Below are 41546 nucleotides of genomic sequence, written 5' to 3' on the forward strand. Positions count from 1 at the left end.
CGCGAAGGCAGGAGCCGAGGGGGCCGCAGCCGGCGCGGCGCCCTCAGGCGTCGCCTGAGGCGCGGCTGGAGGCGCGGCATCGGCGGGGGCGGTCTGCGCCGCCACCTGCTGGCCGCTGTCCCGCGGCGGCACGGTCGGCGGCAGCGCGTCGAGCACCCACCACGCCAGCCCGCCCACGAGCAGGGCCGCACCCGCCCCGCCGAAACCCACCGCGAACGGCACCCAGGCGCGCGACTTCAGGTTGCGCCCGCAGAAGGGACAATGGGCCTCCTCGGGATAGACCTGAGCCCCGCAGCCGGGGCAGAAGTCCGATCTCGAGTCCATAAGCACGCCTCCGGACGCTGGAACCACCGTGCCGAACCGGAGCGCCCGGCACGCAAGAGGGCGCCCTTTAGCAGACCATTGTGGCGGTTCCTATTGCGGATTGCCGAAATTGAGCGCCGGCGGCGGCGGCATGTCGAGGCCCGGCGACAGGTTGTCGAACTGCTGCTGGATCTGCTTCTGGTCGAGCTGCACGCCGCCGGACTTGTAGTGCGTCACCATGCCGGGGAACAGGATGATGAGCGCCACCATGACGAGCTGGATGCACACGAACGGCACGGCGCCCCAATAGATCTGCCCGGTCGTCACCGGCTCCATCCTCTTGCCGGTCACGCGGTCGATATAGGGCACCTTGGCCGCCACCGAGCGCAGGAAGAACAGGGCGAAGCCGAATGGCGGGTGCATGAAGGAGGTCTGCATGTTGACCGCGAGCATCACGCCGAACCAGATCAGGTCAATGCCGAGCTTGTCCGCCGCGGGGCCGAGCAGCGGGATGATGATGAAGGCCAGCTCGAAATAATCGAGGAAGAAGGCCAGCACGAACACCAGCGCATTGACCGCAATCAGGAAGCCCACCTGCCCGCCGGGCAGCGAGACCAGCAGTTCCTCCACCCACAGGTGCCCGTCCACCCCGTAGAAGGTGAGCGAGAACACGCGCGCGCCGAGCAGGATGAAGAGCACGAAGGCCGAGAGCTTGGCGGTGGAATAGGTTGCCTGCCGCATCAGGTCGAACTTGAGCCGCCCGCGCGCCAGGGCCAGCGCCAGCGCGCCGACCGAGCCCATGGCGCCGCCTTCGGTGGGGGTGGCGACGCCGATGAAGATGGTGCCCAGCACGAGGAAGATAAGCGCCAGCGGCGGCACCATCACGAACACCACCTGCTCGGCGAGCTTGGACAGCAGGCGGAGGCGGAACACGCGGTTCAGCACCGCGATGACGAAGGCGAGGCCCACCGTGGCCGACATGGTCAGCACCACAAAGTCGGCGCCGAACTTCACGCCGCTCTCCCACATCAGGAAGATGCCGATGGCGATGGCGAGCGCGAGGGTGATGAACAAGGAGGGCGTCAGGAGCTTCGCTGCGCCGGACAGCACGTAGTACAGCAGCAGGAAGGCGACGACGCCCCAGGCGAGCGTGTTGGCGATGCCCGGCAGCAGGCCCGCCGTCAGACCCGGCAGCGAGCCGGTGGCAATCAAATAGGCGAAGCCCGCCGCGGCGATCGCCCCGAGCACGCGCGATGGCCCGCTCTTCTGGTCGGGATCGCGCAGGGTCTGCGCCTCCAGCGGCAGACCGGGCGCGGCGCCGGGAAAGATCGTGGAGACGAGGAAGATGTACACCGCGTAGAGGCTGGCGAGGATCAGGCCCGGCAGGAACGCGCCCTCATACATGTCGCCCACCGAGCGGTTCAGCTGGTCGGCCATGACGATGAGCACGAGCGAGGGCGGGATGATCTGGGCGAGCGTGCCGGACGCCGCGATCACGCCCGAGGCGACGCGCCGGTCATAGCCGTAGCGCAGCATGATGGGCAGCGAGATCAGGCCCATGGAGATCACCGAGGCGGCGACCACGCCGGTGGTGGCGGCGAGCAGCGCGCCGACGAAGATCACCGCATAGGCAAGCCCGCCGCGCACCGAGCCGAACACCTGGCCGATGGTGTCGAGCAGGTCCTCGGCCATGCCCGATCGTTCCAGGATCAGGCCCATGAAGGTGAAGAACGGCACCGCGAGGAGCACCTCGTTGTTCATGGTACCGTAGACGCGCTCGGGCAGCGCCTGGAGGAAGGACGGCTCGAACAGGCCGAGCCAGATGCCGACCAGGCCGAAGATCAGGCCGTTGGCGGCCAGAGAGAAGGCCACCGGGTAGCCCAGCAGCAGGAACACCACGAGCGCCGCGAACATGATCGGCGCCATGTTGTGGATGAACCAGCCCCTGAAGCCGGGCTCGGCCGCGAACGCCATGTCGGGCGCGAGGGCGATGAGGAGGCCGAGGGCGAGCGCCAGCGCGGCGAGCGGGAAGCGGGTCTTCATCTGTGCCTCACTCGCCGCTTGCGCTGGGGACGGACTTGGAACTGGCGGGCACTTTGGCCTCGGCCAGCAGGCGCTCGGCTTCCGCCGCCAGCGCCGCGTGGCTGCCGCCCGATCCTTCGTGGGGGTCCTCCATCCTGCCGGTGAAGATGGCGACGCGCTTGATGAGCTCGGAGAAGCCCTGCAGCGTCAGGAAGAAGAAGCCGAGCGGCACCAGGAACTTGGCCGGCCACTGCGGAAGGCCGCCAGCGTTCAGCGACTGCTCGTTGATCTCGAACGAGGTCAGGAAGAACGGCCAGGAGGTCCACAAAAGCAGGATCGAGAAGGGCAGCAGGAAGAACACATGCCCGAAGATGTCGATACCGTCGCGCACGCGCTTGCGCAGATGGGAATTCACGATGTCGATGCGGATATGCTCGTTGTCCATCAGCGTCCAGGAGGCGCAGAGAAGGAACACCGCCGAGAACAGCACCCATTGCAGTTCCAGCCAGGAATTGGAGCTGTAGTCGAACGCCTTGCGCACCACCGCATTGATGGCGGAGACGAAGATGGCGACGACGATGAGCCAGGCCGCGGCCTTGCCGATGCGCGCGTTCACGGCATCGACGGCTCGGGCGAATGCGAGCAGCATGGTCATGATGAAACGATCCCTCGGAGCGCCAGCGGCTCGGGCCGCTCTTGCGGGACCACCTTCGGCCGTCCCGATTTGAGCCGGCACCATATGCGAGAACGCGCAGGGTTCAAGGGGTGGACCCGGCAGGCGCAGGCCCGGCGAGGCCTTCCAGGCACTTGCCGCAGCGCATCTGCGACCAAAGTCGAAGGTGCGAAACCGAACTGACACAACGTTACCGCCACGGAAGACCCGCGGACTCGGGGGCGGGCGGGCGCGGCGGCGCGCTCTAACCCTCCGGCGCCTCCAGGATGGGATCGTACTGGCTGGCATCGAAGCCGAGCACAGCGAACGACTGCGCCATGTGCGGCGGCAGCGGCGCCGAGACGTCGATCACGCCCTGGCCGCGAGGATGGGGGATGATGAGGCGTCGGGCGAGCAGGTGCAGGCGGTTCTGCAGGCCGCCGGGCAGTTCCCAGTTCTCGATGTCGAAATATTTCGGATCGCCGACAATGGGATGGCCGATATGGGCCATGTGGGCGCGCAATTGGTGGGTGCGGCCCGTCACCGGCTTCAGCGACAGCCAGGTGAGCTTCTGCGCCGCCTGGTCCACCACCGCATAATAGGTCACGGCGTGGCTCGCCTCGTCCTCGCCGTGGCGGGCGACGCGCATCTTCTCCTCCTCCTCGTCGCGGGCGAGATAGGTGGAAATCCTGCCCTGGCGCGGCTTTGGCACGCCCGGCACCAGCGCCCAGTAGACCTTGCGGGCTTCGCGGGAGCGGAAGCTCTTGGCCAGCACCGAGGCGGCGAGCCGCGACTTCGCCACCAGGAGGCAGCCGGAGGTGTCCTTGTCGATGCGGTGGACCAGACGGGGCTTCTGTCCGTCCTTGTCGCGCATGGATTCCAGCAGCCCGTCGACGTGGCGGTAGGTGCCGGAACCGCCCTGGACCGCGAGGCCGAACGGCTTGTTGAGCACCATCACGTCCTTGTCCTCGTACAGGATCAGGGACTTCAGGAACGCCAAATCCTCGTTGGTCTTGCCCTTGGTCCGGTCCCGCCCGGCAGCGCCCTCGCCCGCCCCCGGGGCCCTTGCGTCGCCAGGCGTTGCGCCCGCTCCGCCGGCGCCGGCCGGTTCCGCACCGCCCACCGAGTCCTGCGACGGGTCTGTCCCCATCGGGGGCACGCGCACGCTCTGGCCGGGATCGAGCCGCGTCGAGGTCTTCGCGCGGCCGCCGTCGACGCGCACCTGGCCGGTGCGCACCAGCTTCTGCAGGTGCCCGAAAGAGAGGTCTGGATAGTGGGTCTTGAACCAGCGGTCGAGGCGCATGCCCGCCTCGTCCTGCGTCACCGTCTTAAGCTCGACCGCCATCAGCGGAAAATTCCCGTTCGGGCCCGTCCGCCCATGAGCGCCGACCAATAGAGCATCGCGCGCGCGCCGTCACGCGGCGGCGCCTCAGCGGCATTATCTCAGCTCATGGTGCGCATCAGCGCCATGCCGGCATAGACGCCGAGGAAGGCGATCGCCACCGAGCCGATCACATAGGCGGCGGCGAGCGTGTGCTCGCCGCGCTCCATCAGGAAGAAGAAGTCGAGCGAGAATGTGGAGAAGGTGGTGTAGCCGCCGAGCACGCCGGTGGTGAGGAACAGCCGCATGGACTGGGTCCAGTGCTCGCCGTCCTTGAACGCGAGATAGCCGATCACGAGCCCCATGATGAAGCTGCCCGAAACGTTGACCACGAAGGTCGCGAACGGAAACCCCGTGCCGAACAGGCGCGGCACCCACTGGTTCACGAGGTGGCGCAGCACCCCGCCCAGCCCGGCGCCCAGGAACACGATCACGGCAGGATGCATGGCGGGACCCCTCGCTGACGCGCTGAAGCGCACTCGACCGACGCGGACATGACACCACAAGCGCTGCCGCGCCAGCCCTTCGTTGGGCATGGGGCGCGTCTGGTGCAGCGCCCGTCTCGCGATTGTGACCTGGGCCGGGGGACGAAGGGGGGCGGTCGCGCGTTTCGTTTCAGGCATGCCCCTGCGGGAGGTCCCCGACCCGAGTTTCAAGGAGTGAAACGCCGATGCGCAGATTTGTTCTCTCCGTCACGATCCCCGCCCTGGCCTTCGTCGCAGCCGCCGGCGCGGCGCGCGCGCAGGACCGCCCCGTGACCGACGACGAGCGGGCGCGCATCACGGCGGCGCTGTCCGCCCACACCTGCCAGCCGGGAACCATTGAAATGGACGACGGCCTGTTCGAGGTGGACAACGCGGTCTGCGCCGACGGCAAAAAATACGACTTCAAGTTCAAGCCGGACATGACGCTGGTGGAGAAGAAGCTCGACACCTGACGGATCGAGGCTGAGCGACGCCGCGCTTCGCCCCTGTTCGTGGACGGCTGGCGGCGACACCGTGGATGCCCCGGACAAGCCGGGGGATGACGTCGGGATAAGCCCGCTCCAGCCGGCCGCACGCGAGGCGGCGCCACCCTGCCCCTACGCTTCCCCGCGCTCGGCGCGCAGGCGCGCCCAATAGTCCATGCGCTTCCGGATCTCGCGCTCGAACCCGCGCTCCACCGGGTGGTAGAAGCTCTGCCGGCCGATGGCGTCGGGGAAATAGTTCTGGCCCGAGAAGGCGTCCGGCTCGTCATGGTCGTAGCGGTAGCCGGCGCCGTAGCCCTCGCCCTTCATCAGCTTGGTCGGGGCGTTGAGGATGGTCTTGGGCGGCATCAGCGATCCGCCCTCCTTGGCCGCACGCTTGGCGGCGGAGAAGGCCTTGTAGACGGCATTCGATTTCGGCGCGGTGGCGAGATAGACCACCGCCTGCGCCAAAGCCAGCTCGCCCTCCGGCGAGCCGAGGAAGTCGTAGGCCTCCTTGGCGGCGTTCGTCACCACCAGGGCCTGCGGGTCGGCATTGCCGACGTCCTCCACCGCCATGCGCACGATGCGGCGGGCAAGGAACAGCGGGCTCTCGCCGGCGTCGAGCATGCGGGCGAGATAATAGAGCGCCGCGTCAGGGTCCGATCCGCGCACCGACTTGTGCAGCGCGGAGATGAGATTGTAGTGCCCGTCCTCGCTCTTGTCGTAGATCGGCGCCCGGCGCTGCACCACCTCGGCGAGGCCGGCGACGTCGAACACCTCGCCCGGCCGCGCGGCGCGCCAGACCTCTTCCGTCAGGGTCAGCGCGGCGCGCCCGTCGCCGTCCGCCATGTTGACGAGGGCGAAGCGCGCCTCCTCGGTGAGCGGCAGCGCCTTGCCCTCGATCTCCTCCGCGCGGGCGAGCAGGCGCGCGATCGCCTCGGCATCGAGCGCCTTGAACACCAGCACCCGGGCGCGCGAGAGCAAGGCGGCGTTGAGTTCGAACGAGGGGTTCTCGGTGGTGGCGCCCACCAGCGTCACCGTGCCGTCCTCCATCACCGGAAGGAAGCTGTCCTGCTGGGCGCGGTTGAAGCGGTGGATCTCGTCCACGAACAGCAGCGTCGCCTTGCCGGTGAGCCGGCGGGCGCGGGCCTGCTCGAACACCTTCTTGAGGTCGGCGACGCCCGAGAAGATGGCCGAGATCTGCTCGAAATGCAGATCGGTGGCGCTGGCCAGAAGGCGCGCCACCGTGGTCTTGCCGGTGCCCGGCGGCCCCCAGAGGATGAGCGAGCCGAGCGAGCGGGTCTCCAGCATGCGCGAGAGCACGCCGTCCGGACCCACCAGATGGTCCTGCCCCACCACCTCGGCGAGCACCTTGGGCCGGAGGCGGTCGGCGAGCGGGCGGGCGACCTCGGCCCCGAGCCCCGCTGCCTGGAACAGGTCCGACATCGCCCTGTCCTTCAGCCCGGCAGGACGGCGGAGATGGCGCGCCCGCCGCGCACCACCACCACCCGCCAGGCGCGCTGCGGGGTGCGGATGGCGATGTCGAGGTCGCGCGTGCGCAGCACCTTCTGTCCGTTCACCTCCAGGATCACGTCGCCGGCCTTGAAGCCGGCGGCGGCGGCGGCGCTGGCGTCGTCCACGTCATAGATGACCACGCCCGTGGCGCCGAAATCGACCCTGAGCTCCTCCGCCACGGCGGGCGAGAGGTTCACCACCGTGGCGCCGGCGAAGGGCGAGCGCGCCTTGAGCACAATCTCCTCGCGCGGCACGGTCTCCGGTGCGCCTTCAAGCACCACCACCAGCGCCATGTCCTTGCCCGATCGGGCGATGGCGAACGCCGCCTTGCCGCCAATGGGGCGTGTGGCGAGGCGGTAGTTGAGCGACTGCGGGTCATCCACCGCCTGCCCTTCCACGGCGACGATGAGGTCGCCGCTGCGGAGCCCCGCTTTGGCGGCCGGGCCGCCCTCCACCACCGAGGTGACCAGCACGCCGGTGGGCCGCTGCAGGCCGAGGCCCTCGGCGATGTCGGCCGTCACCCGCTGGAGCGCAGCGCCGAGCCAGGGCCGGCGCACCGCCTTGCCGCCGCTCTTGGCCTGCTCGATCACCACCCGCGCCATGTTGACGGGAATGGCGAAGCCGATGCCGTGGGAGCCGCCGGAGCGGGAATAGATCGCGGTGTTGATGCCGATCAGCCGGCCCGCCATGTCCACCAGCGCGCCGCCGGAATTGCCGGGATTGATGGCGGCGTCGGTCTGGATGAAGAACTGGTAGTCGGAGATGCCGGCCTGGGTGCGGGCGAGCGCGGAGATGATGCCCTGCGTCACCGTCTGGCCGACGCCGAAGGGATCGCCGATGGCGAGCGCGATATCGCCCACCGCCACCTCGTCCGAATTGCCCAGTTCGATGATGGGGAAGGTCTCCTTCCCCTCGCGCTTGATGCGCAGCACCGCGAGGTCCGTGCGCTGGTCGCGCAGCAGCACCTCCGCCTCCAGCTCCCGCTTGTCGTTGAGGGCGATGCGGATCTCGTCCGCCTGCTCGATCACGTGGTAGTTGGTGACCACGAGGCCGGAAGGGTCGACGATGACGCCCGAGCCCAGCGAGCGCTGCATGCGCTCCGGCGCGCCGAGGCCGGGCGCCCCGCGATTGCCGAAGAAGCGGCGGAAGAAGGGATCGTCGAACAGCGGATTGCTGCGGGCGCGCTGCTCCTTCAGGGCATAGACGTTCACCACCGCCGGCGCGCTCTTGGCCACCACCGGGGCGAAGGAGAGCTGCACCTCGGCGCGCGACGCCGGCACGCGCGGCTGCGGCTGCTGCGCACCGGCGGTGCCGGCAGCCAGAGCGAGGGCGCAGCCGAAGGCGCCCGCGACCAGCATGGTTCCTCTCATCCCAAAACCTCTCGCATAGGGCCGCCCCGCCCGGCACCGGTTCCGCGCCCTCTTTTGCGCCAGAGCCGGCGCGGCGTCTACCTGGGGGCTCGGAGGCGGCATGCGGACACGCCTGCGCGGCCGGCGGCGCGCGGCCGCTCAGGCGATCTTGCGCAGCAGCGCATTGAGCACCCAGTCGCGGAACACCTCGACCTTGGCGAGGTTCTCGCGCGCCTGCGGCACCACGAGATAATAGGCCGAGGGCGAGTGCAGGCGGATGCTGAACGGCTCCACCAGCAGGCCGCGCGAGATGTCGTGGCGCACCACCGCCGAGCGGCCCATGACGATGCCGAGCCCCTCGATCGCCGCCTGGAAGGCGGGATAGAGCAGGTCGCAGGTGATCTCGCGGGCAAAGGCGAGGCCCGGGACGCCCGCCCGGTCGAGCCAGAACGGCCAGTCGTCGCGCACCAGCAGCGGCGAGCCAGTGCGGATGATGGTGTGGCGCGCGAGGTCCGCCGGCGCCGTGAGGTCGGGGTCCTTCTCCAGAAGGCGCGGGCTGCACACCGGGAACACCTCCTCCTCGCCCAGCTTGTAGGCGGTCATCCCCGGCCAGTCGCCGACGCCGTACTGGATCGACACGTCATAGTCGGGCCGCGCCGGCGGCGCGTTGGGAATGATGGTCTTGAAGCGCAGCGAGAGGTCGGGGTGCTTTTCCTGGAATTCCGAGATGTGCGGCAGAAGGCTCTTGATCTCGAACGTGCCGAGGCAGCCGATGGTGAGCGTGTCGTCGCGCTGCTCGTGGCTGGCGCGGTCGGTGGCGAGCGAGATCTCGGAGATCACGAGGCGCGCCGCCGCCACATATTGCTCGCCCGCCGCGGTCAGCCGCAGCCGCCCGCCGTCGCGCGAGAACAGCTGGATGTCGAGCGTCTCCTCCAGGTTGCGGATCTGGTGGCTGATCGCCGTCTGGGTGAGATTCAGCTCCACCGCGGCCCGCGTGAAATTGAGGTGCCGCGCGGCCGCCTCGAACGCCTGGAGCGCCCTCATGGAGGGCAGATGCCTGCGCACCGGTCTTGCGCCTCTTTTTGTGATCCGCCCGATGGGGCGGCCTCCCCTGGAGAGCCTTCATTACATCAGCGCGCGGCAAAGCGCATCCGCGCCCGGCCGGTCCGGTGCCGGCGGCCCCAACGCAAACCGGCCGGCCCCGAGGGACCGGCCGGCCATGCGCCAACCAGAGGAACGCGTCAGCCGAGCGTGAACGGATCCCGCGGCGCGCCGGTCAGCTCCACATAGACCGACTTGGTCTCAGTGTATTCGCGGATCGAATCGGTGCCGTTCTCGCGCCCGAGCCCGCTCTCCTTGAAGCCGCCGAACGGGGTGGCGAAGGACACCACGCGGTAGGCGTTGATCCACACCGTGCCGGCGCGCAGCTGGTGCGCCACGCGGTGGGCGCGGTGCACGTTCTGGGTCCACACGGCGGCGGCGAGGCCGAAGCGCGTGTCGTTGGCGATGCGGATCGCCTCCGCCTCGTCCTTGAACTTGATGACCGCGAGCACCGGCCCGAACACTTCTTCCTGGGCGATGCGCATCGTGTTATTCACGCCCGCGAGCACGGTCGGCTGCACGAAATAGCCGCCGAGCGTCGGGTCGCCCTGGCCGCCATAGCAGACCTGCGCGCCCTCGTCCTTGGCGATGTCGATATATTCCATCACCTTCTTGAACTGGGGCTCGTTGGCGACCGGCCCCATCTCGGTGGCCTCGTCGAGCGGGTTGCCGAGGCGAATCTGGCGGGTGCGGGCGACGATGCGCTCCAGCAGCGCATCGTGGACGCTCTCCTGCACCAGCAGGCGCGAGCCGGCCATGCAGGTCTGCCCGGAGGCGCCGAAGATGCCGGCGATGGCGCCGTTGGCGGCGACGTCGATGTCGGCGTCCTCGAACACGATGTTCGGCGACTTGCCGCCCAGCTCCAGCGAGACGCGGGTGAGGTTCTCGGCCGCTGAGGCGGCGATGCGCTTGCCGGTGGAGGTGGCGCCGGTGAAGGCCAGCTTGTCGATGCCCGGATGCTTGACGAGGTGCGCGCCGATGGAGCCCTGGCCCGTCACCACGTTATAGACGCCGGGCGGGAAGCCCGCCTCCTCGAAGCGCTTGCCCAGCTCCAGGGTGGAGACCGGGGTATGCTCGGACGGCTTCACCACGAAGGTGCAGCCCGCCGCGAGGCCCGGCGCCAGCTTGAACACCAGCAGCAGGCCCGGCGAGTTCCAGGGCGTGATCGCGCCCACCACGCCGATCGGCTCGCGCCGGGTATAAATGAAGAAGTTCGACCGGTCGGAAGGCACGACGTCGCCCTGGAGCTTGTCCGCCATGCCGGCATAATAATAGAAATACTCGGGAATGTACTTCCACTGCCCCAGCATCTCGCGGTAGAGCTTGCCGTTGTCGTTGCACTCGATGCGGGCGAGTTCCTCGGCGTCGCGGGCGATGATGTCGCCGAGCCGGCGCATGAGGGCGCCGCGCTGGGTCGCGGTCATCTTGCCCCACGGCCCCTCGTCGAAGGCGCGGCGCGCGGCGGCGACCGCCGTGTCCATGTCCGCCTCGGTGCCGTCCGGCACCACCGCCCAGACTTTCCCGGTATAGGGGTTGAGGCTGTCCATCAGCCGCGGGGCCGGCTTCTCCTGGCCGTCGATATAAAGGCCGTACTGCCGGATCGGCGAGGCTTGGGTCACCTTCTGGTCCATGAGCTTTTCTCCCTGGAGGCGTGCCGGAGCGACGCGCCGCACGCGGATTTGGCGACCCGAAGGCCGCGCATCCGCGCTGTCTTTCCGTGGCCTAGTACCCCGTCGCAGGCCCCTCGGGGCAAATGACGGTTTTGCATGGTCGGCCAAGATTTCCTCATGGCCGTCGCCGCCGCGACGATAGCCGACGTCAATGAAACTTCCTCATGGGTCACATGAGAAACCATCCTTTGGCCGGGGCAAGAGCCGTTGCCTATAAAGGCTCCAAGGTCGCGAAGCCTGAAATCCATCCAGGAAGCTTATGTATTTCCTGAGATTTCCGGCACCGGACGCGACGGACGGCGGGCCGATCGGCCGCCCGCAGGAAGCCGAGGCCAGACAGCACCCATGGCGCAGACCAACGGACGGACCACCGCGCAGGACGGCGCGGGCATCGCCTATTCGCTTCACACCGGTGCCGGTGACAGGCGTATCGCCCTCATTCACTCCTTGGCGATGGACCGCAGCTTCTGGGACCGCGTGGTGCCCCAATTGCTGCCGCATGCGGACGTGCTCACCATCGACTGCCGCGGCCACGGCGCCTCCGACAAGCCCGCCACCGCCTTTACCGTGGAGCAGTTCGCGGACGACCTCGCGGCCGTGATGGATGATATCGGCTGGATCAGCGCGGCGGTGGCCGGCGCCTCTATGGGCGGCTGCGTGAGCATCGCCTTCGCCGCAGCCTATCCCGAGCGCACCGACGCCCTCGGCCTCATCGACACCACCGCCGGATACGGCGCCGACGCCGTCGCCGCCTGGGAAGAGCGCGCGATGAAGGCGAAGGAGGGCGGCATGGCCGCGCTCGTGCCGTTCCAGAAGACGCGCTGGTTCGGCGACGCCTTCCGCGAGGCGCACCCGGGCGTGGTGGACGCCGCCATCAAGGTGTTCCTCGCCAACGATGTGGACGCCTATGGCCGCACCTGCCGCATGCTCGGCGCCTGCGACAAGGTCGCCGCGCTGCCGCTGTTCCGCATGCCGGTGCGGATCGTGGTGGGCGAGGAGGACTACGCCACCCCGCCCGCAATGGCACAGGCCATGGCCGAGGCCATTCCCGGCGCGCGCATGAGCATCATCGCCGGGGCGCGCCATTTCACCCCGCTGGAGGTCCCCGACACCATCGCGGATATGCTCAAGGGGCTTCTGGCGGAGGTGCCCGCGCGATGATCTTCACCGGAGAGATCGAGGTCGGCGCCCCGCGCGACGTGGTGTTCGAAAAGCTGAAAGACGCCCGCTTCTTCGCCTCCTGCGTCGAGGGCGTGCGCGACCTGAACGAAATCGACCCCACCCACTACACCGCGGTGATGGAGACCAAGGTCGCCTACATCCGCTTCAAGTTCGACGTCTCCGTCGAGGTGACGAAGATGGAGGCGCCCGGCATCATCGAGGCCAAGGTCGAGGGCGTGCCCTCCGGCGTCGTCGGCCGTCTCACCGGCACCGCCAAGGCGAACCTCGACGACCGCGGCGCGAATACCGGCATCGCCTACGCCATCGAGGTGGCCCTGGCCGGAAAGCTCGGGGCGCTCGGCCAGCCGGTTCTGAAGTCCAAGGCGCGCGAGATGGAGCGCGGCTTCACCGAGAACCTGCGCAAGGCCTTCGGCGAAAAGGGAGAAGCGGCATGATCCCGTTCCAGCTCGCAGAGCCGGCCTCGTTCGCCGAGGCGGTGCGGCTCATCGATCCGGAAGACCCCACCTGCCGCGCCGTCTCCGGCGGCACGGCCATGATGCTGATGATGAAGTCGGGCGTGTTCCAGCCCTCGAAGCTCGTCAGCCTGCGCAAGGTGGAGCCGGAATATGCCGCCTTCACCGTGAGCTCCGACGGCGCGCTTCAGGCCGGCGCGCTGGTGCGCCTCGGCCAGCTGGAGCGCTCGGAGGCGGTGCGCGCCGCCTTCCCGGTGCTCGCCGACACCTTTCCCGTGCTCTCCAACGTCCGGGTGCGCAACGTCGCGACGGTGGGCGGCAATCTCGCCCATGCGGACCCGCACATGGACCTGCCGCCGGTGCTCATGGCACTTGGCGCGCACATCACCGCCACCGGCCCGTCCGGCAGCCGCACCATCGCGCTCACCGAGCTGTTCCGCGGCTATTACGAGACCGCGCTTGAGCCGGGCGAGCTGATCTCCGGCCTTTCCGTTCCGGCGCAGGCCGGCCGGCGCTCGGCCTATGTGAAGTGCACCACCCGCTCGGCCCATGACTGGCCGGCGCTCGGCGTCGCGGTGTCGCTGGCCGTGACGGGCGGCACCATCCAGGACGCCCGCATCGTGCTCAGCGCGGCGGTGGAGACCCCCACCCGCATGACCGACGCCGAAGCCGCGCTGAAGGGCGCGCCCATCGGCGAGGAGGCGTTCCGCGCCGCCGGCGAGGCCGCCGCCAAGGCCGCCGAGGTCACGTCCGATGTCCGCGGCTCGGCCCCCTACAAGACCCAGCTGGTGCGCGTGAACGTCGTCCGCGCCCTCAGGAAGGCACTCGCAGCCGAGGGAGCGGTCTGATGTCTGTGACCCTGCTCAAGACCCATCCCCTCATGCCCAACGGCCAGGTGGGGCGCGACGTGCCGCGCCTGGAATCCATGGCCAAGGTTACGGGGCGCGAGGACTACACCCACAATCTGCGCCTGCCCGGCATGCTGCACGCCAAGATCGTGCGCTCGACGGTGGCCCACGGCCGCATCCTCTCGATCCATACCGAAGAGGCGGCGGCGGTGCCCGGCGTCCATTCGGTGGTGACCTGCGCGGACATCCGCACCATCATCCCCGAGCCCTATTTCGGCCCCGCCTTCCACGACCAGCCGATCCTCGCCGACGGCAAGGTGCGCTATGTGGGCGAGGCGGTGTGCGTGGTGCTGTCGCACGATCCGCACATCGCCGATGCCGCCGCCCAATTGGTGCTGGTGGATTACGAGGAGCTGCCCGCAGTCTATGACGAGGTCGAGGCCGCGACCTCGAACGTCTATGTGCACGAGACGCTGAAGCCGGCCGGCACCTTCCCCGACCTCAAGCATCTGGAAGGCAAGCGCGACACCAACGTGGCGCTGGACTACCGGCTGATCCGGGGCGACGCGGAGGCCGCGTTCGCGCAGGCCGCGCACGTGTTCGAGCACGACTTCACCACCCAGCAGGTGATGCACACCCCGTTCGAGCCCATGATCTCGGTGGGCGAGCCCACCAGCACCGGGCTCACCATCTACACGGCCTCCCAGAGCCCGTCCTTCGTGCGCATCGAGATGGCGCGGCTGCTCAAGTGGCCGGAGAACCGCATCCGCGTGAAGACCAGCCACCTGGGCGGCGGCTTCGGCGCCAAGCTCTACATCAAGCTGGAAGCGCTGGCCGCGGCCCTCGCGCTCTATACCGGGCGCCCGGTGCGCGTGGCGCTCACCATGGAGGAGCAGTTCTACACCATCACCAAGCATGCCACGACGTTCCGCATCAAGAGCGGCGTCGACACGGACGGCAAGGTGATCGCCCGGCGCTGCGACGTGTGGTGGAACGGCGGCGCCTACGCCGACATCGGCCCGCGCGTGACGCAGAAGTCCGGCTTCACGGCCGCCGGCCCCTACGACATCGACAACGTCTATCTGGAATCGGTGGCGGTCTACACCAACCGCCCGCCGGCCGGCGCCCTGCGCGGCTTCGGCATCCCGCAATTGGTGTGGGCCTATGAGAGCCACACCGACCTGATCGCCCGCGGCATCGGCATGGACCCGGTGGAATTCCGCCGCAAGAACATCCTGCGCGACGGCCGCCCCCACGCCACCGGCACGGTGATGAAGGACGCCGCCATCCCCGAGGTGCTGGAGCGCACCGCCGAGCGCATCGGCTGGGACAAGGCGTTCGACCGCGGCACCGGCACCATCCGGCGCGGGCGCGGCATCGCCATCGGCTTCAAGGCCTCGATCTCGCCCACCACCTCGGTGGCCATCGTCAACGTGTCGGCGGACGGCTCGGTGACGCTCTATTCGAGCACGGTGGACATGGGCCAGGGCTCCGACACCGCCATGGCGCAGATCGTCGCCGAGGTGCTGAACGTGCCCACCGAAGGCGTGTGCGTGGTGCGGCCGGACACCGACGTGACGCCCTACGACATGGCCACCCTCGGCTCGCGCTCCACGTTCCACATGGGCAATGCGGTGCGCCTCGCCGCCGAGGACGCGAAGAAGAAGCTGGACGACCTCGCCGCCGAGCTGGGCCTGCCCGAGCGCAGCAACATTCCGGTCGATCAGCTGTTCAAGAAGCGCTACGGCATGCAGGCCGGCAACGTGATCGGCATCGGCTCGTTCATTCCCACCTACAAGTCGCCGGACCACGACACCGGCCTCTCCGACAACGTCACCCCGTTCTGGATGATCGGCGCGACCGCGGTGGAGATCGAGGTGGACACCGAGACCGGCCACGTCACCGTCACCCGCATGGTGAACGTGTGCGACGTGGGCACGCCGCTGAACCCGAAGGTGGTGGAGACCCAGATCTCGGGCGCCGCCGTCATGCAGTACGGCTTCACCATGTCGGAGAAGATGGAGCTGGACGCGGGCCAGGTCACCAACGCCTCGCTCGCGGACTACAAGATCCCCTCCATCCTCGACATTCCGCCGCTGATGGAGAGCGAGGCGGTGGTGGCGACCCAGCATTCCGGACCGTTCGGCGCCAAGGGCGTGGGCGAGAGCGCCACGTTCGGCGTCTCCCCGGCCATCGCCAACGCCATCGAGGATGCGGTGGGCGTGCGCATCACCTCCCTGCCCATCACCCCCGAGGCGGTCTACCGCGCCATGCGCGCCGCCGCGAACCAGCCGCTCGAGGATTTCTGAGATGGCCGACCTCAGCACCATCAGCTTCACCCTCAACGGCCGGCCGGTCACGGCCCGGATCGCGCCGCACCACACGGTGGTGGAGGTGCTCCAGAACGAGTTCGGCCTGTTCGGCGCGCGCGAAAGCTGCGGCCAGGGCCTGTGCGGCTGCTGTACCGTCAGGGTGGACGGCGACCCGGTCTCCGGCTGCCTGTTCCTCGCCGCCTTCCTGGAAGGCACGCGCGTCGACACGGTGGAGAGCCTCGCACGCGGCGGCGTGCCGAGCGTGGTCCAGCAGGCCTTCATCGAGGCCGGGGCGTTCCAGTGCGGCTTCTGCACGCCCGGCTTCATCATGATGACCGAGCGCCTGCTGGAGGAGCATCCCGACCCGGACGAGGATCTCATCCGCCACTATCTCTCCGGCAATCTCTGCCGCTGCGGCACCTATCCGGAAATCGTCGCCGCCGTGCAGCTCGCCGCCCGCCGCAAGAGCGAGGCGCGGCTCGACAAGGCGTCCTGAGGCGTCCGCCGCCACCAGCCGGAGGAGAGAGCGAACCGCAACGCCACAACAGATCGGACGCAGGCAGGTCGGCGCCAATCCATGAGGCCCGCCGCGATCCTTGGGAGGGAATGCATGAAGAGGAATGAAGTGCCGGTCGTGTCCAACGCACCGGCTGAACTCGCTTGGGGCAGCGACGTCGCGGCGGCCATGCTGCGCGAGCTGGGCATCGACTATGTGGCCCTCAACCCCGGCGCCAGCTATCGCGGCCTGCACGACAGCCTCGTGAACTTCCTGGGCAACGAGACGCCCAAGATGCTTCTGTGCATGCACGAGGACCATGTGGTCTCCATCGCCCACGGCTATGCCAAGGCCACCGACAGGGCCATGGGCGCGGTGCTGCATTCCAATGTCGGCCTGATGCACGGGCTCATGGGCGTGTTCAACGCCTATTGCGACCGCATGCCGATGATGATCCTCGGCGCCACCGGCCCGATCGCGCCGGAGATGCGCCGGCCGTGGATCGACTGGATTCACACCGCCAAGGACCAGGGCGCGCTGCTGCGCGACTACATCAAGTGGGACGACGAGCCGCGCTCGCCCGAGGGCATCGTCGAGGCGTTCCTGCGCGGCGCGCAGCTCACCCACATGGAGCCGCGCGCGCCGGTCTATATCTGCCTCGATGCCGGGCTCCAGGAGCAGAAGCTCGCCAAGCCCATCGCCCTCCCCCCGGTCGAGCGCTACCAGCTCGCCCCGCCGCCGAGCGCGGACGACGCAACGGTCGCGAAGGTCGCCGATCTGCTGCTCGCCGCCAAGGCGCCGCTGCTGCTCTGCGGCCGCGGCTCGCGGGCGCAGGAGGCGTGGGACGCGCGGGTGAAGCTCGCCGAGCTGCTCAACGCCCGCGTCATGACCTCGCTGCGCGAGCGCGCGGCGTTCCCGACCGAGCATCCGAACCACGTGGTGCCGCCCTGCTACTGGCTCACCGCCGCCGCCAAGGACCAGGTGCGCGCAGCGGACGTGATCGTCAGCCTCGACTGGGCGGACTTCAACGGCTTCCTGATGCAGGTGACGCGCGACACCGCGTCGATCCCGGCGAAGCTGGTGCACGTCTCGCTCGACGCCAACCTCCATCGCGGCTGGAGCATGGACTACTTCGCGCTGCCGCCGGTGGACGTGCCGGTGCTGGCGAGCCCCGACCGCTTCGTCGCCCAGCTCCTCGCCGAGGTGGAGGCGCGCCTCGCCAAGGGCGGCAAGCCTGCCGCCACGAAGCCCGAGCGCGCCCCGCGCGCGGAGGCCGCCTACAAGGGCAAGCCGGGCGACGAGATCGCCCCGCGCGACATCGAGGTGGCGCTCGCCAAGGCGCGCGGCGACCGGCCATTCTCGCTCGCCCACGTCACCATCGGCTGGGCCGGCGACGTCTATGAGTTCCGCGACCCGCTGGACTTCCTCGGCCATGACGGCGGGGCGGGCCTCGCCGCCGGTCCCGGCATCACGGTGGGCGCGGCGCTGGCGCTCAAGGACAAGGGCCGCGAGGTGGTCTCGGTGCTGGGCGACGGCGACTTCCTCCAGGGCGTCACCGCGCTGTGGACCGCCGCGCACTACGAGCTGCCGGCGCTGTTCATCGTCTCCAACAACCGCTCGAACTTCAACGACGAGCTGCACCAGGAGGCGGTGGCCAAGATCCGTGCCCGGCCGGTGGAGAACCGCTGGATCGGCCAGCGCATGGACGAACCCATGGTCGACCTCGCCGCCATCGCCCGCGCCCAGGGCGTGGCCGCCGAGGGACCGGTGCGCACCCACGAGGAGATGGAAGCGGCGATCGCCCGCGGCCTCGATCACGTGGCCGCCGGCAAGCCCTATCTGATCGACGTGCACGTGGCGGCGGGCTACGCCAGCGCCCCCCTGTCGCGCGGAGAGTGACGGCGCCCCTGAAAGAAGGCGCTGCAGGACGGGGGCCGGACACAACAAGCCCGGCCCCGAGGAGGACACCCGAAAAAAGGAGAGGGACATGAAACGCCAGATCGCAGCGGCCTTGGCCGCGACCGTCCTGTTTGCCGGCGCAGCATCCGCCGAGGACTACCCGACCCGCGCCGTGACCATCCTGGTGCCGTTCGCGCCGGGCGGCATCGTCGACATCGCCGCCCGCGTGGTCGGCGAGCGGCTGCAGCAGAAGTGGGGCCAGCCGGTGGTGATCGAGAACCGCGCCGGTGCCAGCGGCATGATCGCCGCCCAGGCGGCCGCCAAGGCCAAGCCCGACGGCTACACCCTGCTCGGCGCCGAGGCCGGAGTCAGCATCATCAACGAGCTGATCTTCAAGACCGCGAACTACTCCATGGAGAAGGACTTCACCCCGATCCTCACCATCACCGACACGCCGATCGTGCTGGTGGCGAACGCCAATGCCGGCATCGGCTCGATGAAGGAGTTCCTGGCGAAGGCGAAGACCACGGAACTCGACTACGCCTCGCCCGCGACCGGTACCCTCAATCACCTCACCGGCGAGTGGATCGCCATCGAGTCGGGCGCCAAGATCCGCCATATCGGCTACAAGGGCGGCGCTCCGGCGGCGACCGCCGTGGCCGGCGGCGAGGTACCGCTGGCGGTGCTGGCCTATTCCTCCGCCAAGCCGTTCGTGGATTCCGGCCGCGTGAAGATGCTCGCCGTCACCGACGGCAAGCGCGTGGCGGTGGCCCCGGACCTGCCGACGCTCCAGGAGAGCGGCGTTCCCAATGTCTCTACCACCCAGTGGGCCGGCCTGTTCGCGCCCGCCGGCACGCCGCAGCCGATCATCGACAAGATCCAGAAGGACATCGTCGAGGTTCTGGCCCTGCCGGAGGTGAAGGAGCGCCTCGGCGCGGTGGGCGCCGCGCCGCAGCCCTCCACCTCGGCGGAGTTCGCCGCCCGCCTCAAGAAGGAGCGGGAGCAGTTCAAGAAGATCGTCAGCGAGGCGAAGGTCGGCGTGAACTGACCGCGCGGAGGGCGCGCCCGCAGGGGCAGCCTCTCCCCATCTTCGAGGGCCGCGCGCCGCAGGGCGCGCGGCCCTTTTTGTTGGCGCCGGAAGCGCCTCAGGCCGCGCCTTTCTTGTTGCCGCCGGCGCGCCTCAGGCCGCGGCGGAGGCGGCGGCGAGATCGGCCTTGCGCCGCAGCGCGCGCTCGCGGGCATAGGAGATGGCGCCCACCAGCAGCAGGAAGCCGACGCCCGTGAGCGCGATCCAGTCGGGCATCACGCCGAACACCAGCACCTGGATCGCCATGGCCCAGACGATGCAGGAATAGCGGAACGGCATCACCACGGCGACGTTGGCCGCGCGCATGGCGCCGATCATGGCGTTGAAGGCGACGGTCGCCACCACGCCAGCCGCCACGGCATAGGCAACGCCGGTGGCATCGAACCCGCGCATTCCCTCGAACAGCATGAGGGGCACGGAGAACACGCTCACCCCCACCGCGGCCACCAATGCGGCGAGCGAGGTGGAGCAGCCGGGCGGCAGGCGCCGCGCCGCGAGGTCGCGCACCACGGCGCAGACCATGCCCAGCCCGGCGACCAGCAGCCAGGGGTCGAAGCCAACGACGGTCGGCCGGATCACCAGGATCACCGCCGCGAACGAGACCAGCACCGCGGTCCAGCGCCACGCGCCCACCGGCTCGCGGAACGCCACGGCGGCACCGAGCGTCGCCAGCACCGGCGCGAGCATCAGGATGGCCGTGGCATCGCCGATGGGCAGGTGCACCAGCGCCGAGATGTAGAGGGAGACGAACAGCACCTCCCCCGCCGTGCGCAGCAGCACCACCTTGTGGATGGCGTCGCGCGGGCGCGCCAGGGCGCCGGCGCGCAGCGCCAGAATGCCGAGCAGCGGCACCAGGACGAGGCCGCGGATGAACAGCGCCTGGCCGACCGTGAGGCTCTGCGCCGCGAGCTTCAGCAGGGTGTCGTTGCCGATCAGCGTCGCCATGGCGAGCATCATCAGCAAGATGCCCTTCCGCTCGTCCTGTTGCATGGGGGCTCCTTGGGCGGCGCCGCTCAGAGGCGGCGGAACACGCGGGTGCGGGGCTTGAACCAGTCCCGAAGGGCGAGAAAGTCGCGCCAGGGCGTGGCGCGGGCGGCCTGCCGCTCGGGCGAGGCCAATGCCTCCTCGCGGGCGATATAGTGCAGAGAGAGGCGCGTGGCCGGGAACGGCAGGCGGGCCAGCACGCTGAAGCGGCGCACCATCATCCAGTCGGGCGAGCGCATGAGCAGCGGGATGTGCTCGGTGTCGTACCAGGCGTCGAACTCGTCCTCGCCCTCGGGCGGCACGTCGAACCAGATGGAGTTCACCACCGGCGCGTCGAGCGCGGCTCCCGCATCGAGGCCGGGCCGCAGGGTGCGCGACACCTCGCGCAGGAGGTGCCGGGAGAGATCGGCGGGCGCTGGCGGCAGAAGGAGCCCCGCGCCGCTCCCCGCGCCGGCGGCGTCCAGCTCGGCGATCACGAGGCCGAGCGCGCCCTCGGCGGCCGCATAGCGGCGCGCGGACGCACCGGCGAGCGCATCGGGAAACGCCGCCGGCGCCTCGGATGCACACTCCCAGTAAAGCGCGAAGGGGCCGGATAGGGGTCCCGCCTCGGTCACGTCATCGCCTCCCTGTCCCCTCCCGGGGGTCGCTCATGTCACCTCAGGCCGCGCTGCGACGGTCCTGGAGGATCATGTCTGCCGCCTTCTCGGCGATCATGATGGTGGGCGCATTGGTGTTGCCCGAGGTGATGGTGGGCATCACCGAGGCGTCCACCACGCGCAGCCCGCCGATGCCGTGCACCCGGAGCCGCGCATCCACCACGGCGTTCGCATCATTGCCCATACGGCAGGTGCCGACGGGATGGAAGATGGTCATGCCGTAGCGCCGCGCCGCATCCTTCAGCTCGTCGTCGGTCTGGGCGGTGACCCCCGGCTGCATCTCCTGCGGCGCGAAGCGCGCCAGAGCGGGCCCGGAAATCGCGCGCCGCACCGCGCGCATGGCGCCGGCGGCGATGTCGAGGTCGCGCTCGTCGGTCAGGAAGTTGAGCTGGATCTTCGGCGCCGCCATGGGATCGGGCGAGGCGATGCGCACATGGCCCCGGCTGAACGGATTGAGCAGGCAGGCGGAGGCCGTGAAGCCGGGATAGGGATGGGGCGCGTCGCCCACCTTGTCGAAGCTCACCGGATAGGCGACGAACTGCACGTTGGGCGTCGCCTGGTCCGGCGAGGAGCGCGTGAACGCGCTCACCAGAGCCGGCGGAATGGTGAGCGGCCCCTTGCGCAGCAGCGCGTATTGCAGCGCCATCTTGGCCTTGCCGAACAAGGTCGCCGCCTGCTGGTTCAGCGTGATGGTGTCCTTCACCTTGAACAGCATGCGCAGGGCCACATGGTCCTGGAGGTTTTCGCCGACGCCGGGCAGATCCGCCACCACCGGGATGCCGAGGTCGCGCAGCCGCGCGGCGGGCCCGATGCCGGAGCAGGAGAGCGTCTGCGGCGAGCCGACGGCACCGCTGGAGAGGATCACCTCCCCCGCCGCCTTGGCGGCGAACGTGGCGCCCTCCTGGCGGAATTCCACGCCGGTGCAGCGCTGCCCCTCGAAGGTGAGGCGCTGAACGTGCGCGCCGGTCAGCACCTTGAGGTTGGGCCGCTCCAGCGCCGGGCGCAGGAACGCGCGCGCGGTGCTCCAGCGCAGGCCGTTGCGGCGCGTGAGGTCGAACCGGCCGACGCCCTCGCTGTCGCCCTTGTTGAAGTCGTCGGTGGGCTCAAGCCCGGTCTCGATGCAGGCCTTTTCGAACGCGTCGAGGATTTCCCAGCTCTCGCCGATCGGCTCCACGGCCAGTTCGCCGCCGGCGCCGTGGAACGCGTTGGCGCCCTTGGAATAGTCTTCCGAGCGCTTGAAGTAGGGCAGCACCTCGTCCCAGCCCCAGCCGGGATTGCCGGTGTCGCGCCAGCGGTCATAGTCCGCCGCCTGCCCGCGGATATAGACCATGGCATTGATGGAGGAGCAGCCGCCCAGCACCTTGCCGCGGGGATACTTGATCTGCCGCCCGCCCAGGCCCGGCTCGGGCTCGGTGGTGAAGCACCAGTCCACCCGCGGATTGCCGAAGGTGAAGTAGTAGCCGATCGGCACGTGAAGCCAGATGTAGTTGTCCTTCGGGCCCGCCTCCAGCAGCAGCACGCGCACCGAGGGGTCTTTCGTCAGCCGGTTGGCCAGCACACAGCCGGCCGATCCCGCGCCGACGATGACATAGTCGAAGGTCCCGGCGTCCTGCGGCGCCGCGCGGCCCACCTGCGCATCTCGCATGCGTTTCCCGCACTTTCCTCGGCGTCCGGACCTCGCGTGGCCCGGTGGGCGGCGGCGGCCGGAGCTTCTTTGATTCTTGGTCCGCGCCGGCGCAGCGTGTCTGGCGGCGGGGCGGCCGTCTCCGGGCTGCTGCGCTGGGCAGGGGGGCGATCCGGGATCCGCGCCAGTAGGGTGAATACCCGCTCCCGGCGACGCAAATGACCCTTTCACATGCGAGCATGACGAAAGCTCATGCCAAGGGTCCTGCCATCGCACCGCCCAAGGCCCATGCAGGGCGCCGGACGCAGAAAGGGCGCCGGCCCTGAAGCCGGCGCCCTCCTAAAACTCAGGTCGGAAGGCCGCGCGCGGGCGGCCTCGCCTCACGCCGCCTCGGCTTCCGCCTCGGCCGCCACGCGGGCGCGATCGGCCGCGCCCTTGGCGTCCTCGTCGCGGTCCACGAACTCGATCACCGCCACCGGGGTGCAATCGCCGTAGCGGAAGCCGGCCTTGATGATGCGGGTGTAGCCGCCCGGACGCTCCTTGTAGCGCGGCGCCAGCACCTCGAAGAGGCGCTTCACCACGGCCGGGTCGCGCAGCTCGGCGATCGCCTGGCGGCGGGCGTGCAGGTCGCCCCGGCGGGCGAGCGTCACCAGCTTCTCGACGACCGGACGCAGGTCCTTCGCCTTCGGCAGGGTGGTGACGATCTGCTCGTGGGTGATGAGGGCGCCCGCGAGGTTCGAGAACATCGCCTTGCGATGCTCCCAGGTGCGGTTGAACTTGCGATGTACCTTGCCGTGACGCATGACGGCGAACTCCTGAAGATGGCGGCGTTGCGAGCCGATGGAAACAAGCGGCTCGGGCCGCGCCAAAGGATTGCGGCGGCGCGGGACGCCGCCTTTGGGTTCGGTCAGTAATGCTCCTCGAAGCGCTTGGCCAGCTCTTCGATGTTCTCCGGCGGCCAGCCGGGCACTTCCATGCCCAGATGCAGGCCCATGGAGGCAAGCACTTCCTTGATCTCGTTCAGCGACTTGCGCCCGAAGTTCGGCGTGCGGAGCATCTCCGTCTCGCTCTTCTGGATCAGGTCGCCGATATAGACGATGTTGTCGTTCTTCAGGCAGTTGGCCGAGCGCACGGAAAGCTCCAGCTCGTCCACCTTCTTCAGCAGCGCCGGGGAGAACGGAAGCGTCTGGATGGCGGTCTGCTCGCTCTCGCGCTTGGGCTCCTCGAAGTTGACGAAGATCTCCAGCTGGTCCTGCAGGATGCGCGCGGCATAAGCGAGCGCGTCCTCGGCCGTGATCGAGCCGTCGGTCTCGATCTGCATGGTGAGCTTGTCATAGTCGAGAATCTGGCCCTCGCGGGTGTTCTCGACCTTGTAGGAGACCTTGCGCACCGGCGAATAGAGGCTGTCGATCGGGATGAGGCCGATCGGCGCGTCCTCGGGCCGGTTGCGGTCGGCCGGCACGTAGCCCTTGCCGGTGTCGATCGTGAACTCGATGCGCAGCTCCGCGCCGTCGTCCAGCGTGCAGATGGGCAGGTTCGGGTTGAGAACCTGAATGTCGCCCACGGTCTGGATGTCGCCGGCGGTGAGCACGCCCGGGCCGGTCTTCTTCGCCACCATGCGCTTGGGGCCTTCGCCCTGCATCTTGATGGCGATGTCCTTCACGTTGAGGATGATGTCGGTGACGTCCTCACGCACGCCCGGGATGGACGAGAATTCGTGCAGCACCCCGTCGATGTGGATCGACGTCACCGCGGCGCCCTGCAGCGAGGAGAGCAGGATGCGGCGCAGGGCGTTGCCGAGCGTCATGCCGAAGCCGCGCTCCAGCGGCTCGGCGACGACGGTCGCGAGACGCCGGGGATCGTGGCCCGGATTGACCTGCAGCTTCTCGGGCTTGATCAGCTCTTGCCAGTTCTTCTGAATCACTTGGATCACCTTGCTTTCTCGCCGGGCGGCGTCGGGGCGTATCGGCAGCCCCGTCGCTCATGCCCGTCCCGAATGGGGAGAAAAACCGGGCAGTAGACCCGTGGGGCACGCGCCCCGCGGGAGAGGCCGATCAGACGCGGCGGCGCTTGCGCGGACGGCAGCCATTGTGCGGGATCGGCGTCACGTCGCGGATCGAGGTGACGAGGAAGCCCGCCGCCTGGAGCGCGCGCAGCGCCGACTCGCGGCCCGAGCCGGGGCCGGACACTTCCACCTCAAGGGTGCGCATGCCGTGCTCGGCGGCCTTGCGCGCCGCGTCCTCGGCCGCGACCTGCGCCGCGTACGGGGTGGACTTGCGCGAGCCCTTGAAACCCATGGCGCCGGCCGAGGACCAGGAGATGGTGTTCCCCTGCGCGTCGGTGATGGTGATCATGGTGTTGTTGAACGAGGCGCTCACATGGGCGACGCCCGAGGCGATGTTCTTGCGCTCGCGGCGCTTCACGCGTGTTGCTTCTTTGGCCATGTCTTCCTTGATCCTTCAGGCGCGCCCGTAACTCCAGGCGCTCGGGATGGCCCCCACGGAAAATATTCCGTCGGGGGCGGGTCGCGTCAGCGGGCTTGCGCGCCGCTCACTTCTTCTTGCCGGCGATCGGCTTGGACGGACCCTTGCGGGTGCGCGCATTGGTGTGGGTGCGCTGGCCGCGCACCGGCAGGCCGCGGCGATGGCGCAGGCCGCGATAGCAGCCGAGGTCCATCAGGCGCTTGATGTTCATCGCCACTTCGCGGCGCAGGTCGCCCTCGACCATGTAGTCGCGGTCGATGGTCTCGCGGATCTGCAGCACTTCCTGGTCGGTCAGCTGGTTCACACGGCGCTCGGCCGGGATGCCCACCTTCTCGACGATCTCCTCGGCCTTCTTGGGACCGATGCCGTGGATGTACTGGAGCGCGATGACGACGCGCTTGTTGGTCGGAATATTGACGCCGGCAATACGAGCCACTGCTCTCTTCTCCATGTGGCGCAGGTCTTCAGGAGAACCTGCACGGGTGTTGCTCCGCGTCCGGTGGAGGCCGGCCCCTGCGGAGATGAACAAGCGCCGCCCCGCCCTTCCCTTCCGGGAGGGCCGAACGGCACCAAATCCAAAAGCGAGGGAGTGCCCTTAGCGGGGATTCTCGCCCGCGTCAAGCCTCAGGCCCGGTCCGCAGCCCGCGGGCGCGGGCTGCGCCGATGGGACATGGCGCAGGCCGATGGCGCAGGGCGCCGCGCTTTCGGGGACGCGGCACCCGGCACCCATCGGGCCGGATGCCGCCTCACCCCTTGCTGGCGCGCCCCCGCGACGCGCTCAGAAGTCGCGCGAGACGAACAGCAGCACCTGGCTGGCGTCGGTCGAGGCCAGCGACGGGCCGAACGCGGTCGGGACGTAGTCCTTGGCGCTGTTGTAGGTGTAGTCGTACTGGAGGGCGATGGTCAGCGCCTTAACCGGGTTGAAGGCGAGATAGCCGCCCACATTGTAGTTGGTGCCGCCGGAGAAGCCGTAGAACAGCTGGGCCGACGGATCGTTAAGATCGTAGGCCGCATAGCCGCCGAACACCGCGGTGCTCCACTTCTCGTTCCAATGGTGCAGGAACGAGGCGGTGACGTTCCAGCCGGTGACCGTGGTCAGACCGGTGACGCTCATGAAGGCATCCGGAGGGGCGTACATGCCGGAGGGATCGACGAGGCCGAGATAGGAGATCGCCCCGTCGGCATAGGCGCTCTGGATGTAGAGGGTGTCGCCCTCGGCCAGCGCGTCCAGCTTGAACATGATGCCGGCCTGCAGCGCGTAGCCCCAGGTATCCTGTGTCGTGAACTGGTTCAGAACGTTCACGGAATTGGTCTGGTGCAGGGCGCCGGAGATCTGCGCCTCGCCCCAGGTGCCCGCATACTTCACGTTGCCGACGATGTCGGTGGCGGAAATGCCGGCGCTCAGGTCCTCGTTGCCGAGCGGCAGGAACGGATTCTGCGCCAGCACGCCGTTGTTGCGGTCGGCGGCGCTTTCCAGCGAGATGGTGGCGCTGAAGCCGCTGGAGCCGAACTCGTAGGTGTAGGCCAGAAGGTTCAGGCGCACGTCGTCGCCTATGGTGGCCGGGTCGGTGCCGAGCACGTTGGCGTTGGCGTAGAAGTCGAAGAAGGACTGCGCCTTGCCGAAGGTGAAGCCGCCGAACTGGATGTAGGCGTTCCAGACCTCCAGCTCGGACTTGTTGGGACCGTCGGACCACGGATCGGCGGAGCGCCACTTGAAGCGGCCCTCGAAATAGGAACGCAGCGTGCCGTATTCGGTGGAGGTGCGGGCGTCGAGAATCACGCCGGCGGTAGCGATGGAATAGGTCTTGTCGTTCGCGGCCGGATAGTCGGTATAGGTGTTGAAATAGCCTTCCGCCCAGAGATATCCGCCGACGCGCAGGCAGGTGTCGGTTCCTGGAAGATAGAAGAAGCCCTCCCCCTGCTCGGTGCAGGCGCGCATGTAGGCGCTCTTCGCCTTGGTGGCCATGATGTCGGCAGCGGACGCAGGCGCGCAGGCTGCACCTGCGGCGAGACCGACGGACGCGGCCGCCAGGGCGAAGGACACGCGGCGGTCGCGCCGGCGCGAAGAGGAAAGCGAGAGCGACATGACCTATCAGCCCCTTTATTGATACAACATATCATTAATGCCAGCCCGGCTCGGATGTAAATGCCGAGCGGAATGATTCTCAACGCAAAAACGCAAACCCCTGCAGATCTCGGACCCAGCCGGCCCCCTGCCGGCGCACTCGCATCCGCCCCCATCCGCTGCGGAGCATCCGCGAGAGGGAGCCGCCACGAATATTCGCCCCCACCAGCCTGCGGCGGCCCGACGCCAGCGAGGACCTGCGAAGCGAGTGAGGTCTTGGGCGGCGACTCGCTCCGGCAAAGCTCACACAGGCGATTCGTCAGCCAGGAACCGGGGAAACGCAGACCGCCCGGACCTAAGAACAGTGAATCCAGACCGCACGTGAAACCAAGACCACCGGCCCCCAGCCGAAAGCTCAAGCGCGCCAACTCCGCGCGATGATTCAGTGTGCACTTGCGGCCGGATGGTGTGAAGAACCCGAGGTCAACTCTATGGATATTCCAAACTGAGTCGACGTTACGTAAAGCGATGAACTGGACGGCAAGAGCGCAAAGAAAAACCCCGGCGGTTGCCCGCCGGGGTCTCTCGGAACCAAGTGAAAGCTTGGATCAGAAGTTACGCTGAGCGCGGATACCGCCCGACCAGATATCGGTGGAGCCACCGATGATCGAGGTCGCGCCAACCTGCTGGAGCGGAACGTCCGAAGAAACCTTCGAGTAGACCACTTCCAGGCCGAGGTCGAGGTTCTTGACCGGCGACCAGACGAGGTCGGTACCAACCTGCCACAGATCGGCATCGGTGACGGCGATCGCGGTGGTCGCACCGGGCTCATACTTGGTGTAACCGCCGAACAGCACCGAGCGGATGCCCGGGGTCCAGTAGTGGCGGAACTGGCCCATGATGCCCCAAGCGGTCGACAGGTTGTAGCCGCCGAAAGCGTCCACAACGGCGTCGGCCAGCGGGACATAGGCGCCGGAGAGGTTGCCGGCGGCGTCGATGTCCACCTTGCCCCACGCGGTCGCAGTGCCCTGGCTGTTGCCACCCATGCCGGCGTAGCTGATGGCGCCCTTGGAGTAGCTGGCCTGCAGGAGGAAGCTATCGCCCTTGGCGATCATGTCCGCGTTGAGCACGAGGGCGCCGCCGATGGCCCAGCCCCACTGGTCCGACGACGAAGCGCCGGGGAACAGGGCGAACTGGTCGAGCGTGTTCACCTGGTGCAGAGCACCGGAGAGCATCGCGGTACCCCAGGCCTGGTCGAGGCGGATGTTCGCCACGATGTCAGGAACAGCGTTGCCGCCCTGCCAGTTCTGGTAGGCCAGCGAGCCGCTGGTGCCGGTCACGAACGGATTGAAGCCGAACGGGCCGATCGAGCCGACAGCCGCGCCCGAAGCGGTGGTGCCCTGCACGCCGGTCACGCGGTTGGCACCGTCTTCCAGCGAGATCGTCGCCGAGAAGCCGTTACCGAACTGCGCGGTATAGGCCATCAGGGTGGTCCAGGTGTTCGAACCCGCGAACGGGGTCGTCATCATGTAGTTCACGCCGATGTCGAAGAACGACTGCGTGTAACCGAAGGTGAAGCCAGCGAACTGGATGAACGCGCGCTCGAAGTACAGAGCGTTATTCGGGCCAGAGCCGGCGCCGGCCTGCGAGTTCCACTCACCGCCGAAGCGGACGTAGGAACGCAGGGTGCCGTAGTCGGTCTGGGTGCGGGCGTCCATGTCGAACACGCCGCGGGCGCGGGTCAGGATGTCAGAGTCATCCTTGTCGCTGAACGGGAAGGCGAAAGCGCCCACGCCAGGACCGTTGAAGCCGGTGCCCGCGGTGGTCGCGATGTCGGGACGGAAGGTGCCGACGGCGTTCGCATAAGCGTCGAAGCGGGCATAGCCGCCGATCTTCAGGCAGGTGTCGGTGCCCGGGATATAGAAATAGCCGGCGCCATAGGCAGAGCACACCTTAACGTACTCTACCGCCTTCGCCTTGACGGGAAGGTCGGCAGCCTGGGCTCCAGCGACCGCGACGAGACCCGCCGCGCTGCCGAGGAGAAGGCTCTTCACCATCTTCATCGTGACCTCCAAGTTTGGTTCCGAGGGAGCGAGTTCCGCTTCTTCGGTGCGACTGCTGCACCTAGAGAGGTTCTTGCCCCGATTCCCATTCACACGCTCAACGCATCGCTGAACCTGCGATGGGCGACCGGGGTCTGCCCCCCTTCGTCGCAAAGCCACCATACAAAAGGCCCACCCGGGATCAACGACATCTGGGCCGTTTCAGCCCCTCCGGAGCCGTTATTCCAGTAACTGTTGCAGGAATGGCACTCCGGGGTTTGACCCACCTGAATACCGTCGTCCGCAGGACCTGCGCAGCCCGTTCCGGCGGCGGAATTCCTTTGTCTGCAAGCATTCCAGGATGGTGGGGCAGGTGGCGGAGACGGAGGGATTCGAACCCTCGAGACCCTTTTGGGGGTCTGCTCATTTAGCAAACGAGTGCCTTCAGCCTCTCGGCCACGTCTCCAGCGCCCCCCTCCTATGCCGGACCCATTGGCCCATTGCAAGCCGGGCGGCGTCGAACGCGACCGGATCGGAGGGAATCAGTCCGGTCGCGCGATTTCCCGCTAAGGCGATGATGAAGAAAGGCTTATCCGGTCAGCGTGCGGTGCAGGCCGACCGGCGCGCGCCCTAGCGGGAATCGGTGCGGTAGTGCTTTTCCTCGACGATGGCCGAGTTGGAGAGGGCGTTGATCTGCCGCTTCAGGGCCGCGCGCCGATCGTTCACCCCATAGACCTGCCGCGCCAGAGCGACGAACTGCGCATCGAAGCTCCCGTCCCGCTCCATCCCGCGCAGCGCGTCCTCGATGTCCCACAGCTGCCGATTCGCCGCGGCGAGGTCCGCCGTGATCGCAAGAACCGACGGCGGCAGGGATTCGCGCTCGCGCAGCGCCCGCAGCGCTTCCAGCTCGTGCTCCACGTTGGCGCGCGCCGCCGGGTCAAAGATCTTCTCGTGCTTGATCTCCAGGATGGTGATCTTGTCGATCAGCTCCCCGACCGACACCGGCGCGAGGATGACGCGGGCCGGTGCGCCGCTCACAGCGCGTCTCCCCGCTGGAGCGCTCTCACCCGGTGCGCGATTCGGTCGAACACGCCGGCGAAGTCGCCCGGCACATCCTGTCGCATCAGGCGCAGGCTGGAATAGAGCGGCGTGCGCTCTCCCTCGCGGCCCCAGCGCCATTCCGGCGCGACCTTGAGCGCCACCAGCGCGGGCCGGCCGCGCGCACCCGCCAGATGGGCGAGCGCAGTGTCGATCGTCACCACCAGATCGATGTGTTGCAGAATCGCCGCAGTGTCGACGAAGGCCCCATCTGCGTCGCACTCCGGCCCCAGTCGCGCCACCCGGTCGCCAAACGCGCAGCCGTCGAGCTGTTCGGCGCCGACACCCTGCTGGAGACTGACCAGGCGGACGCCATCGAGCGCCGCCAGCGGCGCGAACAGATCGAGCGGCACCGAGCGGCCCACGTCCACGGCAGCGGACGGATCGCCCTGCCAGGATATGCCGATGGTGAAGCCGTCCCCGAACCGGCCGGTCCAGCGCCCGACCCGCTCCGGGTCGGCATTGAGATAGGGCGCCTGCGGCCAGAGCGCGGGATCGGGGGCGATCAGGCGCGGCAGGCTTGCCAGCGGCACCCAGGCGAGGCCCGGCGCGGTGGTGTCGAGGTCGTCGAGCGAGGACACCACGCGCACCCGGGCATCGATCCGGGACAGCAGCGGCACGAGCCGCGCCTTGGTGAGGAAGCGCGTGCGGATGCCCCGTTCGGCGAGCAGGCGCAAAAGGCGGCCGAACATGATGTGGTCGCCGGTCCCCTGCTCGCCGACCACCACCAGCTCATCCGGCACGCTCTGCCCGTCCCACCGGGCGAACGGCAGCGGACGGTACGGCGGCGGCAGGAAGGAGGCGCGGGATTCATATTCGGCCCAGCCCTCGGCCCAGCGGCCTTCGGCGAGATCGTCGGCCGCGCGCAGGTAGCGCGCCATGGGAAAGGCGGGATCGGCGCCGAGCGCCGCGTCCACCAGCCCCCGCGCCGCGGCGTGCTCCCCTCGGTCGATGAGAAGACGGGCCTTTGCGGTGAGCGCCCCGGCCGATCGCGGGTCGAGGGCGAGGGCCTTGTCCACCGCGTCGAACGCGTCGGCGGGCTCCCGTCGCTCGCGCCGCAGTTCCGCCAGTTCCTGAAACAGCGCGGGCGAACCGCCGGTGCCGGCGGTCGCGGCCTCGGCGAGCCGCAGCGCCTCGTCCAGCCGGCCCCGCTGGCGTTCGCTGCGCACCAGGGCGGCCTGGAAGGTCGGCCGGTCGGGAGCGATGTTCACCGCGGCCGCGAACGCCTCGGCGGCGCCGTCGATGTCCGCCTGCCCCGCCAGGCCCTGGCCCTTGAGGAAATGGGCGTCGGCGAGCTTCGGCGCGAGCACGCGCGCGGCATCGGCGGCGCGCGTCGCCTCGGCGAAGCGTCCGAGCTCCAGCAGCGTGCCGGCGCGCGAGATATGGCGCTGCGGATCGCGCGGATCGAGCGCCACCAGCCGGTCGCAGTCGGCGAGCGCGGCCTCCGGCCGGCCGAGCCGCGAGAGCGCCACCGCCCGGTTGGCGAGCGCTTCCGCAAGCTGCGGCCGGAGCGCCAGCGCGCGGTCGTAGCGCTCCACCGCGTCGGGCAGGCGGCCGAGCTGCAGCAAGGCGTTGGCCGCCATGTACTGCGCCTCGACCAGAGCGGGGTCGAGCGCGCGCGCCTTCTCGAACGAATCGAGCGCCTTTTCCGGCTTGCCCTCGGCCTGGCGCACGGCGCCGAGCAGCAGGTGCGCGTGCGCGTTGCCGCGGTGCGCGTCGCGCGCCTTGCGGGCCGCTGCGTGGGCCTCGCCCAGCCGGCCGGACTGGAGCAGCGCCAGCACCAGCAGCCGCGCGGCCTCGAACGCCTCCGGAGAGGCCTTCAGCAGGCTGCGGTAGAGCGCGACAGCCTCATCGAGCCGCCCGCTCTGATGCAGGGCGCCCGCGCGGGCGAGATCCGGCCTGATGTCCTTCGCCATGCGACGGCTCCCGCCCCCAAGAGCCGCTCAGGAGCGGGCGCGCTGCCCGAACAGGATGGCCTGGACGTCCTTGTCCTTGGCGATGTCCACGCTGGCGCGCTCCTCGGCGTTCACCGCAAAGCCGCGCTTGACGGCCGGGCGGGCCAGCACCCGCTCCAGCCAGGCCTTGAAGTGCGGGAACTCCTCGATCTGGATGCCCTGCCGCTCCCACAATTTGGCCCAGCCGACGCAGGCCATGTCGGCGATGGAATAGTCGCCGGCGAGATACTCCCGGTCGGCGAGGCGCTTGTTCATCACGCCGTAGAGCCGGTGCACCTCGTTGGAATAGCGCTCGATGGCGTAGGGCACCTTTTCCGGCGCGTAGATGCGGAAATGGTGCGCCTGCCCGGCCATGGGGCCGAGGCCGCCCATCTGCCAGAACAGCCACTGCTCCACCTCCACCCGCGCGCGCTCGTCGGCGGGGTAGAACTGGCCGGTCTTGCGGCCGAGATACTGCAGGATGGCGCCGCTCTCGAACACCGAGATGGGCTTGCCGTCCGGCCCCTCGGGATCGACGATGGCGGGCATCTTGTTGTTCGGCGAGACGGCGAGGAAGTCCGGCTTGAACTGGTCGCCCTTGCCGATGTTGACGAGCTTCACCTCATAGGGAAGCCCGCACTCCTCCAGCATGATGGAGATCTTCCAGCCGTTGGGCGTGGGCCAGTAGTACAACGCGATGGGCTGGGACTGGACCTGAGCCATGAAACGCTCCCTCACACGCGCGGTGCCGCCCGTTGCGGCCCGTGCCCTAGGTATTGGAACAGCCGGCTTTGGACCGATCAGGCCGGGGTGAAACGTTCGATGTCGTGACCGCTCGGCCGGCGGCAGACGCGGCCCTAGACGTAGCGATCCCACCCTGCGCAAGCAAGGGAACGCCCTCCGGCCGCCCGCCGTTCACCGGCACAGCGGGTCGTCGTCGCGCAGCGGGGTCAGTTGGAGGTCGCTCCAACGGTGCGGCTCCATCAGCGGCGACCACCATTTGAGGGAAATCTCGACGGTGTTCACCTTGGGCGCCGGCAGCAGGATCGGCAGGCCGTTGACGATGCCGGTGACGCGGGCGCAGCCGGTCGCGTCACGCGGCGGCGGGCGATACTGGAACTCGTTGATGATCACCACCCGCGCGCCCGGGATTGCCGCGCGCAGGCGCCCGGCCGAGGTCCGGTCGTCGGCCACCAGCGTCGGCCGCTCGCCCAAGCGGGCCTGGATCGCCGGCTGGATCTTGTAGATCGGCTCGGCGGCCATGCAGCGTCCGCACAACCGCGGGTCCGGCCACAACGGCACCGCCGCGCGCACGCCGGCGATGGCGACGTTCATGGCCAGCAGCAGGCCGAGATAGATGACGAGCCGGTCGCGCCAGCCGCCGAGCCGCTCCAGCTCCGCGAACACATAGACCGGCAGCAGAAGCAGGAAGACGTGGAAGTAGCGGTCGCGCAGGCTCTCCGTGCCCGCCGCGAGGGTGAAGACGAGGGTGGCCACGACCCCCAGCGCCATCAGGGTGCGCAGCACCCGGCGCGGCGGACCGTGCTCGTCGTCGTCCGGCCGGGCGCCCTCGCCGCGGTTGTAGGGCAGGAACACCACCGCCACGAGCGCCAGGAACGGCAACACATAGCCGGCGAGCGCGGAGACGAAGGCGTTCAGCACGCCGTCCCAGCCGGCATTGGTCGCGCCCATGGTCTGGGCGGCGGCGGCGACCACGCTCTGGCGGCCCACATAGAGCGCGGCGGCGTAGATGCCGAGCGGCACCGCCGCCGTCAGCAGCGTGACCAGAAGCCGGCGGTCGAAAAGGGCGCGCCGGTAGCTCGGCTCCAGCAGCGCCGCGATCACCAGCACCGCGAGGAATGCGACGAACCCGAACTTGCCGAGGATGCCGAGGGCGATCCAGCCACCCAGCCCGGCATACAGCGCGGCGCTCGGCCGCCGCGTGATGGCGGTCAGCGTCAGGAAGGTCCCGGCGATGCCGATGATCATCACGTTGGAGTGGGTGAGGATGCGGTGGCTGTGATAGCCGATCACCCAGATCGCGGTGAGCGAATAGACCGCCAGCGCCTGGAGGCGCGGATCGGCGATCACCTGGCGCGCGATCCGCCACACCAGCAGCGCGCAGCCCGCGAGCAGCGCGTAGCGCAGCAGCGCGAACGACACTAGGCCGGTGCCCACGATCTGCTGGAGGCCCCACAAGAGCCAGTCGAAGAACGGCGGATTGCGCGGAACGTAGGACAGTTCCAGCGACTGGACCATGTAGCTCTCGATGGCGTCGTCCGCATTCACCGCCACTTCCAGCAGCGTGGCGATGAGGCCGTGCACCAGCGCCCAGGCCATCACGATCGCAACGACACCGCTCGGGCGGGCCCACCACGGCACAGAGGCCGAAGGCGCGGAGGCGGCGGGCACGTCGAGATGGCGCGGATCGAGATGCTCGATGTGGGTCACGGGGGTCTCGTCAGGTCTCTGTCGGGCGCCTCTATAGACCCGTACCGTCCGCACCGCCACCGGTGGATCAGACGGTCGGGAGCACCACAAAGCCCTCGCGCCCGCCTGCCGCAAGGGCAGCTTCGCTCGCCTCGTGCAGCAGCAGGTCGTCCACCCGCGCGCCCGGCGGACCGGCGCGGCAGGCCGCGACCATGGCGTCGACCGCGCCCGGCGCGCCGCACAGCACGGCCTCCACCGCCCCGCCGGCGCGGTTGCGCACCCAGCCCGAAAGGCCGCGCACGCGCGCCTCATGGGCGCACCAGGCCCGGTAGCCGACGCCCTGGACCCGCCCGCGCAGCGTCAGGTGCACCACGCGGACGGCGCCGCCCCAGCCGTCGCCATCGGAGGCCCCCTGCCCGGACATGGTGGCGGAACCGGTGCCGGTGGTCATTTGGGGCAACCCTCGGCCGGCTTCAGCGCCGTGAACTCCGCCATGGTGCCGACGAGGGCGAACTTGCCGTAGTCGATCTTCATGTCGCCCACCACGCCGTTGTCATAGAGCGCGAAGCTCATCACGTATTCCGGCGAGCCGCTGGTGGCGCCCGGCTCGTAATAGCTCACCGTCACGGGGAAATAGGTGCTCGCGCCCAGTTGCTCACGCGCGACCGCGGGCGCGCGCTCGGCATTGGTGGTGGCGCGGCCGATCACGGTCAGGGTCTCGTAGATGCGCGCCGGGTCGCTGGAGCCGTCATAGACCTTGGCCTGCAGCACCCGGTCGCCCGCCGTGCCGGCGGCGATCACCTTCCCCACGTGCTCGGTGGGCATCAGCACCTTGCCGGGAATGGAGAGGGTGGCGGGCTTCGGCTTCGTCACCACGACCTTCAGCGCATCCGGCCCGTCGCGGGTCACGTCGGCCTCGACCTCGCTGTTGCCGGCGCTGGCCGAGCGCGAGGTGGAGTTGAACCGGTAGGACTTGCCCTCCCCGTCCTCCCACGCCTTGGAGGTCACCTCCTGGGCCAGGCTCTCGCCGTCGCCCGTGGTGCTCTTGCTGGTCTGGCGGGTGAACGTGGTGAAGCCGGCGCAGGCATCGCCCGTGATCTCGTACTGGATCTCGCCGCGCATGTCCTCCAGCTGGCCGGTGGGCTTCGAGCCGTCGAGCACCAGGCGGTAGGTCGCCTTGTGCGCCATCAGCGGCACTGCCGCGAACGCCGGCGCGCCGGCCAGCGCCAGGCAGCCGAAGCCGAGGCCGAGGCCGGAGGCGATGAGGCGTGAACGAACCTGCATGTCTTGTCTCCTCGCGCCGCGCCGCCCGCCCCCGCGCGGGACGGCTTGCGCCGCGGCGGCGCTTCGGCCAAGAGGAAGGCCCAATTGCGCAATCCTTGTGGCAGGAGCCCTCAATGAGCACCACGATCGAACAGAAGCTTGCGAGCCTCGGCATCACCCTCCCGACGCCGACCCCTCCGCTGGCCAATTACGTCCCCGTGGTGCGCACCGGCAACCTGCTGTTCGTGTCCGGCCAGGTCTCCATCGACGGCGCCGGCACGATCACCACGGGCAAGCTCGGCGGCGGCCTCTCCATCGAGGCCGGCCAGGCGGCGGCGCGGCTGTGCGCCATCAACATCCTCGCCCAGGTGAAGGCCTCCGTCGGCGACCTGGAGAAGGTGGTGCGCGTGGTGAAGCTGGTGGCGTTCGTGAACTCCGTCCCCGATTTCACCGACCAGCCCAAGGTGGTGAACGGGTGCTCCGACCTTCTGGTGGAGATCCTCGGCGACAAGGGCCGCCACGCCCGCTCGGCCGTCGGCATCGCCGCTCTGCCGTTCAACGCCGCGGTGGAAGTCGAGGCGGTGGTCGAGGTCGCCTGATCCGGGACAAAGCGAGGCGCGCCGTGCCATGAAGCACCGTTCCGGCGATCCCGGCTTCGTCACGGCGCGCCCGGTGGCCCATCGCGGCCTGCACGATGCCGCACGCGGCATCATCGAGAACATGCCCGCCGCGATCGATGCGGCGCTGGCGGGCGGCTTCGCCATCGAGGTGGACCTCCAGGCGAGCGCCGACGGCGAGGCCATGGTGTTCCACGACTTCACCCTCGACCGCCTGACCCAGCGCTCCGGGCCGGTGGGCGCCCTCACCGCCGCGGCGCTGGCGCAGGTGCCGTTCAAGGCGACCGCGGACCGCATGATGCGGCTCAGCGACCTGCTCGACCGCGTCGCCGGCCGCGTGCCGCTGCTCATCGAGATCAAGAGCGACTTCTCCGGCGACACCCGCCTCGCCGCGCATGCCGCGCAGGTGGTCGCGGCCTATGACGGGCCGGCGGCGCTGATGTCGTTCGATCCCGCTCAGGTCGAGACGGTGCGGATGGCGGCGCCGGCGGTGCCGCGCGGCATTGTCGCCGAGCACCGCTACGACCATCCCGACTGGTCCGCCTTGCCCGCCCGCGCCCGCTTCTGCCTTGGCAACCTGCTGCACTGGCCGCGCTCGCGCTTCCAGTTCGTGGCCTATCGCGTCGCCGACCTCGACGCCTTGGCGCCGCGCCTCGCGCGCCGCCTCGGCCCGCCGCTTCTGGCCTGGACCGTGCGCACGCCGCAGGACCGGGCGCAGGCGCAGCACCGCGCGGACCAGATGATCTTCGAGGGCTTCGTTCCCTGATCGGATAAATTGGGCCATGCTGCGACGCACCGCCGCGCTCCCCTGCCCGCGCCGGCCGGCCCACGTTGAGGACATGTCCGAAGCCTCCATCCGCGTTCTCACCGCCTTGTCGCAGATCGCCGCGAAGGACTGGGATGCCTGCGCCGCCGGCGGCGCGGCCCGCCCCGAGCCATTCCTCTCGCACGCCTTCCTCTCGGCGCTGGAGGAGGCCGGCTGTGCCGGCGCGCGCACCGGCTGGATGCCGCAGCATCTGGTGCTCGACGGCGCCGACGGCGTGTCGGCCGTGGCCCCCTGCTACCTGAAGTCCCATTCGCAGGGCGAATACGTGTTCGACCACGGCTGGGCGGATGCGTTCGAGCGCGCGGGCGGCGACTATTATCCGAAGCTCCAGGTGGCGGTGCCGTTCACGCCCGTCACCGGACGGCGCCTGCTGACGCGCGATCCGGACGGCACCGCCGCCCGCGCCGCGCTCGCCGCCGGCATCGGCGAACTGATGCGCCTGCGCGATGCCTCCTCCGCCCATGTCACCTTCGCCACCCGCGAGGAGTGGGACAGCTTGGCGCAGCACGGCTTCCTCCAGCGCACCGACCGGCAGTTCCAGTGGCTGAACCAGGGCTATGGCAGCTATGACGACTTCCTCGGCGCGCTCGCCTCGCGCAAGCGCAAGGCGCTGAAGAAGGAGCGGCGCGAGGCGCTGGAGGGCGGCATCACCATCGAATGGCTCACCGGAGCCGATCTCACGGAAGCCGCCTGGGACGCCTTCTTCGCCTTCTACCAGGACACCGGCGCGCGCAAATGGGGCCGGCCCTATCTCAACCGCCGCTTCTTCTCGCTGATCGGCGCGCGCATGGCGGACAGCGTGCTGCTGGTGATGGCGAAGCGCGGCGGGCGATACATCGCGGGGGCGCTGAACTTCATCGGCCCGGATGCGCTCTACGGCCGCTATTGGGGCGCGATCGAGGAGCATCCGTTCCTGCACTTCGAGGTCTGCTACCACCAGGCCATCGACTTTGCCATCGCCCGCGGCCTCGCCCGCGTGGAGGCGGGCGCGCAGGGCGAGCACAAGCTGGCGCGCGGCTACCTGCCCGTCGCCACCTATTCCGCCCACCTCATCGCCCATCCGGGCCTGCGGCGCGCGGTTGCGCACTTCCTGGAGCAGGAGCGGGTCGCGGTGGCGGAGGACGCCGCCATCCTCACCGAGCTCGGCCCGTTCCGCCGCGGCGCGCCGGCGCAGGAATGCGAATAGCAGCCTTGCCGCGCGCGCGCATTGCGGCGGCGCCGCTGCCGTCGCTATAGTTCGCGCCGGACGGGTGGGGGGCGGAATCCGGGCGCGGCGCCGGGATTTCGAGGCTCCAGGGGGAAGGCGATGACCTATTGTTGCGGCGTGCTGGTGCGGGACGGCCTCGTGATGATCGCCGATACCAGAACCAATGCCGGCCTCGACAACATCTCCACCTTCCGCAAGCTCCACGTGTTCGAGGAGCCGGGCCACCACGTGCTGGCCATCGCCTGCGCCGGGAATCTTTCGGTCTCGCAGTCGGTCATCAGCCTGCTCCACGAGGGGGTGGAGGACCACGAGGCCGGCGAGCGCCACCAATTGCGCGACGCGCGCACCATGTTCCAGGCCGCCCAGCTGGTCGGCACCGCGATCCGCCAGGTGCACCGGGTGAACGGCGACGTGATGGAGCAGAGTTCGGTCAATTTCGACGTCTCGTTCCTGCTCGGCGGGCAGATCGCCGGCGGTCCGCTGCGCCTGTTCATGATCTACAACGCCGGCAACTTCATCGAATGCACGCCGGACACGCCGTTCCTGCAGATCGGCGAGCACAAATACGGCAAGCCGGTCCTCGACCGCGCCGTAAGCTACGAGATGGAGATCGCGGACGCGCTCAAGACCAGCCTGATCTCCATGGATTCCACCATGCGCTCGAACCTGGGCGTCGGCCTGCCCATCGACGTGCTGGTGGTGTGCCCGGACAAGCTGCATTCCGAGCTGAAGTACCGGATCGAGCCGGGCGAGCCCTATTTCCACGATCTGCGCGAGCGCTGGTCGGCGGCGCTGAGGGCGGCGCACACCTCGATCCCCCGCCCGCCTTACATGAAGGACGTGCGCAGCCTCACCCGCGAGAGCGCGGAGCGCCAGCGCGAGGAGACCTGAGCGCCTCAGAACGCCTTGAAGGTAAGGATGGTGCGGGTGTCCTGGATGCCGGGAATGGTCTGCACCTTCTCGTTCACGAAGTGGCCGATGTCGGTGCCCGGCTCCACGTAGAACTTCGCCATCAGGTCGAAGTCGCCGGCGGTGGAATAGATCTCGGACGCGATCTCGGCATTGGCGAGGTCGGTGGCCACCTCATAGGACTTGCCGAGCTGGCACTTGATCTGGACGAAGAACGGGATCACGGCGCACTCCCTGAGCGTGGGCGGCGCCACGTTGGACAATTCGCACCGCGCTGGCAAGGCCGGCCCTCGGCGCCCGCATCCCCCTTCATTCCCAACCGCCGCCGGGCTAAGCCCGTGCGATGAATGCGAGCGGCGCAACCGCCGCGGAGGACCGCCATGCCCGCCCCATCGACCCCCGCCGGCGCCGCGCCGCCCATCGCCCTCACCATGGCCGGCTCCGATTCGAGCGGCGGGGCGGGCATCCAGGCGGACCTGAAGACCTTCTCCGCGCTCGGCGTGTTCGGCGCCAGCGTCATCACCGCGCTCACCGCCCAGAACACGCGCGGCGTCACCGCCATCCACGACGTGCCGGACGACTTCATCGCCGCCCAGGCGGACGCGGTGTTCACCGACCTCGACGTCAAGGCGGTGAAGATCGGCATGCTCTCGCGCCCCGGCGCCATCCGCACGGTCGCCGACGCTTTGGCGCGCCATGGGGCGCGGCCGGTGGTGCTCGACCCGGTGATGGTGGCCGCCTCCGGCGCCAAGCTTCTGGCCGACGCGGCGGTCGCGACCCTGAAGGAGGTGCTGATCCCGCGCTGCGACCTCCTCACCCCCAACCTGCCCGAGGCGGCGGTGCTGCTCGGCTGCCCGATGGCCGAAGACGAAGACGACATGCGACGCCAGGGCGAGGCGCTGCTTCGGATCGGCGCCAGAGCGGTGCTCATGAAGGGCGGGCACGGCACCGGGCCGGAGAGCGTCGATCTCCTGGTGGAGGCGGCCGGCGCGACCCGCCTCGTCGCGCCGCGCCATCTGACGCGCAACACCCACGGCACCGGCTGCACCCTCTCATCCGCCGTCGCAGCCGGCCTCGCCAAGGGCGACGACCTGGGCACGGCGGTGCGGGCGGCGAAGGCCTACATCACCGGCGCCATCGCCGCGGCCGATAACCTCGCGGTAGGACATGGCCACGGGCCGGTGCACCACTTCTGGAACCTCTGGCGGCCGTGAGCCGCGCGGCCGCGCGCCGCGCATTGCGCCGGGATGTCATCCGGATGTCTTGCGGAATGTCTTGCCGCGCCGGATTTCGGCGCTATCGTCCGCCCCAACGAACGATCGTTCGTATGAAAGGATGAGGCGCATGGCGGGCAGGGAGCGCGGCGGCACGGCTCTGGAAACCGGCGCCCAGGCCCTCACGGGGCAATTGGGCAAGACCATCCAGCGCCTGCGCAAGGCCTACAACCTCTCGCTCTCCGACCTCGCGGAGCAGTCGGGGGTGGCGAAGTCCATCATCAGCCAGATCGAGCGCAATGAGACCAACCCGACGCTCGCCACCGTCTGGCGCCTGTCGCAGGCGCTCGACATGTCGGTGGAGCGGGTGCTCGCCTCCTCCGACGACGCGCCGTTCCTGGAGAAGCTCTCGCGCGCCGACACGCCGATCCTCGTCTCCGAGGACGGTCTGTGCCGCCTGTCCATCATCGGCTGGATCAAGACCGTCGAGTGGCTGCAATATTACGACTTCAGCGCCGCGCCCGGCGGCGAGCTGGATTCGGAAGGCCACCAGCGCGGTTCGGTGGAGTGCCTCTCCGTGCTCGCCGGCACGCTTGAGGTGGAGGTGGCCGGCGAGGTGGAGACGGTGAAGCAGGGCGAGACGCTGCGCTATCGCTGCGACCGCCGCCACGTCATCCGCAACCGCTCGGACGCACCCGCCCATGCGGTGATGGTCTGCCTGCTCAAGGCGGCGGTGCTGGACTGAGCGCGGTCATCCCCCGGCTGGTCCGGGGAGCGGCGCCGACGGCCGGCCGCGGGCGCCATCCGCCTTCGGCCTGCACCGGGTGCGGGGTTCGTCACCGCCGTCATCCCCCGGCTTGTCTGTTTGAGATGTGTTGGAATGAGAGCGCCTGCGGAGCGCCCCTAACGCTCCGCAGGCGCGGGCGGGAGGCCGTTTACTCCGGCAGGCCGGGGGTCCGGCGAGGACCCTGAGGCCGAG

The 41546-nt window shown here is 69.2% G+C and carries 39 protein-coding genes and 1 tRNA gene (1 of these 40 cut by a window edge); 14 read left to right on the forward strand and 26 right to left on the reverse strand.

Annotated elements, in window-relative coordinates:
• From D9R14_RS14350 to crcB, 5 genes are all read right to left on the reverse strand, one after another.
• On the reverse strand, positions 1-324 hold the start of the coding sequence (locus tag D9R14_RS14350; RefSeq protein ID WP_121624019.1) for a zinc ribbon domain-containing protein. It extends 465 nt beyond the left edge of the window; 324 of the gene's 789 nt are visible here — the first part of the coding sequence; the start codon lies at positions 322-324; its stop codon lies off the left edge, out of view.
• Positions 325-414: 90 nt separating this feature from the next.
• Positions 415-2277, reverse strand: a complete 1863-nt coding sequence (locus D9R14_RS14355) for a TRAP transporter large permease (protein ID WP_121624061.1) — start codon at positions 2275-2277, stop codon at positions 415-417.
• 76 nt (positions 2278-2353) lie between these two features.
• Positions 2354-2980: a TRAP transporter small permease subunit gene (locus D9R14_RS14360; RefSeq protein ID WP_121624020.1), complete on the reverse strand. Its 627-nt coding sequence runs from the start codon at positions 2978-2980 to the stop codon at positions 2354-2356.
• 262 nt (positions 2981-3242) lie between these two features.
• The gene (locus D9R14_RS14365) at positions 3243-4322 is read right to left on the reverse strand and encodes an RluA family pseudouridine synthase (protein WP_121624021.1); all 1080 of its coding nucleotides are present in this window, start codon (positions 4320-4322) and stop codon (positions 3243-3245) included.
• A gap of 98 nt (positions 4323-4420) precedes the next feature.
• Positions 4421-4804 carry a fluoride efflux transporter CrcB gene (gene crcB, locus D9R14_RS14370; RefSeq protein ID WP_121624022.1) on the reverse strand — a complete coding sequence of 128 codons (384 nt, stop codon included), beginning with the start codon at positions 4802-4804 and terminating at the stop codon, positions 4421-4423.
• A 224-nt stretch (positions 4805-5028) separates the two neighbouring features.
• Here crcB and D9R14_RS14375 point away from each other — a divergent pair, with 224 nt between their 5' ends.
• Entirely contained in the window at positions 5029-5295 is a 267-nt protein-coding gene (locus tag D9R14_RS14375) for a PepSY domain-containing protein (RefSeq protein WP_121624023.1), read from the forward strand.
• Positions 5296-5439: 144 nt separating this feature from the next.
• Here D9R14_RS14375 and D9R14_RS14380 read toward each other — a convergent pair whose 3' ends face one another.
• From D9R14_RS14380 to D9R14_RS14395, 4 genes are all read right to left on the reverse strand, one after another.
• On the reverse strand, positions 5440-6750 hold the full coding sequence (locus D9R14_RS14380; protein ID WP_121624024.1) for a replication-associated recombination protein A: 1311 nt from the start codon (positions 6748-6750) through the stop codon (positions 5440-5442).
• 11 nt (positions 6751-6761) lie between these two features.
• Positions 6762-8177, reverse strand: a complete 1416-nt coding sequence (locus D9R14_RS14385; protein WP_121624025.1) for a Do family serine endopeptidase — start codon at positions 8175-8177, stop codon at positions 6762-6764.
• Between the two features lie 150 nt (positions 8178-8327).
• Entirely contained in the window at positions 8328-9233 is a 906-nt protein-coding gene (gene gcvA / locus D9R14_RS14390; protein WP_147453037.1) for a transcriptional regulator GcvA, read from the reverse strand.
• Between the two features lie 176 nt (positions 9234-9409).
• Positions 9410-10870: an aldehyde dehydrogenase gene (locus tag D9R14_RS14395; RefSeq protein WP_210210856.1), complete on the reverse strand. Its 1461-nt coding sequence runs from the start codon at positions 10868-10870 to the stop codon at positions 9410-9412.
• Positions 10871-11284: 414 nt separating this feature from the next.
• On the opposite strand from D9R14_RS14395, the gene D9R14_RS14400 reads away from it, so the two are divergent.
• From D9R14_RS14400 to D9R14_RS14430, 7 genes are all read left to right on the forward strand, one after another.
• A complete protein-coding gene (locus tag D9R14_RS14400; RefSeq protein WP_121624028.1) occupies positions 11285-12100 on the forward strand; it encodes an alpha/beta fold hydrolase in 816 nt (271 codons plus the stop codon).
• Complete coding sequence (locus D9R14_RS14405) at positions 12097-12555, forward strand: SRPBCC family protein (protein ID WP_121624029.1); 459 nt, start codon at positions 12097-12099, stop codon at positions 12553-12555. Before D9R14_RS14400 ends, D9R14_RS14405 begins: the two co-directional genes overlap by 4 nt.
• Complete coding sequence (locus D9R14_RS14410) at positions 12552-13421, forward strand: FAD binding domain-containing protein (protein WP_121624030.1); 870 nt, start codon at positions 12552-12554, stop codon at positions 13419-13421. The genes D9R14_RS14405 and D9R14_RS14410 overlap by 4 nt, the downstream gene beginning before the upstream one ends.
• Entirely contained in the window at positions 13421-15730 is a 2310-nt protein-coding gene (locus D9R14_RS14415; protein WP_210210854.1) for a xanthine dehydrogenase family protein molybdopterin-binding subunit, read from the forward strand. The genes D9R14_RS14410 and D9R14_RS14415 overlap by 1 nt, the downstream gene beginning before the upstream one ends.
• Position 15731: 1 nt before the next feature.
• Entirely contained in the window at positions 15732-16229 is a 498-nt protein-coding gene (locus D9R14_RS14420) for a (2Fe-2S)-binding protein (RefSeq protein WP_121624031.1), read from the forward strand.
• 114 nt (positions 16230-16343) lie between these two features.
• Positions 16344-18128 (forward strand): thiamine pyrophosphate-binding protein, encoded by a 1785-nt coding sequence (locus tag D9R14_RS14425; protein WP_121624032.1) that lies wholly within the window; start codon positions 16344-16346, stop codon positions 18126-18128.
• A gap of 88 nt (positions 18129-18216) precedes the next feature.
• A complete protein-coding gene (locus D9R14_RS14430; protein WP_121624033.1) occupies positions 18217-19176 on the forward strand; it encodes a Bug family tripartite tricarboxylate transporter substrate binding protein in 960 nt (319 codons plus the stop codon).
• 132 nt (positions 19177-19308) lie between these two features.
• On the opposite strand, the gene D9R14_RS14435 is transcribed toward D9R14_RS14430, so the two are convergent.
• The 16 genes from D9R14_RS14435 to D9R14_RS14510 all read right to left on the reverse strand — a co-directional run bounded on the left by D9R14_RS14435 (position 19309) and on the right by D9R14_RS14510 (position 35815).
• Positions 19309-20205, reverse strand: a complete 897-nt coding sequence (locus D9R14_RS14435) for a DMT family transporter (RefSeq protein WP_121624034.1) — start codon at positions 20203-20205, stop codon at positions 19309-19311.
• Positions 20206-20228: 23 nt separating this feature from the next.
• The gene (locus D9R14_RS14440) at positions 20229-20813 is read right to left on the reverse strand and encodes a hypothetical protein (protein WP_121624035.1); all 585 of its coding nucleotides are present in this window, start codon (positions 20811-20813) and stop codon (positions 20229-20231) included.
• 43 nt (positions 20814-20856) lie between these two features.
• On the reverse strand, positions 20857-22500 hold the full coding sequence (locus D9R14_RS14445; RefSeq protein WP_121624036.1) for a GMC family oxidoreductase: 1644 nt from the start codon (positions 22498-22500) through the stop codon (positions 20857-20859).
• A gap of 359 nt (positions 22501-22859) precedes the next feature.
• On the reverse strand, positions 22860-23282 hold the full coding sequence (gene rplQ / locus D9R14_RS14450; protein ID WP_121624063.1) for a 50S ribosomal protein L17: 423 nt from the start codon (positions 23280-23282) through the stop codon (positions 22860-22862).
• A 104-nt stretch (positions 23283-23386) separates the two neighbouring features.
• The gene (locus tag D9R14_RS14455; RefSeq protein WP_121624064.1) at positions 23387-24403 is read right to left on the reverse strand and encodes a DNA-directed RNA polymerase subunit alpha; all 1017 of its coding nucleotides are present in this window, start codon (positions 24401-24403) and stop codon (positions 23387-23389) included.
• 130 nt (positions 24404-24533) lie between these two features.
• The gene (rpsK, locus tag D9R14_RS14460; protein ID WP_121624037.1) at positions 24534-24923 is read right to left on the reverse strand and encodes a 30S ribosomal protein S11; all 390 of its coding nucleotides are present in this window, start codon (positions 24921-24923) and stop codon (positions 24534-24536) included.
• Positions 24924-25029: 106 nt separating this feature from the next.
• Complete coding sequence (gene rpsM / locus D9R14_RS14465; RefSeq protein ID WP_121624038.1) at positions 25030-25398, reverse strand: 30S ribosomal protein S13; 369 nt, start codon at positions 25396-25398, stop codon at positions 25030-25032.
• A 342-nt stretch (positions 25399-25740) separates the two neighbouring features.
• Positions 25741-27048 carry a porin gene (locus tag D9R14_RS14470; RefSeq protein WP_121624039.1) on the reverse strand — a complete coding sequence of 436 codons (1308 nt, stop codon included), beginning with the start codon at positions 27046-27048 and terminating at the stop codon, positions 25741-25743.
• Between the two features lie 587 nt (positions 27049-27635).
• Positions 27636-29090 (reverse strand): porin, encoded by a 1455-nt coding sequence (locus tag D9R14_RS14475; RefSeq protein ID WP_121624040.1) that lies wholly within the window; start codon positions 29088-29090, stop codon positions 27636-27638.
• A 353-nt stretch (positions 29091-29443) separates the two neighbouring features.
• Positions 29444-29535, reverse strand: a tRNA-Ser gene (locus tag D9R14_RS14480).
• Positions 29536-29699: 164 nt separating this feature from the next.
• A complete protein-coding gene (locus tag D9R14_RS14485; RefSeq protein ID WP_210210855.1) occupies positions 29700-30107 on the reverse strand; it encodes a DUF6165 family protein in 408 nt (135 codons plus the stop codon).
• Entirely contained in the window at positions 30104-32083 is a 1980-nt protein-coding gene (locus D9R14_RS14490; RefSeq protein WP_121624041.1) for a tetratricopeptide repeat protein, read from the reverse strand. The genes D9R14_RS14485 and D9R14_RS14490 overlap by 4 nt, the downstream gene beginning before the upstream one ends.
• Before the next feature lie 27 nt (positions 32084-32110).
• Complete coding sequence (locus D9R14_RS14495) at positions 32111-32824, reverse strand: glutathione S-transferase N-terminal domain-containing protein (protein WP_121624042.1); 714 nt, start codon at positions 32822-32824, stop codon at positions 32111-32113.
• Between the two features lie 192 nt (positions 32825-33016).
• The gene (locus D9R14_RS14500; RefSeq protein ID WP_121624043.1) at positions 33017-34552 is read right to left on the reverse strand and encodes an ArnT family glycosyltransferase; all 1536 of its coding nucleotides are present in this window, start codon (positions 34550-34552) and stop codon (positions 33017-33019) included.
• Positions 34553-34619: 67 nt separating this feature from the next.
• Positions 34620-34982, reverse strand: coding sequence for an acylphosphatase (locus tag D9R14_RS14505; RefSeq protein ID WP_394010534.1), 363 nt, complete (start codon positions 34980-34982; stop codon positions 34620-34622).
• Complete coding sequence (locus D9R14_RS14510) at positions 34979-35815, reverse strand: cell envelope integrity EipB family protein (protein ID WP_121624044.1); 837 nt, start codon at positions 35813-35815, stop codon at positions 34979-34981. The genes D9R14_RS14505 and D9R14_RS14510 overlap by 4 nt, the downstream gene beginning before the upstream one ends.
• A gap of 113 nt (positions 35816-35928) precedes the next feature.
• Here D9R14_RS14510 and D9R14_RS14515 point away from each other — a divergent pair, with 113 nt between their 5' ends.
• From D9R14_RS14515 to D9R14_RS14530, 4 genes are all read left to right on the forward strand, one after another.
• Positions 35929-36393 (forward strand): RidA family protein, encoded by a 465-nt coding sequence (locus D9R14_RS14515; protein ID WP_121624045.1) that lies wholly within the window; start codon positions 35929-35931, stop codon positions 36391-36393.
• 28 nt (positions 36394-36421) lie between these two features.
• Positions 36422-37177, forward strand: coding sequence for a glycerophosphodiester phosphodiesterase family protein (locus D9R14_RS14520; RefSeq protein ID WP_121624046.1), 756 nt, complete (start codon positions 36422-36424; stop codon positions 37175-37177).
• Between the two features lie 73 nt (positions 37178-37250).
• Complete coding sequence (locus D9R14_RS14525; protein ID WP_121624067.1) at positions 37251-38423, forward strand: GNAT family N-acetyltransferase; 1173 nt, start codon at positions 37251-37253, stop codon at positions 38421-38423.
• Positions 38424-38543: 120 nt separating this feature from the next.
• Entirely contained in the window at positions 38544-39335 is a 792-nt protein-coding gene (locus tag D9R14_RS14530; protein WP_121624047.1) for a proteasome-type protease, read from the forward strand.
• Between the two features lie 5 nt (positions 39336-39340).
• Here D9R14_RS14530 and D9R14_RS14535 read toward each other — a convergent pair whose 3' ends face one another.
• On the reverse strand, positions 39341-39577 hold the full coding sequence (locus D9R14_RS14535) for an Lrp/AsnC ligand binding domain-containing protein (RefSeq protein ID WP_121624068.1): 237 nt from the start codon (positions 39575-39577) through the stop codon (positions 39341-39343).
• 156 nt (positions 39578-39733) lie between these two features.
• On the opposite strand from D9R14_RS14535, the gene thiD reads away from it, so the two are divergent.
• The gene (gene thiD, locus D9R14_RS14540) at positions 39734-40567 is read left to right on the forward strand and encodes a bifunctional hydroxymethylpyrimidine kinase/phosphomethylpyrimidine kinase (RefSeq protein WP_121624048.1); all 834 of its coding nucleotides are present in this window, start codon (positions 39734-39736) and stop codon (positions 40565-40567) included.
• Positions 40568-40697: 130 nt separating this feature from the next.
• Complete coding sequence (locus tag D9R14_RS14545) at positions 40698-41312, forward strand: helix-turn-helix domain-containing protein (protein WP_121624049.1); 615 nt, start codon at positions 40698-40700, stop codon at positions 41310-41312.
• Positions 41313-41546 lie beyond the last annotated feature (234 nt).

Origin of the sequence: Xanthobacter tagetidis (genome assembly GCF_003667445.1) — a bacterium.
In the GTDB taxonomy this organism is placed as follows: domain Bacteria; phylum Pseudomonadota; class Alphaproteobacteria; order Rhizobiales; family Xanthobacteraceae; genus Xanthobacter; species Xanthobacter tagetidis.

Coding starts and splice junctions, on each gene's coding strand:
- D9R14_RS14530 (WP_121624047.1), top strand. CDS start 38,544: ATGACCTATTGTTGCGGCGTGCTGGTGCGGGACGGCCTCGTGATGATC.
- D9R14_RS14470 (WP_121624039.1), bottom strand. CDS start 27,048: ATGTCGCTCTCGCTTTCCTCTTCGCGCCGGCGCGACCGCCGCGTGTCC.
- D9R14_RS14515 (WP_121624045.1), top strand. CDS start 35,929: ATGAGCACCACGATCGAACAGAAGCTTGCGAGCCTCGGCATCACCCTC.
- thiD (WP_121624048.1), top strand. CDS start 39,734: ATGCCCGCCCCATCGACCCCCGCCGGCGCCGCGCCGCCCATCGCCCTC.
- crcB (WP_121624022.1), bottom strand. CDS start 4,804: ATGCATCCTGCCGTGATCGTGTTCCTGGGCGCCGGGCTGGGCGGGGTG.
- D9R14_RS14445 (WP_121624036.1), bottom strand. CDS start 22,500: ATGCGAGATGCGCAGGTGGGCCGCGCGGCGCCGCAGGACGCCGGGACC.
- D9R14_RS14385 (WP_121624025.1), bottom strand. CDS start 8,177: ATGCTGGTCGCGGGCGCCTTCGGCTGCGCCCTCGCTCTGGCTGCCGGC.
- D9R14_RS14495 (WP_121624042.1), bottom strand. CDS start 32,824: ATGGCTCAGGTCCAGTCCCAGCCCATCGCGTTGTACTACTGGCCCACG.
- D9R14_RS14490 (WP_121624041.1), bottom strand. CDS start 32,083: ATGGCGAAGGACATCAGGCCGGATCTCGCCCGCGCGGGCGCCCTGCAT.
- D9R14_RS14520 (WP_121624046.1), top strand. CDS start 36,422: ATGAAGCACCGTTCCGGCGATCCCGGCTTCGTCACGGCGCGCCCGGTG.
- D9R14_RS14365 (WP_121624021.1), bottom strand. CDS start 4,322: ATGGCGGTCGAGCTTAAGACGGTGACGCAGGACGAGGCGGGCATGCGC.
- D9R14_RS14410 (WP_121624030.1), top strand. CDS start 12,552: ATGATCCCGTTCCAGCTCGCAGAGCCGGCCTCGTTCGCCGAGGCGGTG.
- D9R14_RS14505 (WP_394010534.1), bottom strand. CDS start 34,982: ATGACCACCGGCACCGGTTCCGCCACCATGTCCGGGCAGGGGGCCTCC.
- D9R14_RS14435 (WP_121624034.1), bottom strand. CDS start 20,205: ATGCAACAGGACGAGCGGAAGGGCATCTTGCTGATGATGCTCGCCATG.
- D9R14_RS14430 (WP_121624033.1), top strand. CDS start 18,217: ATGAAACGCCAGATCGCAGCGGCCTTGGCCGCGACCGTCCTGTTTGCC.
- D9R14_RS14355 (WP_121624061.1), bottom strand. CDS start 2,277: ATGGCGTTCGCGGCCGAGCCCGGCTTCAGGGGCTGGTTCATCCACAAC.
- D9R14_RS14545 (WP_121624049.1), top strand. CDS start 40,698: ATGGCGGGCAGGGAGCGCGGCGGCACGGCTCTGGAAACCGGCGCCCAG.
- D9R14_RS14405 (WP_121624029.1), top strand. CDS start 12,097: ATGATCTTCACCGGAGAGATCGAGGTCGGCGCCCCGCGCGACGTGGTG.
- D9R14_RS14420 (WP_121624031.1), top strand. CDS start 15,732: ATGGCCGACCTCAGCACCATCAGCTTCACCCTCAACGGCCGGCCGGTC.
- D9R14_RS14425 (WP_121624032.1), top strand. CDS start 16,344: ATGAAGAGGAATGAAGTGCCGGTCGTGTCCAACGCACCGGCTGAACTC.
- rplQ (WP_121624063.1), bottom strand. CDS start 23,282: ATGCGTCACGGCAAGGTACATCGCAAGTTCAACCGCACCTGGGAGCAT.
- rpsK (WP_121624037.1), bottom strand. CDS start 24,923: ATGGCCAAAGAAGCAACACGCGTGAAGCGCCGCGAGCGCAAGAACATC.
- D9R14_RS14415 (WP_210210854.1), top strand. CDS start 13,421: ATGTCTGTGACCCTGCTCAAGACCCATCCCCTCATGCCCAACGGCCAG.
- D9R14_RS14380 (WP_121624024.1), bottom strand. CDS start 6,750: ATGTCGGACCTGTTCCAGGCAGCGGGGCTCGGGGCCGAGGTCGCCCGC.
- D9R14_RS14525 (WP_121624067.1), top strand. CDS start 37,251: ATGTCCGAAGCCTCCATCCGCGTTCTCACCGCCTTGTCGCAGATCGCC.
- D9R14_RS14510 (WP_121624044.1), bottom strand. CDS start 35,815: ATGCAGGTTCGTTCACGCCTCATCGCCTCCGGCCTCGGCCTCGGCTTC.
- D9R14_RS14400 (WP_121624028.1), top strand. CDS start 11,285: ATGGCGCAGACCAACGGACGGACCACCGCGCAGGACGGCGCGGGCATC.
- D9R14_RS14360 (WP_121624020.1), bottom strand. CDS start 2,980: ATGACCATGCTGCTCGCATTCGCCCGAGCCGTCGATGCCGTGAACGCG.
- D9R14_RS14475 (WP_121624040.1), bottom strand. CDS start 29,090: ATGAAGATGGTGAAGAGCCTTCTCCTCGGCAGCGCGGCGGGTCTCGTC.
- D9R14_RS14375 (WP_121624023.1), top strand. CDS start 5,029: ATGCGCAGATTTGTTCTCTCCGTCACGATCCCCGCCCTGGCCTTCGTC.